This window comes from Pseudomonas entomophila (assembly GCF_029478665.1).
Taxonomy (GTDB): Bacteria; Pseudomonadota; Gammaproteobacteria; order Pseudomonadales; family Pseudomonadaceae; genus Aquipseudomonas; species Aquipseudomonas entomophila_F.
Genome location: NZ_JARPQB010000032.1, coordinates 1 through 57,262, shown reverse-complemented (window position 1 = coordinate 57,262; position 57,262 = coordinate 1). Strand labels below are relative to the sequence as shown.

The following is a 57,262-nucleotide window of genomic DNA, read 5'->3' as shown; positions in this document are numbered from 1 at the left end:
CCACCCACCCCCAAGCCAGCCTGAGCCACCGCAAGTTCGCCGAGCTGGACCTGTGCCGTATCAGCTATGGCGGCAGCGTGCGCGTCACTTCGCCAGCGCTGGAAACCATCTACCACCTGCAGGTGCTGCTCAACGGCAATTGCCTCTGGCGCGGTCGCCAGCGCGAGCACTACCTGGTACCGGGCGAGTTGCTGCTGATCAACCCGGACGACCCGGTGGACCTGACCTATTCCGAAGACTGCGAGAAGTTCATTCTCAAGGTGCCGGTGCGTCTGCTCGACTCGATCTGCGACGAGCAGCGCTGGCAGCGGCCCAGCGGTGGCGTGCGCTTTCTGCGCAACCATTACCGACTGGAAGAGCTGGACGGCTTCCTCGGCCTGCTGGGGATGGTCTGCAACGAAGCCGAGGTCAGCGATTCGCTGCCTCGGGTGCAGGGGCATTACAGCCAGATCGTCGCCAGCAAGCTGTTGACGCTGATGAGCACCAATGTGCGCCGAGAGTCGTTGGGCGGGGCGGGCCTGGAACGGATCCTGGGGTACATCGACGACAACCTGAAATTCGAGCTGAGCGCCGAAACCCTGGCCGAGCAGGCGAACCTGAGCGTGCGGTCGTTGTACGGGTTGTTCGATCGACACTTGGGGACCACACCCAAGCAGTACATTCGTCAGCGCAAGCTGGAGCAGGTGAGGGCATGCCTGGGCGATGCCCGTTGCGGCGTGCGCAGCGTGACCGAACTGGCGCTGGACTACGGCTTCCTGCACCTGGGGCGGTTCTCGGAAAGCTACCGGCAGCAGTTTGGCGAATTGCCATCGGAGACGTTCAGGCGACGGGACCTGCGGTAGAACGACGGATCTGTAGGAGCGGCTTCAGCCGCGATGCAGGCACCGCAGGGCCCGGATCGCGGCTGAAGCCGCTCCTACAGGGGGCGTCCTGTCAGGCCACGTCCACCAGCACGATCTCGCTGTCCTCGAGCGCGGTCACCGTCAACACGCTTTCCTGCTCGATCGCCACGCCATCGCGGGCCTTGGCCTGCAACCCATTCACCTCGATCAACCCCTTGGCCGGCACCAGATAGCCACGGCGCCCGGCGTCGAAGCGGTACTGGGCACTTTCTCCGGCACGCAAGGTGGCGGCCACCAGGCGGGCATCGGTGCGAATGCGCAGGCTGTCCTCGTCACCTTCGCGGCCGCTGGCCAGGGTCACGAAACCTTCGCCACGCTCACCTTTGGGGAATGGCCGGGTACCCCAGGACGGCGCGTCGCCGACCTTCTCCGGGATGATCCAGATCTGGAAGATACGGGTATCGACCTTCTCCAGGTTGTACTCGCTGTGGACGATGCCGCTGCCGGCACTCATCACCTGCACGTCGCCCGCTTCGGTACGGCCTTTGTTACCGAGGCTGTCCTGGTGGGTGATGGCGCCTTCACGGACATAAGTGATGATCTCCATGTCGCGGTGCGGGTGCGGTGGGAAACCACTGCCGGCAGCGATCAGGTCGTCGTTCCACACCCGCAGGTTGCCCCAGTGCACCCGTGCCGGGTCGTGGTACTCGGCGAACGAGAAGTGGTGGTGGGCATCGAGCCAGCCGTGGTTGGCATGGCCCAGGCTTTCGAACGGTCGCAGTTGCAGCATGATGATGCTCCTCTGATTCGGTGGAATGGGGCCATGATGCGCGGCTTAAAGATCGAAAAAAAGCGTAAATATCGGCTGGATATGATCAATTAAATAGATGTTAAAGATGCTGTACCGCATGCGATTCATCGCCTAATTCACTGATCCATAAGCATTCGCTGGCGCTTTGCAGCGGATGAGGCGAACATGCCTGCTGTTTCGATTTTCAATGGAGTGACCGTGTCTCACGAGCATCCCCAGGCTCCGGCCGACCTGACCCCCCCCGCCCAGTTGCCCTGGCTGCGCCGCCTCGCCGCACGCTTGCTGGGGCGTGGCCTGAGCCGCCTGCGGGCACAGCACCGCGACTCATGGTTCCTCGGCCATGCCGACGGCTTGCGCAACGGCCACGCCGATGGCCTGCGTGACGGCTACGAGCGTGGACGCGTGGAGGGTTACGAAGCCGGGCGTCAGGTGCTGGTGATCCGTGATAGCCGGCCTGACGGTTCGGCAGTGCCGGGCCGGGACGACAACCTGTTCGACGACTGGCGCCTGCCGTTGACGGCCGAGCTGAAGAAGCGTTTCAAGGCCGACGTGGCCCACCGCTTGCCAGCCGCTGCCCAGCCCAGCGCAGCGCAGTGGAAGCTGATCTTCAGTGACACGCCGTCCACCTGCGTGGTGGCGGGGGCCGGGGCCGGCAAGTCGACTTCGCTGGTGTTGCGTATCCTGCTGTTGCGCCATTACCTGGGTTTCGAGCTGGACGCCATGACCGTGGTGACCTTCACCCGCGAGTCGCGCAAGGATTTCATCCAGCGCCTGCTGCAGGTGTTCGCGCTGTGGCAGATCGAGCTGTCGCCCGTCCAGGGCCGTGAGCTGGTGCGTACCTTCCACTCGCGCATCCTGCCGCTGGTGCGCAGCTTGCCTGGGTTCGCCCAGGTGCGCGCGTTCGAGACCCTGGGCAGCGAGATGCCCGTCGGTGGTGAAGCCAATGCCGAGAGCAATCCCTTCGACCTGCGCCTGAACGATGCCCAGCGCCAGCAGCTCAACCTCTGCTACAGCGCGTTGCTGGCCGAAAGCCCTCGTTTCGCCGAGTTGATCGGCGTGCTGCGTCAGGAAGCCCTGTTGCTCAAGCCGCTGGACCCGGAGCACCCGGATGTGCAGAAGCGCGCGCAGGTCACGCAACTGGCGGCCCAGCGCGACGAGGAACTGTGCGATGTGATCGAGGACCTGTGGTTCGCCGCCGGCGCCTGGCCGATCAAGGGTATCGAGCCCTGCCGCGACACGCTGCAGATTCGCGGTAGCCGTTTCCATGTGCAAGGTCGCCTGGAAGGGTTGGATGCCTGGGTGGTCCTGGGCTTCGATCCGTCCGAGAGCGCCCAGTACCAGCGTCCCGGCGCCAAGCTGACGGTGCGGGCGGAGTGGGCGGTGAAGCGCACGCTGCTTCAAGCTTTCTGCGACAAACCTCTGATATGGCTGGATAACTACGCTTCGGCAAAACGCTTGGCGGCGTCGCTCGCTGGCGATGCCATGGCCGGGCCAGGCTTCGAGTACAAGGTCAAGGGGGAGCTGGCGGCATCGCCATTGCTCGACGCTTTCGTCACCGCCGCCAGCTTCATCGAGAACCTTGGGCTGGACGTCAATGCCGCCGTGGCCGCCATGAGTTTCCCCGGCGGTGACAGCGACGCGGCATTCTTCGAAGCCCTGGCGCTCTACTGGAAAGCCCTGGAGGCGCACCTGATGGCCCAGTCGCCACCGGTGATGACCTACAACCGCATGTTCGCCTTGTTCGGCGAAAACAATCCGGAGAACCTGGCGCTGTTGCCTGACCCGCTGCTGCGCCCGCTGGCGCACCTGATGATCGATGAGTTCCAGGATGTTTCGCCGCAGATCGTCAGCTGGCTGCGCGCCAGCCTGGCGGAGATTCGTCGTCGTGGCCCCGGCATGCACACTGGGCGTGCGGCCCAGCATGCGTCATTGATGTGCGTAGGGGACGATTGGCAGTCGATCTATGGCTGGCGCGGCAGCTCGCCGAAGTACTTCATGGAGTTCACCAAGGCATTCCCGTCGCCGTCGAACACCCGGGTGATGCTGGTGGAAAACTACCGCAGCCAGCAGCACATCATCGATGCCGCGGAACACCTGGTGAAGGGCGCAGCGGCGATTGCCGGCAAGAAGGCCCGAGCGAGCGGGCTGGCGGCCACGTTGCCGTTGTCGCCGGTGAAGGTCTTCGAACGGGACGAGGCGGCGTTGGCGCAGACCTTGATCGAACATTACGAACGCGGTGAAACAGTGATGATGTTGTTTCGAAAAAGTAGCGATAAGTTATTGATAGAAAAAGAATTAATGCATGTACTTAAGGTTGATTCTAGCTTGCCGCCAGCGCAGCGCCGCCTTCGTCAGCTCACTTACCACAGTGCCAAGGGGCTGCAAGCCGATGCCGTGTTCATGCTGGGGGACTGCCAGTACCTGACCAGCTCGCCCTACAAGAACCAGGTGTACCGACTGGCTGGCCTGGGCAAGCCAGGGGATGCGCAGGCGTTCGATACGGCGCAGAAGGAAGAAGTGCAGCGGCTGGCCTACGTGGCGGTCACGCGGGCGGTCAGGCACTGCTACTGGCATGTGGAAAAGCCTGGTGGCGAGGCAGCAGGGCAGCCTCGCGCGTCGAGCCAGGTGCAGGGGCGGCAGGCCTTCTTCGAAGACCTGCGTGGCCTGTAGGTCAGTTGTTGGGATCGCGGCGTGTGGTCAGTTTCAGGTAGAGGGCGTCCTCATCCTCCTCCAGGCCCAGCGCCATGCGGTTCATGCCCGCGACGTACTGGTCGCTGGCGATCTCCAGGCGCAATGGCTGGCCATCCTCGCCCAGCGGGCTGCGATGCAGTGCTTGTGACAGCGCATCGGCCACGGGGGGCTCCAGCGGCCCTTCCAGTTCATTTCCTTCCAGATAGTCCACGCCGACATCCCAGCGCTTCCTGAGGGCATCGAACCGGGCTCGATATTCCGAGCGCAGCAGGCGCCGCCAGGTCGGTTGCCGCGAGACCCACTGACGACGAGCCTGGGCGTCCTCGTCCCGTGTCTCGACTTCATCGCCGATGGCTTCCTCGGTCAAGGCCGAGATGTCGGCGGTGTCCCGGTACAGCATGTCGTGCTGAAGCGCGGGAAATTCGAGCGTGCGCGACAAGCCTGTGCGCAGGGCCATGCGCATTTCGATCAGGTCAAGCCCCTGGCCCAAGCCATTGAGCAGCACGTCGTCCGACACGGTGTCGAAACGATGCAGGGGGGGCACTGTCGGTCTCACGCCACGCTCGCCCACCGGCAAGGCGTGCCAGGCGTCCAGAGTGTGCAGGGCGTTGCGTCTGGCCAGGCGGGCGTTGAACAGTGTCTGGGCCAGTTCGTTGACCTGGTCGCGGCGGAACAGGCGACGGAAAAACTGGAACAGCGGTGCGGTGGCCACCTGTGCGCCGCCGGCCTCGTCGTAGGCCATGATCTCGATCTGCAGGGTGTCGAACGCATCGGCGCCGGCGTCGCCACAGGACACCGGAAACGCACTGGCGACCTGCTCCAGCCGTTTGCGCAGGCGGGTGCTGGCTGCGGCCCGCTCCAGCAGCGCCCAGACCTGGCGGGCGAACGCCTTGGGTTGGCGTCGGGCACTGGCGGACATGCCGACCTGTTCGACGACCTGGCGCAGGCTGGCATGCCCGTCTTCATCGAACAATGCTTTCCACGTCGTTTGCTGGGGTTCGGTCGCATGCTCCAGCCAGTTGATGCGCGGCGCTGTCGCAGGGGCGGGCGCAAGCGCCTGGCCTGTGGCTTCGGACAGCGGTTCGACTGATACGCCAGCCACCTCAAGGCCGCGGCGGGCGTTCTCGTCCAGTGGGTTGTGGTTGAATCGAAAGCGGTACTGGGAGCGTCTTCCCAGCAGTCCTTCCACGTAGGGGGATACCAGCAAGGCCGGCATGTCGGGCACCTGGTCGATACGGTTCATGCTCAGGTCGAGCTCGCGCAGCATGCTCGGTGTACGCTGCATCAAGCCGCTCAATCCAGCGGGCCAGCGTTCGAGCTGGCAGCTGTCCAGATGCAGGGTGGCGAGGTTGTCGAGGCCGGTCAGGTCGGGGCTGGTAACCAGTGGGTTGTTGCTCAGGCGCAATTCGCGAAGCTCACCCATATTGCGGAACTGGCTTGCCGTGTCTGCGTCCAGCACGATGCGGTTGGCACGCAGGTCCAGGGTTTCCAGGCGCAGCCCGGCCAGCATCTGCAGATCTTGTGGGGTGAGCGTAAGCCTGTTGCGAGGCAGGGAGAGGCTGCGCAGGTGTTGCAGTTGTGGCAGCACTTCGTTGGCCACGGCGGGCAGTTGCTCCATGCGCGTGCCGCTCAGCCGTAGTTCGCGCAGTTGTGGCGCGTTACGCAAGGCGCGCAGGAGGGAGGAGGTTCTGATCTGTGGGCTGCTTGTCACCTCGACCCGCCGTAACGATGGGAACGCTTGCAGAAAGTCGTTGGGCAGCTCGGTCACATTGAGATTCTCCAGCACCAGTTCGGTGATGTGGTCGAAACGCGCCGAAAGTGACGGCATTGCATCGAGTGCCAGGTTGGACAGGGTGAGCGTTTCTCCGTCCATTCGCTGCCAAGCGCGTATCAGCACATCGGACGCTCGGTTGTAGAACTGCCCGACTTCCTCGCCCCAGTCGTTGGCCCCCGTGCTTGCCCAGTCCTTCAGCTGTTGGCGCAGTCCATCCAGCTGTGTGCGTAGCGCCTGGATCTGTTCGGTCGCATTGCCCCTGGCACGCAGGGTGGTGAGCAACTGGCGCAGCTCACGGTCGGCCAGGCCCGGGTACAGCGCGTGCAGTTCGCGTTCGGCCCTGGAGGCGAAAATGCCGGGGCTCAAGGGGTAGCCAACACGCCCATCGCCCAGGCGTAACGGTGAGCGAAAACCCTTGGGCAGCGGTTGCTGGCCGATCAGGCGGGCGGCGCGTGGGCGATCGGCCAATGCGGCGTGGTAGCACTGCTCGGTCGTCCACTGTGGATGTTTGGCGAGGAGGCCTGCACGGATGCTCTGGGTGTCGGCGTTTGCCAGGCTGCTTCGGTACAGGCCGAGGATGGCTCGGTCCAGGCGTGCGTGGGCTTGCATCAGGCGGGCTTCCTCAGCGATGCGCAAGGGCACGCGGTCGGCGAGCAGGGTTTCCCGTTCGCGGGTATTGGCCTGGCCAGCCAGCTCCTCCAGCGCTTGCCTGGGCAAGCTCGGGAACTGTCGGCCGAGGGGGGCGGTAGAAGGCCATGCGGCTTCGGATGTGCTGTTGTAGAAACTGTCGAACAGCGACTGACGCTTCGACGCGAGCTGGTCGGCCATCAGTGTCTGCAGCGCCTGTTGGCGGTGCGCGGTATCGGTACCCTCGGGCAGCAGTGCGTTGACCGCGTCCTCGTCCAGATGCTCGAGGACGATGCGTGCCAGATCGCCATTGTCCAGATCGGTCCGAGTCAGCGGGATCACCGTGTCACCCAACCAGTTGCGTCCATAGCGCGTCGCGCTTCCCATTGGCTCGGTGCCGTCGAACACTTCCAGCACGACATCTTCGGGCCAGCCGGACAGTTCGCCCAGCGCGGTGGCGGCGAACTGCTTGTAGGCAGCCAGCGGGCTGCCCGCACGGGTACGAGCGATGATGTCGTCAGCGGTTGTGTCGGCTTCAAGTCGTCGCAGGGCGTCTTCGAGCAGCGCCGGAGGGCGCCGGCCATCGGCATGCAATTGCTCGAGCACGCCACGGTCCAGCGCCGTGCTGTCGAGTGCGGCGAGCAGGTCTTCGTCCTTCAACCCCTTGCTGAGTGGGCCGAGGCGGCGCATCAATGTGACGCGGCTCCAGTCTTGTGGGCGTTCGTGCTTCATTCGCCAGGCCCCTTTACCGTTACCCTCGATTCGTGGCTGATAAGCCTGCGGATCGTTCGGGTGCACGATGCGCCAGTGGCCCTCGGCATCCCGGGCAACTTCGTGGACGTCGTCGCCCAGCTCGATGAAGTGTCGCCCGTCATGGGCAAGGATGCCTTCGGCGTCTGGCAGCAGGCCCTCAGGCAGCGCGACCGGGCTGCGGTATTGTTCGAGCTGCGGATGCCACAGGCGTTGCTCGCCGTCGACCCAGATGCTGTTCATCCAGTCGACGAAACCGGAGGCTTTCGCCAACTTGGCGGCACCTGCGATGACGATGACGCTGCCGAGATTGACCAGCAGCGACTCAACCTGCGCCACCGCTTCGGCGTTGTTTCCTTCGGACCAGGCTTCGAAACCATGGAAGATGCTCGCCATCACCTGAGCGGCATTCACGGCCAGCATGACCGCGTCGAGGCCCGGGACGAACACGGCGGCGACGTTGAGTAGCGTCAGGCCGCGTTCGGCCCAGTGCGCCAGGCGCTCGGCCCTTGCCTTGGCGTCCATGTCCGCCGTCGGAACCGCGATCCCACGGGCATCAGCCTGCAGGCGCTGAACATGGGCATTGAAGAGTTTGGGCCAGACGGGGAAGGCGATTGACACTTCATGCACCGCCAGCGCCGGGAAGCGGACGGGCCGCGGCGCGTCATCTTGCTCGTGCGCCTCGTCGACCACCTGCCCTTGCCAGGGATGCACGCCGGGTTCAGTTTCGCCAAAAGCGGGTGAAGGCAGTTCGAGGGGGAACATATGGGAATGGGGTTTTTCGAACAGCCTGGCCGTCAGCTTCCTGGCCATCTCCGGGCGATCCTTCAGCGCGACATGCTCAAGGAAGCGTTCACGAAAGGCGGGCTCCAGCAGGCGAAGGCGCATATACCTGCCCAGGGCCAGCAAGCTGGCGAACTCTTGCACCGGATGTTCGTCATCGAAAGGCAGATAGGCGATATAGGGTGGCGTCGTTACGCCTGTGGGTGTCAACAGGAGCAGATCGTGCACCTGGAAGTCGAGCAGGGTCAGGGTCCGCGCCACGATGGGGTGGGTGCCGTAACGAGGCACGGTATCCGTGACACAGAACTGGCGAAGCGCCTGGTAACCGGCGTCGCTGAGTTTGCCCCGCAAATGCGCGATCACGCACTTCACTGCCAGTTCGTCGCGCCGGGCCTGGACCCATGCTGGCTGCACCTGGGCCTTGCGGTCACCGCCATACAAGCTTTGCAGGTGGGCCTGGTAGCGTTGGCCCAGGTCCAGCGTGCGGCAGCGGCTCACGAACTGGCTGGTGCTCAGGCCGGGCAGCTCGGTGCTGTCCGTGATGCTGGCCTGCAAGGTACTGAACGAGCCGACCTCGGGCATGCCCTCGAAGTTGTGCAGGGCGGCCTCCAGCAGGCTGGTGAGGGTCGCGCTGCCGGTCGGCTGCTCGATGAACGTCAGCGGGCGAGGGGTGGAGTGCGAGGCATCGGGGTCGGGAAAGTCGCCTTCCTGATGTGAAGTGAAGGGTTGGAAGCGGAATTGTGCGTCTGTCACGGGGACCGTCAAGCCGAGTTCCGCCTGCAGCAGGGGTTGGCAAAACTCGGTGATACCGCGCAGGCCTTTGAGCGCCTTGGCCAATGCCTTGTGGCTGGTGGTCCGGCGATGGATGGCATTGCGCAGGTCGATTTGCTGCTCGGGGGTGGCCTGCGTGAACCATTCCGGGAATTGGCCTTCTGCGTTGACATGCTCGGCATGAGCGCGCCGCAGTAGCCTGCTGGCGTGTGTGTGATGAAGGTGTTTCGTCCAGCCCGGCAAGCTGTCCAGGATCTGCTGCTGGTGATAGGGGGGATCGATGCTGTACATGGCAGTGCTCCGATAGAGGTAGGCGGCCATTCAACAGCAGTGGGTGCTGGCAGGCGTGGTACATATGCAATCCGGATCGCACTGAAGGGGCACCACCCGGGGCGCACCCCGTGGCAATGCACGATGGGCTTTACGCTGTTGGCGGTTTAGGATGGCGACTCGCCCATTGCCCGGCGCGGGAGCCAGCATGACCGACACCACGGTACAGCAACATTGGATCGACCTGCCTGATGGGCGGCTGTATGCCCGCAGCTGGCTACCGGCGATGGAGCGGGGCGCACCCATCATCCTGTTGCACGATTCGCTCGGTTGCGTGGCGCTTTGGCGTGACTTCCCCGCCTGTCTTGCCCAGGCCACCGGCCACAGGGTTATCGCATACGACCGCCTGGGCTTCGGCCAGTCTGACGCCAACCTGGGGCAACTGCGCCTGGGCTTCGTCGAGGCGGAGGCCCACCAGGGGTTCGCCGCGGTGCGCCACCAGTTGGGCATCGAACAGTTCGTGGTCTTTGGCCATAGCGTCGGTGGTGGCATGGCCATCGCGTGTGCCGCGGCCCATGCAGATGACTGCCGGGGCCTGATCACTGAATCCGCCCAGGCGTTCGCCGAGCCACGCACGCTCGAAGGCATTCGCGCCGCCGCACGGCAGTTTACAGAGCCTGCGCAACTACAACGGTTGCAGCGCTACCACGGCGACAAGGCCGAATGGGTGCTGCGCGCCTGGATCGACAACTGGCTGTCGGCGGACTTTGCCGATTGGAACCTCGACGGCGTGCTGGCGCAGGTGCGCTGCCCGTTGCTCAGTCTGCATGGTGACAATGATGAGTTCGGCAGCCTTGCCCATCCCGAACGCTTCGTTCGGTTGGCCGCAGGCCCACGTCGACAGACGATCCTCGAGGGTTGCGGGCATGTGCCGCACCGCGAGCAGATGCCGCGCGTGCTGGACGAGGTCGTCCGTTTCCTGGCCTGAAAGCGGGACGCGCTGGCTATCCCGACAAAGCCGATTATGCTTCAGGTGACCTTGCCGCGATCCGAGGCCTGCCTCGCCGTGCTTCGCGCAACCGGTAAAGCCCTGGGGCCTGGGTGCGTGCGCTTCATTCTGTTTGGGACACTCCGGCCCGCGACAACCTGACGGAGGCGACCCATGGCGGTCCTCGACAGCGCATCCACGGGCAGTAGCGCGCCCCAACGTGGTATCACCCGGGAGGAGCGCAAGGTCATCTTCGCCTCTTCACTGGGTACCGTGTTCGAATGGTACGACTTCTACCTGTACGGCTCGCTGGCGGCGATCATCGCCAAGCACTTCTTTGCCGGCGTCAATGAAACCACCGCGTTCATCTTTGCCTTGCTGGCCTTTGCCGCAGGCTTCGCGGTACGGCCGTTCGGCGCCATCGTGTTCGGCCGCCTGGGGGACATGATCGGGCGCAAGTACACCTTCCTCATCACCATCGTCATCATGGGCCTGTCCACCGCGGTGGTGGGTATCCTGCCGAGCTATGCGGCGATTGGCGTGGCCGCGCCGGTCATCCTCATCACCTTGCGCTTGTTGCAAGGGCTGGCACTGGGCGGCGAGTACGGCGGCGCGGCCACTTATGTGGCCGAACATGCGCCGAAGGGCCGGCGCGGATTCTTCACCGCGTGGATCCAGACCACCGCCACACTTGGGCTGTTCCTGTCGTTGCTGGTGATCCTGGCCTGCCGCACGGCGATGGGTACCGAGGCCTTTGAAGACTGGGGCTGGCGTATCCCGTTCCTGCTGTCGATCCTGCTGCTGGCCATCTCGGTGTACATCCGCATGCAACTCAACGAGTCGCCGGTGTTCATGAAGATGAAAGCCGAGGGCAAGGCGTCGAAAGCGCCGCTCACCGAGTCGTTCGCCCGCTGGGACAATCTCAAGGTGGTGATCATGTCGCTGCTCGGCGGCACCGCCGGCCAGGCGGTGGTGTGGTACACCGGGCAGTTCTACGCGTTGTTCTTCCTGCTGCAGATGCTCAAGATCGACCCGCAGACCGCCAACCTGCTGATTGCCGGCTCTTTGTTGATCGGTACGCCGTTCTTCATCTTCTTCGGCAGCCTGTCGGACCGCATCGGGCGCAAGCCGATCATCATGGCCGGCTGCATCATCGCGGCGCTGACCTATTTCCCGATCTTCAAGGGGCTCACCGAGTACGGCAACCCGGACGTGTTCGTCGCCCAGGAGCAGAACCCGGTGGTGGTGGTGGCCGACCCCGGGCAATGCGCGTTCCAGTTCGACCCGGTGGGCAAGGCCCGTTTCACCAGTTCCTGTGACATCGCCAAGAGCCTGCTGGCCAAGCGCGCCATCCCCTACGAAAACCGGGCAGCCGAGCCCGGCAGCGTCGCCCAGGTGCGCATTGGTGAGCGGGTGTTGCCGAGCTTCGATGGTCGCAGCCTGGCGGCGGCGGACTTCAAGGCACAGAGCGATGCCTTCACCGCCAGCCTCGGGGCTGCGCTGAAGGAAGCCGGCTACCCGGAAAAAGCCGACCCGGCGAAGATCCACTACCCGATGGTGCTGTTGCTGCTGACCATCCTGGTGATCTACGTGACCATGGTCTACGGCCCGATCGCCGCGTGGCTGGTGGAGTTGTTCCCGGCGCGTATCCGCTACACCTCGATGTCGTTGCCGTACCACATCGGCAACGGCTGGTTCGGCGGCTTCCTGCCCACCGTGGCGTTCGCCATGGTGGCGGCGACCGGGGATATCTACTACGGCCTGTGGTACCCGATCGTGATCGCGGTGATGACGGCGGTGCTGGGGATCTTCTTCCTGCCGGAGACCAAGGACAGGGATATTCATCACACCTGATATCCCTTGATTTGGCAGGCCCCCTGTAGGAGCGGCTTCAGCCGCGATCACCCGCAAAACGGGTGCCAGGCACCGCGTCGTCTGCATCGCGGCCAAAGCCGCTCCTACCCCTGTACTCAGTCGAAGTACCCGCGCAGGCCATAGCGGTAGCCAGTGTCGGCCCCGGCCCCGGCCCCGGAGCGAGGACCGAGGGTTTTCGTCAACACGAACTCGAACGCCGGTTCGTACAACCCATCCCGCACCACGGCACCCGCCAGTACGTCCACCTCATACCAGCCATTGTCCAGCTCGATGATCGGCCGCCCCGGCTCCTGGTAGCGCGCCAGCAGGTCGCCCATGGTCTTGCGGGTGAAGTGCTGCAGCACGCGCCAGGTGAACAGCATCAAGGCGCGGTTTTCGACCCGCAGCAGATGGCCCTTGCGATGGTGCTTGAGGCGGCTGCCGGGCTCGAGCAGGGCCGGGGTGCCACCGTCGAGGCTGAAAACGATGCGATAGGGCAGGTTGTCGATACCGGCCAGGGGCAGGATCACGCCTTCGCGCACCGCCTGGTCGCCACTCTCGCCTTGGGTGAAGGCCCGGGCCAGGTCGTCGGGAAGGTCATGTTCATCCTTGAAGTGTTCGAGCAGTTGGATATCACCGAGAAGAAAGTAGTCGACCAGGTCGTTGAGAACTTCGCTGAACTCGTAGCGCATGGGTTTTCCTTGTTGTGACTGCGCTGGGTGAAGTCAGCAATGTAGAGGGCGCGCACGCGCGCCGCCAGCCATTTTCTCAGTGCCGCTGGGCGATCTGGATCAGGTTGCCGCAGGTGTCGTCGAACACAGCTACCGTTACCGGCCCGGCCACCGTCGGTGGCTGAGTGAAGTGCACACCTGCGGCGCACAGGCGGATGTACTCGGCCTGGATATCGCGAACGCCGAATGACGTGGCGGGAATGCCGTCCTGCTTGAGGGCGGTCTTGTAGGCTTTTGCCGCCGGGTGGACATCCGGTTCGAGCAACAGTTCGACGCCGTTGGGGTCGTTGGGGGAGGTGAAGGTGAGCCAGCGGTGCTTGCCCATCGGGATATCGTGCTTGGGTTGGAAACCCAGTACGTGGTGATAGAACGCCTGGGCCTTGGCCTGGTCGTCGACGAGAATGCTGGTGACCACGATCTTCATAGGCTCACACCAGGGTGAAGGGGTGTAACAGCAAGTAAAGACGTTGCCAGGTTTTTGGCCAGCGCGACACCACGGCCATTCCGGTCGTTCGCAAGTGGGTGTTTGAGATCAGACAGCGTCGTGCAGCGAGCTGCCGACCAGATCGAAGGTTTCCAGCTCGGCTTCCACGGCTTCGATGATGCGCTCGACGTCGGCGGCGGCCATGATCGCCGTGCAGGGGATGCCGGCGATGGCCAGCAGCGTCACGCCCGTGGCCCGGTCGAAGAGCCGGGCAACCATGCTGCGGGGTGCGTCCATGCTGGCTTCGAACCCTAGTGGGTGAAAATGCCAACGCATCACCTGGCAGGCGTTGGGGAACGTCATCTTGTTCATGCCAGCCTCCTTGTTCGTACCTGAACGCGGTGATTGAAATGGCCGTGCCTGGCCGTCGGGAATTAACCATAGCACCTGCCATGGCAGTGTTCCCTGGAAAATATGGCAAATGTGCTAATGCATGATGGTGGTCACACTGCTGTCATCGCGACCGGTCGGCGGGCGTCGAGCAGGGCAAACGTTTGTCCTGTGGCCCGGGCGCTGGCGAGGCGTGCGGCTCTGCTATGTTTACTGGCAGCGATTTCGGACCAGCGGTGCGGCTCGGGCAGACAGGGAGGTAGCCATGCGATTTTCCACGCTCACCCAACGCATCGCCGGCGAGGCGGCCGCTGCCTGGGATATCCACTACCAGGCCCTGGCCCTGCGCCGACAGGGGCGCGAGGTGTTCCTGCTGTCGATGGGCGACCCGGACTTCGACACGCCGCCGGCGGTGGTCGAGGCGGCGGTCGCCAGCTTGCGGCACGGTGACACCCACTACAGCGATGTGCGCGGCAGCCTGGCCTTGCGTCAGGCCATCGTACACGACCGCCAACTGCCCCTCGACCCGGACCAGGTGGTTGTCACTGCTGGCGCCCAGTGCGCCTTGTACGCGACTTTCCAGTGCCTGTTCGAAGCCGGCGACGAGGTGATCGTCGCTGAGCCGATGTATGTCACCTACCACGGTGTGTTCGGTGCTTGTGGCGCGCAGCCGGTGCCGGTGGCGGTAAGCTCGGAAGAGGGCTTTCGGCTTGACCCTGGCGCAGTGGCCCGGGCCATCACCCCGCGCACCCGTGGCGTGCTGCTCAACAGCCCGCACAACCCCACCGGCGCGACCATCGATGCGGCCGACATGGCGAGCCTTGCACAGCTGTGCCGTGAACATGACCTGTGGCTGGTCTGTGACGAGGTGTATCGCAACCTGAGTTATGACAGCCCGGCGCCAAGCCCGCTCAGCCTGCCGGGCATGGCCGAGCGCTGCGTGGTGATCGACAGCCTGTCCAAGTCCCATGCCATGAGCGGCTGGCGAGTGGGCTGGGTGATCGGGCCCAAGGCGCTGGCGGCGCATCTGGGCAACCTGGCCATGGCCATGCTGTTCGGCCTGCCGGAATTCGTCATGCAGGCCACCTGCCTGGCGCTGGAGCGCGATTTGCCGGAAGTACGGCGAATGCGCGAGGCCTACCGCCAGCGGCGCGACCGAGTCTGCGCGGCGCTGGAAGGCTGCCCGGGGGTGCGCGTGCATCGCCCGGCGGGCGGCATGTTCGTGATGCTCGATATCCGTGGCAGTGGGCTCAGCGCGCAGATCTTCGCCCAGCGTCTGCTGCTGGAGGAGGGGGTGACGTTGTTGCCCGGAGATGCCTTCGGCCCAAGCGCGGCCGGGCATGTGCGGCTGGGGCTGGTGCTGGATGCCGAGGTGCTGGAGGAGGCCTGCCGGCGCATCGTCGCCTGCGCCCGGCGAGTGCTAGCCGAGCAGGCCGGCGGCGATGTTGATGGTGAAGCCGAGGATCGCCGTGTTGAACACGAAGCCTACCAGTGAGTGGGCCAGTACCGCCTTGCGCATGGCGCGCCCCCCGACGCCTATGTCCGAGGTCTGCACCGCGACACTGATGGTGAACGAGAAGTAGTGAAAATCCCAGTAGTCCGGGTTGCGCTCGTTATCGGGGAAGCGCAGCGGCGGCTCGTGGCGATCGCCGGTGTAGAACAGCCGTGCGTAGTGCAGGCTGAAGATGCAACCGATCAGCAGCCATGACCCGGCCACGGTCAGGCCGGTATACAGGTAGTGCAGGGCCAGCGCGCCGCCCTCCAGGCCACGGCTGGACACCAGTTGCAAGGTCACTGCGGCGAGGCTGGCGATGGCCGCCACGATGACGGTGACCAGCACCAGGCCAGCGTTCTCGTCTTCGATGCTGGCCACTTGGCGGACCTTCTGTGCGGTCGCCCGCAGGCTGAGCCACAGGACCATCAGCAAGTAGAGCCACACACCAAGGTTCCAGCCAGCGAGGATGCGCTGCACGGTGTCGTCGGTGGGGATCAGCCAGGCGCCGAGAAGGCCGGCCAGGATGGCGATGCTGAGGCGGGGATGGGTGCGGGTGAGGTGGTGGAAGGCCATGCTGTCTCGGAGGTGGAGGGGTGCGCTGCAACTGTAGACCACACGACGTTACCGGGCGAGCAGCAATGCCAACCTGCTCCCTATTGATTTGATGGGATTTCTGTAGGAGCGGCTTTAGCCGCGATACAGACAACTCGGTGTCTGGCACCCGCTTCGCGGGTGATCGCGGCTGAAGCCGCTCCTACAGGTCGCAACCATCGCAGGCGCTCTGCTATCCCGGCATCCCATCCACCCTTGGGCGCATCAGGATCGGCAGGTAATGCCACAGGAACAACAGCAACGCAGCACAGCCCAAAAGCACCGACACACCCAGCCCCAGCGGCGTGAGCGGCACCAGTGCCACCCGTGCCAGCGCCGCCAGTTGGATCAGCGCGAAGGCCCAACCGACACTGCGTGGCACCTGCAGGGGGCGCCCGGTGTGTCCGAGACTGACCCGCGCCATCATGGCCACGATCAGCCCGGTCATGCCCCCGACCGTGAGCGCATGGGCCGCCAGGCTCGGGTTGATTTCCACCCCGGCATGCCACACCGCCAGCCCCAGGCAGGCGGGCACCAGCCAGGCATAGGCCAAGTGCAGCGACCACAACAGTGGCACGCGCCAGAGGCCACGGTCGTGCCACAGTAGCAGGCGTATCCCGTGCAGCACGGCCAGGGTGCCGAACAGCAAGGCCATCAACGGCTGTGGTGTGTCGTTGAACCCCGCCAGGTAGCTGACGGGCAGGGCCACGCTCGCCACCAGGCAGGTACGGTCCAGCCAGGGGCGTGCGGGTGCCGGGGTCATGTTGCCCAGCCCGCGACGGGTGAAGAAGGGGATCACCCGGCCGCCGATCACACTCATCATCGCGGCCACCAGCCAGAGCCCGGCAAGCACGCCACGCCATTGCCAGGCTTCGTTGTGATTCAACCAACCGATCAGCGTCAACCACTGGCAGGACGCCAGCAGCAGGACCAGCACCACGATCGGATAATTGTTACGCAGGCGCCGCTGGATGATTGGCCGTGCCAGGGCCACGGCAACCAGGGGCAGGAAAGCGCCCTGGAGCACGACCATCAACCCTGCCGGCAGCGGCAGGAACCAGCTCGCCCGTGCCAGCAGCCAGAGCAGGAACAAACCCATCAAGGGGCGACCGCCCATACCGGGAATGCCGCTCCAGTTCTGCACGGCCGTCAGCAGAAAACCAGCCACGACGGCAGCGGCAAAGCCATAGAGCATTTCATGGCGGTGCCAGGCCAGCATGCCCCCCGAGGGCGAAAGCTGCAGGGTACCCGTCAGGGTGCCGCCCCACAGCAGCAAGGCAAGGAAGGCGAACAGGCTGCCGCCAAGGAAGAACGGACGAAAGCCCAGGGCCCAGAGGGCCTGGCGCGGACGTGCTGGGATGGGCTGGATGAGCATGAGGAGAACCTTGGTTCGATCAGCGGGAGTGTATGGGGTACCATCACGATCCGTGCCATCGCCGAAACCGTTGTATATCAAGGTGATGGCACTTGTTCAGGTCATAATGACCTGGTGTCTGTGCTGTCATTTTGACTTGCATCATTGTCGATATGACTTGTATTGCGCTTCACGTTGCTCTCTCGCGCCGAAGCTCCGCTACAGGATTCCCGTTGTGACCGACCTCCTGCGCAACCCGCTGTTGCAGTACCTCGCCCGCCTGGCGCCGTCCAGCCAGCTGACCATGCGCTACATCCTCCAGGACGCCGCCGATCGCCTGGGATTCGTCGATTGCGATATCGTCGATGTGCCTTGGCACCTTCTCGAGCCCGGCCACGTGATCGCCCTGGTGGCGGCCCTGCGCGCGGACGGCTATGCACCGAATACCTCGTCGCTGTACGTCAATGCGGTGCGTGGGGTCATGAACGAAGCCTGGCGCCAGGGCCTGATCGAGCACGAGCATCTGCTGAAGATCCGTGAAATCAAGCCGGCCAGTGGCAGTCGACTGCCCGCAGGACGCAACCTGCGGCGCAGCCTGATCCGTGAGCTGATGGACGTTTGCGCCGCCGATCCGCGACCACAGGGCGTGCGCGATGCGGCGATCCTCGCGCTGCTGTATGGCACCGGCATGCGCAAGTCGGAATCGGTGGACGTGAACCTGGCCCAGGTCGACTTCGACGAGCGCAGCGTGCAGGTGCTGGGCAAGGGCAATCGTGAACTGATCAAGTACGCTCCGGCCTGGGCGTTCGACAAGTTGCAGGCCTGGCTCGACCTGCGCCGCCAGCACTTGCCGGCGGGGGAGCGTGACGATGCGTTCCTGTTCAACCGTATTCGCCGGGGCAGCCACATCACCCGGGCGCGCATCACCAAGCATGCCATCTACTACATCGCACGCCAGCGTGGGGCGCAGGTGGGGGCGAAGATCATGCCCCACGATTTTCGCCGGGCGTTCATCACCCGGGTGATCGAGGAGCACGACCTGTCGATCGCCCAGAAGCTGGCGCACCACGCCAATATCCAGACCACGGCGGGGTATGACCGGCGGGATGACAATGAGCGGCGGCGGGCGGTAGAACGGTTCGACTACTGAAGGGGCTGCATGGCACCGGCTTTGCCGGTGTTCGCCAGCAAGGCTGGCTCCTACGGGGGAGCCAGCCTATCAAGGGGAGGTCAGACGCGGAACTGGTCCATCAAGCCTTGCTGCTGGTTGGCCAGGCTGTTGAGCGACTGGCTGACCCGCGCCGATTCGTTGGCCTGGCCCGACAGCGATTCGGTGACATCGCGGATGGTGGCGACGTTGCTGTTAATCTCCTCGGCCACCGCGCTTTGCTCTTCCGCGGCGCTGGCGATCTGCAGGTTCATGTCGGTGATCACCGTCACGGCCTGGCCGATGCGTTGCAGCGCGGTGACGGCCTGGCCGACCTGTTCCACGCCGCCCTGGGCCTGGCGATGGCTGCTGTCCATGGCGCCCACCACCACTTGAGTGCCGGCCTGCAGGGCTTCGATCACCTGGCGGGTTTCCTCCACCGATTCCTGGGTGCGGCGGGCCAGGTTGCGCACCTCGTCGGCGACCACCGCGAAGCCACGGCCAGCTTCACCGGCACGGGCGGCCTCGATGGCGGCATTGAGCGCCAGCAGGTTGGTCTGTTCGGCGATCGAGCGGATCACCTCCAGCACCGAACCGATCTTCTCGCTGTTCTGCGCCAACCCTTCGACCTGGGCCATGGCGCTGTTCATGTCGGCGGCCAGGGTGTCGATGCTGGTGGTGGTGCGGTCGATCACCGCCAGGCCTTCGCGGGTGGCCTGGTCGGCCTCGCGCGCGGCCTGGGCGGCCTGGGCCGCGCTGCGGGCGACGTCCTGGGCGGTGGCGCTCATTTCATGGGAGGCGGTGGCCACCTGGTCGACCTGGCGGTACTGCTGCTCCATGCCGGCGCTGGTCTGGGCGGCAATGGCCGCCGACTGGTCGGCGGTGCCACGGGCGGCCTGTACCGAGCGTTTTACCTCGGCGATGGTCGGTTGCAGCTTGTCGAGGAAACGGTTGAACCAGCCTGCCAGCTCGCCCAGTTCGTCCTGCTTGGCGTATTCCAGGCGGCGGGTCAGGTCGCCTTCGCCGCTGGCGATGTCCTTGAGCATGGTTGCCACGCCGAGGATAGGCCGGGTCACGCCACGGGCCATCAGCCACACCAGCAGCAGGCCGGCGATGGCGGCGGCCAGGCCCAGGCCCAGCTCCAGCAGGGTGCCGCTGGTGTTGAGGGCGTCGAGTTCCACCTTGAGGGTTTCGGCCGGGCCGGTGAGGGCGCTTTCCGGGACGTCGAGCAGCACGCCCCAGGGTTTGCCGCCGGGGATCGGCTCGAACGCGGCCAGCACTTTCAGGCGTTGCTGGTCGTGGAGGATCTGCAGTTTGCCTTCACCGAGCTTGCGCACCATCTCGGCGCCCTGGGCGCGGTCGACCTGGTCGAAGCGCTGGGCCAGCTTGGTGGCGTCGGCGCTGTAGCCGGCCAGCAAACCGACCGGGCTGAGGATGCCGACCGTGGTGCGGCCTTCGTACAGGCTGCGGCTGGCCGTCTGGCTGAGGGCCTGCAGGCTGTTGAGGTTGATGTCGATGGACAGCGTGGCGATCACTTTACCGTTGGCCTTGAGCGGGAAGACGATGCTGGTCATCAGCACACGCTGGCCGTCGATGTCATAGAAGTACGGCTCCACCACGCATACCTGGCCGCTGCTGCGCGGGCACACCCACCAGGTGTTGGCCGGCTGGCCGCTGGGGCCGATCTCGGTGTTGGCCATGTCATGCTCGGGCAAGGCCATCGAGGTCAACTGGCCGGCGCGGGGTTGCGACCAGTACAGGGCGAAACGCCCGGTTTCGTTGCTGCCCAGCTCGCTCTGGCCGGCGAACAGCTTATCCTTGCCGTCCAGCGCGCCAGGCTCGAACACCAGCGACAGACCCAGCAGGTCGGGGTTGGCCTGCAGGGCCGCGCGCACCTGCGCGGTCATGTCCTGGCGCAGGTCGTAGGCGTCGAGGAAGCGCTTTTCCGCCTGCTCGCGCAGGAACAGTACCTGGCGGGCGAAGCCGGCGCCGTACTGGTAGGCGTCCATGAACTGGCGACGGATGTTCAGGGCCTGGACCTCGCCTTGGGACTCGATGCGCGACTGGGCCGCCTCGGTGAGCATCTTCATGCTGCTGGCCTTGACCAGGTCCGAGCTGTGATCCATGCGGTACAGCGAAAGGCCGACCAGCAGGGTGACGATGGCCGCCAGGCATAGGCCTGCCAGCAGTGTGATCTTCCATTGAATCGAGAGTTGTCGCAGCGAAGGCATTGGGGCAATTCCGTTCTAATAGGTTTGATGCTGCCGACTGTGTCGGCGGTCGCCGTTTTTTCTTTATTCAAACGTTCAATTTAATGCTTCGACGTTCGTCTATAGCAAGCGAAGGGCCGCGGGGCAGACGCTTTTGACATCTGCTGGCCTGTGCTTCAGAGTGTGCGCCCTTCATAACAACATCCCATGGTCCGGCCAGCGCCTGTGTGCGGTCTGTCGCCGGAACGCTCGCTTTTTGTCTGTCGTAACGAGGTTTGCACACATGAATGCAGTGATTGCCGCGGTCGGGTTGATGCTGGTACTGAGCCTGTCCCGCGTGCATGTGGTCATCGCGCTGATCATCGGCGCCCTGGCCGGGGGCCTGGTCGGTGGGTTAGGTATCGAAGGTACGCTCAAGGCCTTCAACGGTGGCCTGGGCGGCGGCGCCACGGTGGCGCTTTCGTATGCCTTGCTCGGCGCGTTCGCCGTGGCCATTGCCAAGTCCGGCCTGGCCCATGCCCTGGCCGACCGTGCCCTGGCCATGATCGACCGGCAGGGCCATGCCGAAGGCGGCAAGGTGAAGTGGCTGTTGATCGGGTTGATGCTGGTGGTGGCGGTGTCGTCGCAGAACATCCTGCCGATCCATATCGCCTTCATCCCCTTGCTGGTGCCACCGCTGCTGTATGTGCTCACGCGCCTGCGCATCGACCGCCGGCTGATCGCCTGCGTGATGACCTTCGGCCTGATCACCCCGTACATGTTCTTGCCGGTGGGTTTTGGCAACATCTTCCTCAATGAGATCCTGCTGGCCAACGTCAGCCGTGCCGGCGTGGATGTCAGTGGCGTGAACGTGACCCATGCCATGGCCATTCCGGCCGCAGGCATGCTGGCCGGCCTGCTGCTGGCGGTGTTCTTCAGCTACCGCAAGAAACGCGACTACGACCTGGCGCGCATCGAGCAGGTGGAGCAGGTCAGTGTGCAGTACAACCCGCTGACCCTGCTGGTGGCGGGGGTGGCCATTGCCTCGGCGTTCATCATCCAGCTGTGGCTGGACTCGATGATCATCGGTGCCATGGTTGGTTTCCTGATCTTTTCGCTGTCGGGCATCGTGCGTTGGAGAGAGACCGACGACCTGTTCACCGAAGGCATGAAGATGATGGCCATGATCGGCTTCATCATGATCGCCGCCTCTGGCTTCGCCGAGGTGATGAAGGCCACCGGCGAAGTGAAGACCCTGGTGGAGGCCTCCGCTCAGTGGATCGACCACAGCAAGGGAGTGGGCGCGCTGCTGATGCTGCTGGTGGGGTTGCTGGTAACCATGGGCATCGGCTCGTCGTTCTCGACGGTGCCGATCCTGGCGGCGATCTTCGTGCCGCTGTGCGTGCAGTTGGGCTTCGACCCGGTCGCCACGGTGTGCATCGTCGGTACGGCGGGTGCCTTGGGGGATGCCGGTTCGCCGGCCTCGGACTCTACCCTCGGGCCGACCTCCGGCTTGAACGTGGACGGCCAGCACCACCATATCTGGGATACCGTGGTGCCGACCTTTATCCATTACAACCTGCCTTTGCTGGCCTTCGGCTGGCTGGCGGCGATGTCCCTCTGAGCGGTGGCCTCAGCCGCGGCTGGGGACCGGGACGATGCGGTTGAGGACGGTGCTGCCGTCCTTGCTGCGGGTGAGGTAGATCGGCAGCACCTTGGGCAGGGTGTCGACCAGGCGTGCGACCTGCGCGGTGCTGTAGATACCGCTGATGCGAATGCCAGCGGTGCTGTCGTCGGCCAGCAGCAGCGGCTTGTCGAGGTAGCGGTTGATCAGCGGCAGCGCCTGGGCAAGGCTCAGGTTGTCCAGCACCAGCTTGCCGTTGCGCCAGGCCAGGTTGTTGCCGTCGTCGTCGCTCTGGGCCAGCTGGGGCTCGAAATCTCCCTTGTCGTAGCTGGCCTGCATGCCCGGGCCAAGGCGGTAGCCACCGGAATTGCCGGCACTGCTGACCAGCACCGAACCCTCCACCAGGGTCACCTTGACCTGATCCTCATACTTCCACACGTTGAACTGAGTACCGGTCACCCGGGTCTGGCCGTTGCCGGCATGGACGATGAACGGGTGGCTGCTGTCGTGTGCGACCTTGAAGAACGCCTCGCCCTTGACCAGGGTGACGCGACGCTCGTCCTTGTAGTTCAGGTAGCGCAGCTCGCTGTGCAGGTTCAGCTCGACGCTGCTGCCGTCGCTCAGGCGCACCTGTTGCAGTTGGTCGGTGCTTGCGAAGTGCTGGTAGCTGTTGGGCAGCCAGCCTTGCTCCCAGCCGACCCAGCCGGCCAGGGGCAGGGCGAGCAGGGCAATCGCCGCCGCGCAGGCGAAAGGGCGCCAATGGCGCGCTGGAGCCTGCCGTGATGTCGAGGGCTTGAGCTCGACGACCGTGGCCGTCCGCGGCAGCAGGTCGGCGGTCTGCCAGATCTCCAGCATCGCCTGGTATTCCTCGGCATACCGTGGGTCGGCGGCCAGCCACTGGCTGAACGCCTGGCGCTCGGCCGCCGTGCAATCGTCGGCGTGCAGGCGCATGCACCAGTGCGCGGCGGCATCGGTGATGGCATCGTCTTCGCTGGGAATGAGGCGGTCCTGGTTCATTGCGGCTCCCGGTTTTGCGGCATTCTACCTGCGGGCGGGCCTGTCGAGAACGTGTTAATGGCGAATGACTATCAATTGTAGGAAAAATCGTCGCATATGAGGATGGGTCGTATCTGTGCCAGGTCGAGGCGTTGGGGTTGCGTGCAGGAGCGGCTTCAGCCGCGATGCAGGCAACGCGGTGCCTGGCCACCCGCTTCGCGGGTGATCGCGGCTAAAGCCGCTCCTACAGAGGCCGCGTCAAACCGTTGGTTTTTCCCCTTCATGAAATTTTTGTTAGCCAGCTAATCAAGGCTTTGACATTCACTGCCTAGGCAGTAATATTTCCATACAATTCACCGAGCAGACTCTGATGTCCCATTTCACCCCGGAAAATTTCCAGACTTGCACCATCGGCATGTTGCTCGGTCGCGCCGCCATGCTGAAGGACCGCATCCTCGACTGGCACCTCGAAGCCGACGGCGTCACCGCCGCCCAGTTCAAGGTGCTGATCATCGTCACCCAGTACCAGGTCGACACCCCCGCGGAACTGTGCCGCTACCTGGGCCTGGACAGCGGCTCGATGACCCGCATGCTCGACCGCCTCGAGCAGAAGGGGCTGATCCTGCGCCATCGCTGCGCGGACGACCGTCGCCAGGTGCGCCTGGCGCTGACCGCCGACGGCCAGCGCCTGGCCGACCGTCTGCCACAGGTGGGCGCGGCGGCGATGAACGAGCTGGTCGGGGTGCTGCAGCCTGACGAGCTCAAGACCCTCGAAGGCTTGCTGGCCAAGGTACTGATCAGCGCCGGCGACCCCCTGACGATCCGCCGCTTCGGCGATCGTTGATCCCTGTCACGCATTCTCCAAGGTACCGTCATGGCCACTCCCGTCGACACCTCCAACCCCGCCGTCGCGGCCGACAACACGCGCAAGCGCAAGACCTGGCTGCTTGCCCTGTTACTGTTGCTGATCCTCGCCGGTGCCGGCACCTGGGCCTGGTACAGCCTGGTCGGGCGTTGGCACGAAAGCACCGACGACGCCTACGTGAATGGCAACGTGGTGGAAATCACCCCGCTGATCACCGGCACCGTCACCAGCATCGGTGCCGATGATGGCGACCTGGTTCACGCGGGCCAGGTGCTGCTGCAGTTCGACCCGGCCGACAGTGAGGTTACCCTGCAGGCCGCCGAGGCCAAGCTGGCGCGTACCGTGCGCCAGGTGCGAGGGCTGTACAGCAATGTCGATTCGCTCAAGGCCCAGCTGGAAACCCGTCAGGCCGAACTGCAAAAGGCCCAGCAGAACTACAACCGACGCAAGGTGCTGGCCGACAGCGGTGCCATCGCCCAGGAAGAAATCGCCCATTCCCGCGACGACCTGGCCGTGGCCCAGGCTGCCGTCAATGGGGCACGCCAGCAGCTCAACACCAGCACCGCGCTGGTCGACGATACCGTGGTGTCCTCGCACCCGGAGGTCATGGCCGCCGCCGCCGAGCTGCGCCAGGCCTACCTCGACCACGCTCGCACCACCCTGGTGGCGCCGGTCACCGGCTACGTCGCCAAGCGTACCGTGCAGTTGGGCCAGCGCCTGCAACCGGGCACCGCGACCATGGCAGTGATTCCCCTGGACGAGGTGTGGATCGACGCCAACTTCAAGGAAACCCAGCTGCGCGACATGCGCATCGGCCAGCCGGTGGAGATCAGCGCCGACCTGTACGGTGGCGAAGTGAAGTACAACGGCACCGTCGACAGCCTGGGGGCCGGTACCGGCAGCGCCTTTGCCCTGCTGCCGGCGCAGAACGCCACCGGCAACTGGATCAAGATCGTCCAGCGCGTGCCGGTGCGTATCCACCTGAACCCCGAACAGTTGAAGGACCACCCGCTGCGCATCGGCCTGTCCACCGTCGTCGAAGTCGATCTGCACGACCAGAGCGGCCCGGCCCTCGCCCAGCAACCGCCACAGCAGGCCAGCTACACCACCCAGGTCTATGACCGCCAGCTGGTCGAAGCCGACAACCTGATCGCCCGGCTGATCCACGAAAACAGCGCCACCGGCAAGACGGCCCAGCGATGAGCCAGGCGGCCCCCGCGCAGTTCACCCCACCAAGCCTGCTGCTGACCACCATCGGCCTGTCGCTGGCGACGTTCATGCAAGTGCTCGACACCACCATCGCCAACGTCGCCTTGCCGACCATTTCCGGCAACCTGGGGGTCAGCTACGAACAGGGCACCTGGGTGATTACCTCGTTCGCGGTGAGCAACGCCATCGCCTTGCCGCTGACCGGCTGGCTGAGCCGGCGCTTCGGCGAGGTGAAGCTGTTCATCTGGGCCACACTGCTGTTCGTGCTGGCCTCGTTCCTCTGCGGCGTTGCCCAGTCGATGCCCGAGCTGGTCGGCTTCCGGGTGCTGCAGGGGGTGGTGGCCGGCCCGTTGTACCCGATGACGCAAACCCTGCTGATCGCCGTGTACCCACCTGCGAAAAGGGGCATGGCCCTGGCGTTGCTGGCGATGGTCACCGTGGTGGCGCCGATCGCCGGGCCGATACTGGGTGGCTGGATCACCGACAGCTACAGCTGGCCGTGGATCTTCTTCATCAATATCCCCATCGGCCTGTTCGCTGCTGCCGTGGTGCGCCAGCAGATGCGTGCGCGGCCGGTGGTCACCAGCCGCCAGCCGATGGACTACATCGGTCTGCTGACCTTGATCGTGGGGGTGGGGGCGCTGCAGGTGGTGCTGGACAAGGGCAATGACCTGGACTGGTTCGAGTCGTCGTTCATCATCGTCGGCACGTTGATCTCGGCGGTGTTCCTGGCGATCTTCATCATCTGGGAGCTGACCGACCGCCACCCGGTGGTCAACCTGCGCTTGTTCGTGCACCGCAATTTCCGTATTGGCACGCTGGTCTTGGTGGGCGGCTATGCCGGGTTCTTCGGGATCAACCTGATCCTGCCCCAGTGGCTGCAGACGCAGATGGGCTACACGGCCACCTGGGCGGGGCTGGCGGTGGCGCCGATCGGCCTGTTGCCGGTGCTGATGTCGCCCTTCGTCGGCAAGTATGCGCACCGCTTCGACCTGCGCGTGCTGGCCGGCATCGCGTTCCTGGCCATTGGTGCCAGCTGCTACATGCGCGCCGGCTTCACCAGCGAGGTGGACTTCACCCATATCGCCCTGGTGCAGCTGTTCATGGGCATCGGTGTGGCGCTGTTCTTCATGCCGACCCTGAGTATCCTGCTGTCCGACCTGCCGCCGCATCAAATCGCCGATGGTTCGGGGCTGGCCACCTTCCTGCGTACCCTGGGCGGCAGTTTCGCCGCGTCGCTCACCACCTGGATCTGGATTCGTCGCGCCGACCAGCACCATGCCTACCTGAGCGAGCACATCAGCACCTTCGACCCGGCCACCCGGCATTCCCTGGAGCAGTTGGGTGGGGCCGGCCAGCAGAGCTATGCGAAGCTGGAGCAGATCCTCAACAGCCAGGCCTACATGATGTCCACGGTGGATTACTTCACCTTGCTGACCTGGGTGTTCGCCGGGTTGATCTTGTTGGTGTGGCTGGCCAAGCCACCGTTCACCGCCAAGGCGGGGCCCGCTTCGGCAGGGCACTGACATAAAAAAAGCTGTAGGAGCCAGCTTTGCTGGCGAACCGCCTCACCACCGTGTGTCCAGCGGTTCGCCAGCAAGGCTGGCTCCTACAGGGGATGGCGTGGCATTGATCAAGGCGGTGGGTTTCCCCTAATCTTGTAGGTCTTTTCCGGGCAAATTGGCAGATCCATGGACAAGGTCATCGTCATCACCGGCGCCAGCCGGGGCATCGGCGCCGCCACCGCGTTGCTGGCGGCGCAACAGGGTTATCGCATCTGCATCAACTACCACGCCAACGACGAGGCCGCCGAGACGGTGCTGGCCCAGGTTCGCGAGCTGGGCGCCACGGCCATCGCCGTGCGTGCCGACGCCAGCGTCGAGGATGAGGTGGTGCGCTTGTTCCAGCGCGTGGACCACGAACTGGGGCCGGTTACCGCGCTGGTCAACAATGCCGGCACCATTGGCCAGCAGGGCCGGGTGGAGGAGATGTCGGAGTTCCGTCTGCTCAAGGTCATGAAGACCAACGTGGTCGGCCCGATGCTCTGCGCCAAGCACGCCTTGCTGCGCATGGCGCGGCGCCATGGCGGGCAGGGCGGGGCGATCGTCAATGTCTCCTCCATGGCCGCGCGGCTTGGCTCGCCCAATGAGTATGTCGACTACGCCGCCTCCAAGGGCGCGCTGGATACCTTCACCATTGGCCTGGCCAAGGAAGTGGCGAGCGAGGGCGTGCGCGTCAATGGCGTACGGCCAGGCTATATCCATACCGGCTTCCACGCCTTGAGCGGTGACCCCGAGCGCGTCACCAAGCTCGAGCCAGGCCTGCCCATGGGGCGCGGTGGGCGCCCCGAGGAAGTGGCCGAGGCGATCCTCTGGCTGCTGTCGGACCGGGCGTCCTACTCGACGGGCACCTTCATCGACCTGAGTGGCGGGCGCTGACGCCGGCTACCCGGCTGTCAGCAACTGCGCGACCAGGTCGGCGATGGCCGGCAGCTCGAACGGTTTGCGCAGCACAGCGGTGCGCGCCGGTAACTGGCCGTCGCTGAGCGCGGCGCTCTCGTCATAGCCGGTGATGAACAGCACCGGCAGGTCGGGATGCCGGGCTCTGCAGGCCTCGGCGACCTGGCGCCCGTTGAGGCCGCCCGGCAGGCCGATATCGCTGATCAGCAGGTCCGGCACGAAGCCGTGCGCCAATAGCGCCAGTGCGGCCGGGCCGTGTTCAACGCCTTCCCCCTCATGCCCGAGCTCATCGAGCACCTCGCCAATGACCAGGCGTAGCGCGGCCTGGTCCTCGACCAGCAGGATCCGCGCCCGGCCGGGTTGCGCCAGCCGTTCGCTCGTTGGATGAACCTCCGGCGCCTTCAGTGCTTCATGGTGACGGGGCAGGTAAAGATCGATGCGCGTGCCTGCGCCTGGTGTTGATTGGATCTGCAGCTGTCCACCGGACTGGCGTACGAAGCCGAAGGCCATCGACAACCCCAGCCCTGTGCCCTGGCCAAGCGGCTTGGTGGTGAAGAAGGGGTCGATGGCCCGCTCGACCACTTCAGGTGGCATCCCGCGGCCATTGTCCTCGACGCTCAGTTGCAGGTAGTCGCCTGCCGTGAGATCCAGCGTCGCGGCGTGTGCCAGGTCGAACGATTGGTTCGCGCAGCGGATGTCGATGCGGCCTCCACCGGGCAAGGCGTCACGGGCATTGATGCACAGGTTGAGCAGGGCACTTTCCAGTTGCGGTGGGTCGATGAAGGTCACCCACAGCTCCAGGCTGCAACTGACACTCACGGTGATGGTCGGGCCCACGCTGCGGCGGATCAGTTCCTCCATGTCGAGGATCAGTGCGCCAACCGAGGTGGCCTGTGGCAGCAGGGTCTGGCGGCGTGAGAAGGCCAGCAACCGATGCACCAGGGCCGCGGCCCGTCGCGCCGAATCGCCCGCGGTGTCGAGCAAGGTTGGGATGTCGTCCAGGCGTGCCTGCTCCAGGCGTTGGCGAATCAGCTCCTGGGCGCCCAGGATACCTCCGAGCAGGTTATTGAAATCATGGGCGATGCCGCCGGTGAGCTGGCCGACGGCTTCCATCTTCTGCGCCTGGCGCAATGCATCCTCGGCCTCCAGCAGGCGCTGCTGCTCGCTGACCTGACGGCTGATGTCGTAGACGAACAGGTAAGCGCCGACAATCGCGCCGTTGGCATCACGCAGTGGGTTGAAACGCAGTTCGAAATGCCGCTGTCGTTGTCCCTTCCCGTACTGGACCACTTCGATGAAGCTTTCTCCGCCCAGTGCCCGCCGCCAGAGCGCCACCGAGCGGTCGCACTCCTCGGGAAAACCGGCCAGGCGTTCGACCAGGCTGTCACCTGCCTTGACACTGCGACCGAACAGGAACTCGAAGTCCTTTACCGCTCGCGCATTGACTGCCAGAAAGCACAGTGAAGTGTCCAGCACCTGCACACGCGCCACGCTTCGCTCAACCAATTCGGCGAACAGGCTGCGCTCAGCCAACGCTGCGACGACCCGTTGCTCGAGGTGGTCGTTGAGTTGTTGCAGGGCAGTTTCGGCGCGGCGTCGCTCGGTGACATCCTTGAACAGCACGGCGACCTGGTTTTTTTCGGCGGGCTCGATACGGAAGGTGGTGACCGACAGTACCCGCCCGGTGGCTACCAGTTCCTGTTCGAACTGCAACGGTTGGCCGGTGCGTAGCACCTCACCGTACCGAGCTACCCAGTCGTCGGCCTCGTCGGGCACCATTTCCCGCAATTTTTGCCCGACCACGTTGGGAATACCGGCGTGGCGGGCGTAGGCGGCGTTGGCGACGATATGGATGTAGTCACTGAGTGGACCGTGGGGGCCGTCGAAGAACTCGATGACACAGAAACCTTCGTCCATGGTGTCGAACAAGAACCGGTACAGGCTGTTGTCGATACCTTGCAGCTGCGCCAGCTGAGCCTCAAGCTCGGCATTGCGCTGGCGCAGCTCATGGAGTTCACGTTCGGGCATGCGAGTGTCCGCAGGAGGGCGAGGCCCCACTGTAGCCTGACCGCACGTCGGCGGCTAGAACGAACGCACGATCCGCCCGAGGGTTTCCATGGCCTGTTCGGGGCCATCGCCCCAGGGGCTGCCGTAGTTCAGGCGGATGCAATTGCCGAAGCGCCGGGTCGGCGAGAAGATCGGCCCCGGCGCGATGCTGATGCCCTGGGCCAGGGCCATGTGGAACAGCTTCAGTGCATCCATCTGCTCGGGCAGTTCAAGCCACAGGAAGTAACCGCCGGAAGGTTGGCTGACGCGGGTCTGCGCCGGGAAGTGGCGGGCGATGGCGGCGAGCATGTTGGCCTGCTGGCCTTCCAGCGCATAACGCAGCTTGCGCAGGTGACGGTCATAGCCGCCATGTTGCAGGTAGTCGGCGATGGCGGCCTGGGCCGGCATCGAGGCACAGAGCGAGGTCATCAGCTTGAGCCGTTCGATCTTCTGCGCGAAGCGGCCGGCGGCGACCCAGCCGATGCGGTAGCCCGGGGCCAGGCTCTTGGCGAACGAGCCGCAGTGCATCACCAGCCCTTCGGTATCGAAGGCCTTGGCCGGCTTCGGTGCCTGCTGCGAGTAGTACAGCTCGGCGTAGACATCGTCTTCGATCAGCGGCACCTGATGGCGGCGCAGCAGCTCGACCAGTTGCTGCTTCTTCGCCTCCGGCATGCTGGCGCCGACCGGGTTCTGGAAATTGGTCATGCACCACACGGCCTTGACCGGATGTTTTTCCAGGGTTTGGGCGAGCACGCCAAGGTCCATGCCTTCGCGCGGGTGCACGGGGATCTCCACGGCCTTGAGCTTGAGGCGTTCGAGCACCTGCAGGCAGGCATAGAAGGCCGGTGCTTCGATCGCCACCAGGTCGCCGGGCTGGGTCACCGCCTGCAGGCACAGGTTCAGCGCCTCCAGCGCACCGTTGGTGATCAGCAGCTCTTCCATCGGCAGCATCAGCCCGCCGACCATGTAGCGCAGGGCGATCTGCCGGCGCAGTTGCGGGTTGCCCGGCGACAGGTCGGTGACCACCATGCGCGGGTCCATGGCCCGGCTGGCGCTGGCCAGCGAGCGTGCCAGGCGTTGCAGGGGAAACAGCGCGGGGCTGGGGAACGCCGAGCCGAACGGCACGGTGTGCGGATCCTTGATCGAGTCGAGGATGGAGAACACCAGGCCGCTGACATCGACATCGGTGGATTCGCTGGCCGGCGCCTGTGCCTGGGGTTCGCTGAACGGGCGTGGGGCGTGGGCATTGACGAAGTAGCCTGAGCGCGGCCGGGCGCGGATCAGGCCGCGGCGCTCCAGCAGGTAGTAGGCCTGGAACACCGTGGACGGGCTGACGCCGTGGGTCTGGCTGGCATAACGTACCGAGGGCACGCGCTGGCCGGGGCCGAGCACCCCGGAGCGGATCAGTTCGGCAATGTCGTCGGCGAATCGTTCGTAGCGTTTCATTGTAATGATCTGTCGCAACCTGCAGGCAAGGTGAGGGGCAGTGTAAGGGATCAGCGGTTCATCGGCGCCACGAAGCGGCTCGTGGCAACGCTGCGCACGCCGGGCTGGTCGCTGTCCTGGATCTCGAAGGCCAGCTCCTGGGAGCTGCTGGCCGGGCGATCGGCCAGCATCGCCACCGACACTGGCAGTTCGCTCATTTCGCCAGGCGCGATAGTGAATTCGGTGCGCCCGTGCAACTCGAAGCCGTCGGCATCCACCAGGCGCAGGCGATAATGCTGGGTTTCCGGGGTCTTGTTGATGATCTTGAGCAGGTAGATGTTCTCGATCTGGCCCAGGGCGTTCTCGCGGAACAGGCCACGGTCCTTGATCACATCCATCGACACCATCGGACGCATTTGCAGGGCCACCACCAGCGCGCCGATCATCACCACCAGTGCGGTCGCGTAGCCCAGCAGGCGAGGGCGCAGCCAGTGGGTCTTGCCACCCTGCAGGTTGTGTTCGGACTTGTAGCCGACCAGGCCACGGGCATAGCCCATCTTGTCCATCACCCCGTCGCAGGCATCGATGCAGGCGGCGCAGCCGATGCAGGCCATCTGCAGGCCGTCGCGGATGTCGATGCCGGTGGGGCAGACCTGCACGCACAAGGTGCAGTCGATGCAATCGCCCAGCCCCTGGCTGCGCGGGTCGCTGCCTTTCTTGCGTGGGCCGCGGGATTCGCCGCGGCTGGGGTCGTAGGCCACCGCCAGGGTGTCCTTGTCGAACATCACGCTCTGGAAGCGGGCATAGGGGCACATGTGCATGCACACCGCTTCGCGCATCCAGCCGGCGTTGATGTAGGTGGCGCCGGTGAAGAACAGCACCCAGAACAGTGCCACGCCACTCAGCTCAAGGGTGAACAGTTCCTGTGCCAGCGGGCGGATCGGGGTGAAGTAGCCAACGAAGGTCAGCCCGGTCGCCACGCCGATCGCCAGCCACAACCCATGCTTGAGGGTTCGCCGGGCCAGCTTGTTCAGGCCCCAGGGCGCCGCGGCCAGCTTGATGCGTTGGTTGCGGTCGCCCTCGGCGACTTTCTCGCACCACATGAACAGCCAGGTCCAGGTGCTCTGTGGGCAGCTATAGCCGCACCACACCCGGCCGGCGAATACGGTGATGGCGAACAGGCCGAATGCACAGATGATCAGCAGCGCCGAGAGCAGGATGAAGTCCTGGGGCCAGAACGTGGCGCCGAAGATATGGAACTTGCTATCGGCCAAGTCCCAGAGCACGGCCTGGCGACCATTCCATTGCAACCACGCGGTGCCGAAGAACAGGGCGAACAACAGACCCGCGAAGGCGACCCGCAGGGTGCGGTAGAAGCCGGTGAAGCTACGGGTGTGAATGCTGCCGTCCGCTTGGCTTTTGCTCTTGTTGGCGGCGGCAGGGGCAATCTCGATGACTCGGAAGGGGATTCTATCGCTCATGGTTCATCGCTCATCAGGCCTCGATCAGGCCTGGGCACTATGGCGCCCGATCTGTTTGCAGCACAGACTCAGGTAGGTAGATAAAAACCATATCAGATGCCTGGCATCCAGCGTCAACCCCTCGAACTACGCAACCTTGAGGGTTTACCAGCAGGTACCTGCGGCTATCTACCGCACCTGCGCCGGTCACCGGATGGATTGCGCTGCACTCCGGCAATACGCAGGGGTCTACAGCAACATGAACGCTCCTTGTAGGAGCCGGCCTTGCCGGCGAACACCGGCATGGCCGGTGCCAGACCGCGTTGTCTGCTTCGCCGGTTCCAACAGGGGGCTTCGCCAGTAGCAAAAATGGGAGGTGTGACCATGCAGACCTGGGAGGCAATCTGGACCACTGTGCAAGCCGAGTTCGCCGATGTTGCCGATGAACGCGAAGTGACACAGGTGCTGCTGCGCCTGCTTATGGCAGCGTTGCTGGGTGCGGTGCTGGGTTTCGAGCGTGAAAGCAAGGGCAAGGCGGCCGGGGTGCGCACGCACATGCTGGTATGCATGGGCGCGGCGCTGTTCGTGCTCGCCCCCGGCATGGCCGGCGCGGACCAACAGGCGTTGAGCCGGATCATCCAGGGCATTGTCGCCGGTATCGGCTTCCTGGGGGCTGGCACCATTCTCAAGGGGCATGGTCGGGACACCAGCCATGTAAAAGGTCTGACCACCGCCGCAGGGCTCTGGATGACGGCCGCCATCGGTACAGCCGCAGGCCTGGGACGAGAGGTCACGGCATTGATCAGCACGGTGCTGGCGCTGCTGGTGCTGTGCAGCATGCCGGTGCTGGTGGACAAGGTGGAGGGTGGGAAAGAGGAGAGCAAACACGAGGACGAGGAGGGCAGGAAGCACTGAGGGGAGCCGAAGCTCCCCTCAAAGCGTTGTTGCCTGCTCTTTTATTATTATTGGAGACGGGCCTGTTGTTGTTTTTGTCAGCCGTTGTCTCGGTACCGCAGGGCCCCTAACCGGGGCCAAGAGCAAACGTATTTTTTTGAGCGCTGACCTGCGTTCATCCAACGTGATCCAACCGTGACTGCCGCTACCTTGCAGGTAGTTTTATTGTTCTGTGTCAGGTTGCGGGGAGAGCCCCTGAAAAGCACGTCGACTCCAAAAAAATCTGCTTGCTACGCCTCTGCCGTGTTGTTCTTGTTATGTCAGAGCCGTTCTCTATTGTTCTTATTGGTTGTCGCGTTTTTTGTTCTTGTTATGCCATAGACAAAGCAGATGGCGTGCCAACTTTTTAAAATCCTTTAAAATCAACAGCTTGCTGAAAATGCCGAGAATCCATCAGGGTGAAATTCTGTCGAATTGTTTCCCTGTTACCCGATTTTTCCCTGGGCGCCCCGTGGGCGGTAACACTCCACCCACAGATGCGTGACATTCGTGTGACTCAGCGCGCCCCACGCGCCCGCGCCACCCGCGATCCCGTGGCCCGGCCGAGCACTTCGCTGATCCGCAATCCCGCGGCGATCAGGCGGTCGAGGTCGATGCCGGTGTCGATACCCAAGCCGTGCATCAGGTACACCACATCCTCGGTCGCAACGTTACCGGTGGCGCCCTTGGCGTAGGGGCAGCCGCCCAGGCCGGCCACCGAGCTGTCGAACACTGCGATGCCTTCGAGCAGGCCGGCGTAGACGTTGGCCAGGGCCTGGCCGTAGGTATCGTGGAAATGCCCGGCCAGTTGCCCGCGGGGCACCTGGGCCGCGACCACCTCGAACAGGCGGCGGGTATCGCCGGCGGTACCGGTGCCGATGGTGTCGCCGAGCGACACCTCGTAGCAGCCCATGTCGTGCAGGGCGCGGGCCACCGGGGCGACCTGCTCGGCCTTGATCGCCCCCTCGTAAGGGCAGCCGAGCACGCAGGATACATAGCCGCGGACCCGGACACCGTGGCTGCGTGCAGCCTCCATGATCGGCTCGAAGCGCTTGAGGCTGTCACTGATCGAACAGTTGATATTGCGTTGGGAGAATGCCTCGGAGGCCGCGGCGAACACCGCCACTTCCTTCACGCCAGCTGCCAAGGCATCCTCGAAACCGCGCAGGTTGGGCGCCAGCGCCGCGTAGGTAACGCCTGGACGTTGTTCGATACCGGCGAACACCTCGGCGGAACCGGCCATCTGCGGTACCCATTTGGGCGAAACGAAGCTGCCCACTTCTATATAGCCGAGCCCCGCATCGGTAAGGTCGTCCACCAGTCGCACCTTGTCGGCGACGCTGATGGGCTGGGCTTCGTTCTGCAGGCCGTCGCGCGGGCCGACTTCGACCAGGCGGACTTTTTCTGGCAATGACATGGCGGGGTTCCTGTGGCGGGTCAACGGTTGGGGTGCTGCTGGTTCAGGGTGGCGGCCAGGGCTTGCTCGCAGCGCTCCTGGGCGGTGTCCAGCTCCAGGTGCATCTGCTGGATGTCGAGCATCTGCTGCTCCAGTTGGGCGCGACGTTCGGCAATCTTGGCGAGCATGCTGTTGAGCTGCTTGAGGTTGCCGCCGGTAGGGTCGTACAGGCCGATCAGCTCACGGCACTCGGCCAGCGAGAAACCGATGCGCTTGCCGCGCAGGATCAGCTTGAGGGTGACTTTGTCGCGGGCCGAGTAGATGCGCTCCAGGCCTCGGCGCTCGGGGCTGAGCAAGCCCTGCTCCTCGTAGAAGCGAATGGCGCGGGTGGTGATGTCCAGTTCGCGGGAGAGGTCGGAAATGCTGTAGGTCTGGCTGGTCATGCTGGGGCTCGGCGGGTGGAATGGGGATAACCTAAAGCCAGGTTTACGTATACGTCAAGCTCGGGATCGAGGCGCACGAATCCAGTGGCTTTGGGAATGAGCGCGGGCGGCGGCCAATGGCTTTGATCTATCGCCATTGCACCACTCACCTATGCTGTTTCGACGGGTGTGACGCACCCACTTTCCAGCCATGCCACCCTACGAGGGAATGCCTTCATGAGCACCAAACCTACCGTTGTCCTGGTTCACGGTTTCTGGGGCGGAGCCGCCCATTGGGGGCGGGTGATCGTCGAGTTGGATCGCAAGGGCCACAGCGGCCTGCGCGCCGTGGAAATGCCACTGACGTCCTTGGCCGACGATGTCGAACGCACCCGCAAGGTAGTCGCGCAGATCGAGGGGCCGGTGGTGCTGGTAGGGCACTCCTATGGTGGCGCGGTCATCACCGAGGCGGGCAATGCGGTCAATGTGAAGGGGCTTGTCTACATTGCCGCGTTCGCGCCGGACGCGGGCGAAAGCCCTGGAGCTATCACACAGGAGCATCTGCCAGCCGCAGCAGCAAACCTGGCGCCGGACAGCGATGGTTATCTATGGCTCAAGGCCGACAAGTTCCACGAGAGCTTCTGCCAGGATCTGCCGAAGGATGATGGACTGGTCATGGGGGTAACACAGAAGGCGCCGCTGGCCAGCACCTTTGGCGACACCATCAGCAACCCAGCGTGGAAGCACAAGCCGTCCTGGTACCAGATCTCCAGCGCCGACCACATGATCCACCCGGACAACCAACGCAAGATGGCTGATCGACTGAAGGCGAAGAAGGTTATCACGCTGGATGCCAGCCATGCCTCCCTCGCGTCAAGGGCGGGTGATGTGGCGAACCTGATCGACGAGGCGGTGAAGGCGCTGAGCTAGCGCTTGCACTGGGCGAGCACCACCTGGCAGGTGCCAGGTGTGCCGCCGGAGCGGCTGGCGTAGCGCATGCAACTGTCCATGGACTTCTTGCGTGCCATGGCCAGGGTGTTGCCGAAGGCCAGGCCACCTTCACCATTGCTGGGGATGGCCTTGGCATAGCAGTTGGAGCCGGCGTTGACGGTTGCGTAACGGGCTTTGCTGGAGCAGCCCGCGGCAATGGCCAAGCCCAGGGCGAGGGTGCAGAGCAATAGCCAGGAGGCAGGTCTGTCGGTCATGTCAAAGCCCTTGCTGGACAGGCCTTGAGCCTGTGTGAAATCGGCCTGTTCAGCTTAGCCGTTTCACCCAGTCGGCGCAGCGTGACGATGTACCGCAGCACAGAGGCTCAAGTGGGGAGTGGCTAGTGGCCATTTGTCGTGCAGAATATGCCATTTGTGCCCTGAAGGGCAGCGGACCCCGTCCACTCACTTCCAGCAAATGTCAAATGAGCCGAGGGTCGCAAAATGAGCGGACGTAATGTGGGCCGGTCACTGTGCCTGGTCCTGGCGCTGACGGCCATGGGCGCGCAGGCGGCAGACGACTGCCGGCACCTGAAGGCGACGGGCAACCCCGAGTATCCTCCTTATCTCTGGCGAGATCCGCATAATCCGGGACAATTGATTGGTGCCAACGCCGACCTGCTCAAGCACCTGGCCGAAGAACTGGGGCTGGTGGTCGATGTGGTGTATGCCGGCCCCTGGTCGCGGGCCCAGGAAGAAGTGCGCACCGGGCGCATCGACATGCTGGCCGGGTATTTCCTGACCCGGGCGCGTCAGCAGGTCATGGATTTCATCAAGCCGGCATTCCTCGACACACCCAGCGTGGTCTGGGTGCGCCAGGGCGATGGCTTCGCCTATTCGGGCTGGGCGGACTTGAAAGGGCGTAGCGGAGGCACGTTGGTCAACAACAGCTACGGCCAGCAGTTCGACGACTACGCCCGGGCCAACCTCAACCTCGAGGCGGTGCCCAGCGCGGCGCAGGCGTTCCAGAAGCTGCTGCTCAAGCGCAACGACTATGTGATCTACGAGCGTTACCCCGGCATGGCGCTGGCCGAGACCTTGGCCATGGAAAAGCGCCTGGAAGTACTGGACCCACCGGTTTCCAGCGAGGGCCTTTACCTGGCGCTGTCGCGCAATGTGCCCTGCAACCAGCCGGCCCTGCGCAAGCAAATGGCGGAAAAGATGCAGGAGATCGTTGCCAGCCCGTTGCCCGAGCAGTGGCTGGCGCAGAACCTGGCGTTGTGGAAGCAACAGCAGCACCAGGAGTGAGCCTCGGTAGAAGGTCGGGAAAGATCACCGGGGCGGCCAAGTGCCAGGCGAGCGTCATGCAGCGGTGTTGAAATCGAGCGCCGCCCGTGCGGCGCATCGCGGATGAATCCGCTCCTACAGGTTTGTTCCTGGCCAGTCATGCCCGGAAGGGTACCGGTGACCGCCTTGATGGTAATACTCGGTTAATCGTCTTGCGCTGCTGACGCCCCGCCACGCTGCAACCGATGAGCCGGCAAGCCGGCGCCTAAAGGTTCGCGTCGACCACAGCGGTGATCACTGCAAAAGCTCCGGGCTGTTGAAGTTGCTCAGCCGTTGGTCATTGTCCATGCATTCCAGCGCCTGTACGGGTACCGCCCCCAGCAAGGCTTTCTGCAGGCTGCGTTCACCCGTCGCCCACGCTTGCTCCAGCATCGGCAGCACCCGGCGCGGCAGCACGCTGAACATCGGTTGCCAGTATCCCCCCTGGCGCACCATGGCCGCGCTGCCATGCTCGACAGCCAACCTCAACAAATCCTCGATCAGCGCCTGGTCAATCAGCGGCGCATCGCACGCCAGCATCACCACCCATTCATGCCGCGCCGCCTTCAGCCCGGCGATCACCCCGGCCAGCGGCCCGGGGAAGTCCGCCTCGGCATCCGACACCAACTGGTCTGCGTAGAGGGCGTAACGGTCCTGGTTGCGGTTGCAGGAAATCACCACATCGTCGGAGAACTCGCGCACCACGTGTTGCACATGGGCCACCAGCGGTTCGCCGTGCCAGGGCACCAGGCCCTTGTCGCGGCCGCCCATGCGCTGGCCACGGCCACCGGCGAGGATGAGGATGGAGCAGGGGGGAAGGGCAATGGGCATGAAAAAGGGTTCCGGGCAGTCGATGCCGGGAACCCTCTCATTCAACGGGGCGCCTGTCCAGTCAGGCTTCGCGAGTGGTGGCCAGACCGTCTTTAACGGGCTTGCGCCCAGCCAACCGCATCACCACCACGAAGAACACCGGCACGAACACCACGGCAAACGTGGCGCTGAGCATGCCGCCGATCACCCCGGTGCCGATTGCCTGCTGGCTGGCCGAGCTGGCGCCGCTGGCGATGGCCAGGGGGACCACGCCGAGGATGAACGCCAGCGAGGTCATGACGATGGGGCGCAGGCGCAGGCGCGCGGCCTGGATCGCCGCGTCCACGGCATCGTGGCCCTGGTCCACCAGGTCCTTGGCGAACTCGATGATCAGGATGGCGTTCTTCGCCGACAAACCGATCAGGGTGATCAGCCCGACCTTGAAGAACACGTCGTTGGGCAGGCCGCGAAGGGTCACCGCCAGCACCGCGCCTAAAACGCCCAGCGGTACCACCAGCAACACCGCGGTGGGGATCGACCAGCTCTCGTACAGCGCGGCCAGGCACAGGAATACCACCAGCAGCGACAAGGCCATCAGCAGCGGCGCCTGGCTGCCGGACAGGCGCTCCTGCAACGACAGGCCGGTCCACTCCAGGCCTGCGCCGGCCGGCAGCTGCGCCACCAGGCGTTCGATCTCGGCCATCGCCTCGCCCGAGCTATGGCCCGCCGCCGGTTCGCCGGAGATGGACACCGCCGGGTAGCCGTTGTAGCGGGTCAACTGCACCGGGCCGCTGCGCCAGTGGGCGCTGACGAAGGCACCGAGCGGGACCATCTTGCCGCTGCTGTTGCGCACATGGATCTTCAGCAGGTCCTCGACCTGGCTGCGCTGGTCGCCCTCGGCCTGCACCACCACCCGCTGCATGCGGCCCTGGTTGGGGAAGTCGTTGACGTAGTTGGAGCCCACCGCGGTGTCGAGCACCGCGCCGATGTCGGCGAACGACACCCCCAGCGCATTGGCCTGGCGACGGTCGACCTCCAGTTCCACCTGCGGGCTCTCCGCCAGCGAGGCTTCGCGCACGTTGACCAGCACCTTGCTCTTTCCCGCCTGTTCCAGCAGTTGGTCACGGGCGGCCATCAGCGCCGTGTGGCCCATGCCGCCACGGTCTTGCAGGCGGAACTCGAAACCGGTCGACTCGCCCAGGCCGTCCACCGGCGGTGGCAGCACCGCATAGGCGATGGCGTCCTTCAACTGGGTGAAAGCCAGCGTGGCCCGGTCGGCGATGGCCTGGGCGCTGTCGTCGCTACCACGTTCGGACCAGTCCTTGAGCGTGGTGAAGGCCAGTGCCGCGTTCTGCCCGCTGCCGGAGAAGCTGAAGCCGAGGATCAGTGTGGTGTTGGCCACGCCCGGCTCCTCTGTGTTGTGCGCTTCGATCTGCTGCGCCACCTCGATGGTCCGTGCCTGGCTGGCGCCTGGCGGCAGCTGGATGTCGGTGATGGTGTAGCCCTGGTCCTCGGTGGGCAGGAAGGCGGTGGGCAGCTGGCTGAAGCCGTAGCCCAGCACCGCCACCAAGGCGGCATAGACCAACAGGTAACGACCGCTGCGGGCCAGCGCGTGGGTCACCCAGCGCTCATAGCCGTTGCTCATGCCCTCGAAGCGGCGGTTGAACCAGCCGAAGAAGTCCTTGCGCTCATGGTGTTCGCCTTTCTCCAGTGGCTTTAGCAGGGTGGCGCACAGGGCAGGGGTGAGGCTCAGGGCGAGGAACGCCGAGAACAGGATCGACACCGCCATCGACACCGAGAACTGCTGGTAGATCACCCCCACCGAGCCCTGCATGAAGGCCATCGGCAGGAACACCGCCACCAGCACCAGGGTGATCCCGACGATGGCGCCGCTGATCTGGCCCATGGCCTTGCGCGTGGCCTCCTTCGGCGGCAGGCCTTCCTCGGCCATGATCCGCTCGACGTTCTCCACCACGACGATGGCGTCGTCCACCAGGATGCCGATGGCCAGCACCATGCCGAACAGGGTCAGCACGTTGATCGAGAAGCCCAGCGCGTTCATCACCGCGAAGGTGCCCATCAGCGCCACCGGCACCACCAGGGTCGGGATCAGGGTGTAGCGCAGGTTCTGCAGGAACAGGAACATCACCGCGAACACCAGCACCATGGCCTCGACCAGGGTACTGATCACCTGCTTGATCGACACTTTGACGAACGGCGAGGTGTCGTAGGGGATGTCGTACTTCACGCCGGCCGGGAAGTAGCGCGCCAGCTCGTCGAGCTTCTGCTTGACCAGGCTCGCGGTCTCCATGGCGTTGGCGCCGGGCGACAGCTTGACGCTGAAGGCGCTGGTGGCCTTGCCGTTGAGGCGGGTGCCGTACTGGTATTCCTGGGCGCCGATCTCGACCCGGGCGACATCGCCGACGGTGACCGTCGAGCCGTCGGCGTTGGCGCGCAACACGATCGCGGCGAACTCTTCAGGGGTGCTCAGCTGGCCCTTGACCACCACGTTGGCGGTGATTTCCTGGGTTGGCCGGCTGGGCAGGTCGCCGATGCTGCCGGGGGCGACCTGGGCGTTCTGCGCGGCGATGGCCTCGGCCACGTCATTGGGGGTGAGCTTGAAACCGACCAGTTTCGCCGGGTCGATCCAGATGCGCATGGCCCGTTCCGAACCATACAGCTGCGCCTTGCCGACGCCCTTGATACGGCGGATCTCGTTCATCACGTTACGGGCGAGGATGTCCGACAGGGCGATCTCGTCGAGGCTGCCGTCCTCGGCGGTGAGGGTGGCCAGCAGCAGGAAGCCGGTGGACACCTTCTCCACTTGCAAGCCCTGTTGCGTCACCGGGCGCGGCAGGCGCGACTCGATCACCTTCAGGCGGTTCTGCACGTCCACCTGGGCCATGTCCGGGTTGGTGCCAGGCTGGAAGCTGGCAGTGATGGTGGCGTTGCCCAGGCTGCTCTGCGATTCGAAGTAGAGCAGGTTATCGGCACCGTTGAGCTCCTGCTCGATGATGCTGACCACGCTCTCGTCCATGGTCGCCGCCGAGGCGCCCGGGTACACGGCGTAGATTTCCACCTGTGGCGGCGCCACGTCGGGGTACTGGGCCACCGGCAGTTGCGGGATGGCCAGGGCGCCGACCAGGAGGATGAACAAGGCGACCACCCAGGCGAACACCGGGCGGTCGATGAAGAACTGCGGCATGGATCAGGCCCTCATTGGCCGTTGTGTTGGGCGACGGCGGTGGCGCCCGGTTGCTCGTCGACCTGCACCTGGTCGCCGGCCTTGACGTGTTGCAGGCCCTCGACCACCACGCGGTCGCCCGGGGCCAGGCCTTCGCTGACGATCCAGCGGTCGCCCTGGGCACTGCCGAGGGTGACCGGGCGCTCGCTGACGCGGTCCTGCTGATCGACCACCAGCACCTTGGGCACGCCGGCGCTGTCGCGCAGGATGGCCCGCTGCGGCACGCTGATGCCCTGGGGTTGCACGGCCTGCTCCAGGCGCACGCGCACGTAGCTGCCGGGCAGCAGGTCGAGGTCGGGGTTGGGGAACTCGCTGCGCAGGGTGATCTGGTTGGTGCTCGGGTCGACGCTGATGTCGGAGAACAGCAGTTTGCCCGGCAGTGGGTAGGCGCTGCCGTCGTCCTGCACCAGGGTGGCCTTGACCTGGTCCTGGCCGACCTGTTGCAGCTCGCCGGCACGCAAGGCGCGGCGCAGGGCGTTGAGCTCGCGGGTCGACTGGCTGACGTCGGCGTGGATCGGGTTCAACTGCTGGATAGTGGCCAGCGGCGTGGTCTCGTTCTGACCAACCAGCGCGCCCTCGGTGACCAGGGCGCGACCAATGCGCCCGGAAATCGGTGCGGTGACGGTGGCATAGCCGAGGTTCAGACGCGCGCGTTCCAGGGCTGCCTTGGACTCGGCGACCGCGGCGTCGGCCTGGAGGAAGGCGGCGCGGGCATTGTCGTATTCCTGGCGGCTGACCGCCTTGTCGTCGACCAGTTCGCGGTAGCGCTGTTCCTGCAGGCGCGCCTGGTACACGGTTGCCTCGGCCTTGGCCAACGTTGCCCGGGCGCTGTCGAAGTCGGCCTTGAACGGCGCCGGGTCGATCAGGAACAGCACATCGCCCTGCTTGACGTCGCTGCCTTCGCGGTACACCCGCTTGAGCACCACGCCGGCCACCCGGGCGCGGACTTCGGCGGTGCGTGGCGCGAGGATGCGGCCGCTGAGCTCGGTGCTGATGGCCAGCGGCTGGACGGCGAGGGTTTCGACCCGGACCTGGGGGGCGGGGGCCTGTTCTTCCTGGTCGGCGGCGTCATTGCAGCCGGCCAGGGAAAGGGTCATCAGCGCCAGCAACGCCAAGGGGCGCAGGCGCAGGGAGCGTGGAGTGGACATACAGATCTTCCGGAATTGATCGAGCGTATGTTAAGGCAGCCGTTCGCGTGGCCGCTGTTAAGCTGTGTAGGCGGTATGTGAAAAAGTGTGAAGCGTTGGCGGTGCCTGGCGCAGGATTCTATATCCTGCCTGACTTCAATCTTTCGTCAAATTCACTTATGCCCAACATTCTCCTGGTCGAAGACGACAGCGCGCTGTCCGAGCTGATCGCCAGCTACCTGCAACGCAACGATTTCCATGTCCGGGTGATTGCCCGGGGCGACCATGTGCTGGACGAGTTCCGCCGGCAGAAACCGGACCTGGTGATCCTCGACCTCATGCTTCCCGGCCTCGATGGCCTGCAGGTATGCCGCCTGCTGCGCCAGGAGACGCAATGCCTGCCGATCCTGATGCTGACCGCCCGTGACGACAGCCACGACCAGGTGCTGGGCCTGGAAATGGGCGCCGACGACTACGTCACCAAGCCCTGCGAGCCCCGGGTGCTGCTGGCCCGCGTGCGCACCCTGCTGCGCCGCAGCAGCGTCAACGAGCCGCGCCTGGACAGCGACCTGATCCAGGTCGGCGGCCTGCGCATCGACCTGGCCGAGCGCAGCGTGAGCTGGCGCGGCGAGGAGGTGGAACTGTCCAGCGGCGAGTACAACCTGCTGGTGGTGTTGGCGCGCAATGCCGGCGAGGTGATGAGCCGCGACCGCATTCTCCAGCAATTGCGCGGCATCGAGTTCAATGGCACCGACCGTTCGGTGGACGTGGCCATTTCCAAGCTGCGTCGGCGCTTCGACGATAACGCCGGCGAGGCGCGCAAGATCAAGACCGTGTGGGGCAAGGGGTATCTGTTCAGCCGGGTCGAGTGGGAGTACTGACAGGCCATGCTGAAGATCCTGGTGCGGCTGTACCTGGTGATCATCGTCGCCTATGCCGGCGCGATCGCGTTGATTCCCGACACCATCGTCGGGCTGTTCCATGACCGTTTCATGGCCTACAACCTGGACCAGGCCAAGGGCGTGCAGACCCTGATCGTGCGCCAGTTCCAGCAGGCGCCGCGGGAACAGTGGCCGACGGTGGAAAAGGACCTGGCCATGGCGTTCAAGCCGCTGGAGGTGCGCTTGCAGCGCATCGCCGACGCTGACTTGAGCCGCGAAGAGAAAGCCCGGCTTGAACAGGGCTTGTTCGTGGTGCGATTGGCCGACTGGGGCTACTACGAAACGGCGCTGGCGGCACTGGACGGTGAATGGCTGGTGCGCCTGCATTCACCGGACGACCCGCTGGACATCAACGTGTTGTCGTGGGGCGTGACCGTGCTGATCGGCGCGGCCATGCTTGGCTGCCTGCTGCTGTGGGTGTGGCCGCACTGGCGCGACCTGGAAAGGCTGAAGGAAACCGCCCGGCGCCTGGGGCATGGCGAGATGTCCGAGCGCACGCATATCTCGCCGCGTTCGAACATCGGCGAACTGGCCGGGGTGTTCGACACCATGGCCAGCGACCTGGAGCGCCATGTGAATCAGCAGCGCGAACTGCTCAATGCGGTGTCCCATGAGCTGCGCACCCCCTTGACTCGCCTGGATTTCGGCTTGGTGCTGCTGTTTGACGAAGTGCCGCCGCCCAGCCGCAAGCGCCTGCTGGAACTGGTGGGGCATGTGCGCGAGCTGGATGAGCTGGTGCTTGAGCTGTTGTCCTACAGCCGAATGGAAAGCCTCGACCAGGCTCGCGAGCGGGTCGAGGTGTCGTTGCTGGAGCTGGTGGACAGTGTGCTGGGAGGGTTCGCCGAGGAACTCGACAGCCGCGGTATCCAGTGGGAGGTGCGCGCCGATGCGAAGCTCCCACGCTTCGTGCTCGACCCACGCCTGACCGCGCGCGCGGTGCAGAACCTGGTACGCAATGCCATGCGTTATTGCGACGAGAGCCTGTTGCTGCGCTTGCGCCTGGAAGAGGATGGCGCCTGCCTGCTGACGGTGGAGGACGATGGTATTGGTATCCCGACCGAGGAGCGCGAGCGGATCTTCCAGCCGTTCTATCGCTTGGATCGTAGCCGTGATCGCAATACCGGTGGGTTCGGGTTGGGCTTGGCGATCAGTCGGCGGGCGATCGAGGGGCAGGGCGGGACGCTGACCGTGGCGCAGTCGGCGTTGGGGGGAGCGCAGTTCAGGATTCGGCTGCCAGCGGGGTAGTATCGATTCGCCTGTAGGAGCCAGCTTGCTGGCGAACAGCGCACGTCAGGCATCCGCAGGACGGGGGCCCCACACCACGAACCGGTCCTTGCCTGTGTGCTTGGCTTCATACAACGCCTGGTCCGCGCGAATCAGCGCGAGGGTCAGGGTATCCCCGCCGTCGACCCGGGTCAGCCCGATGCTGATGGTCACAGGATGCTCCTTAACGTCCTCGCGCACCCGCTGGCACAGTGCGTCGACCTGCTGCTCGGCGCTGGTTTCATCCAGCCCCTGGAAGAGGATCGCGAATTCTTCACCACCCAAACGAGCGATCTCGAACCCGCCCATCGCCGTCTTGATATGCCCCGCCACACGCTTGAGCACCTCGTCGCCGATGTCGTGGCCGAAGCGGTCGTTGACCTTCTTGAAATTGTCGATATCGATCATCGCCAGGAACTGTCCAGGGCCGGCCAGTTGCAGCTGCTTGTGGGCCTTGGCCATGAACGAGCGGCGGTTGGGGATCTCGGTCAGGGCGTCGATGTAGGCCTGTTCCAGCAGCACCTTGGTCAGGTAGAAGTTGTGCAGCTTGGCCTGGCGCAGGCGCAGGTAGCTGTAGATCACCAGGCCGCTGAGGCACACCGCATAGCTGAACAACATCGCCCCCTCCAGCTCCAGCAGGCCGATGCGCGTGTGGTAGAAGGGGTTGAGCATGAGCCAGGTGATGGCCATGGCGCAGAAGAACGACCAGCGCCGTACCGGCAGCACGGAGACGGTGTACAGCACGGTCGACACCCCCAGCACCAGCCACACCGGGCGCAGGACAATGGGGATGCCCTCGATCACCAGGCGCATGGCCAGGGTGATCACCGCCACGAACAACAGGTTGAGCACGTCGAAGTGCTGGCTTTTGCGGGTGAAGCCCAGGACCACGGCGAGGCTGCACAGCAGGGCGATGAACAGGCCCGACAGCCAGGTGAAACCCTGGCCGCCCAGGTAGCTGACGATCAGGTCGAAGACCAGCCAGATGGCGATGCCGATGCAGAAGATCAGCTGGCAGAAGCGGCGCATGGCCTCGAATTCGTGCTGGCGGAATTCGGCACGCAGGGCGGCGGGGGCGACCTGCTGGCGGACGTGGGCTTCTAGGGTCTTGTACATGGCGGGCCGGTAAGTTCCTTGAGGCTTATTGTCGTTTCAAGGTTTGGGGCGAGGCGACGGTGCGGTGTTGATTGTTCTGGCCCATTCGCCGGCAAGGCCGGCTCCTACAGGTACGCCGCAGATCATCAAGTTCGTGCGGCCTCTGTAGGAGCGGGTTTACCCGCGAACACCGGCAGAGCCGGTGCCATGCATCGCAGTGCCTAGGGATACGAAAGCACGCCCTTGGCCCAGGGCCGGTACCTGAGGGCGAACACCGCCTCGGCATGGCAGCCCGTGTTCAGTGCAGGCTGTGCCGGTTCGGCACGGAAGGGCTGGCCGGGCTTGCTGGCCTGGCGGAACGCCTCGCGAACGATCCCCACCCGGCAAGGCAGCGCCTGTTCATAGCCCTGGCGCACCCTTGGCGCCAAGCGCCCGGTCCCCGCGCCGTCTTGCCACCAGACATTCAGGCCAAGGCTCGCCAGTTGATCGAGCCACGCGCCATTGACCCGTGGCGACAGCTGGCCAGCGCTGAAGGCACTGAGGTGCAGAGGCTTGTCCAGCTGCCGGTTGAATGCCTGCAGCTGGGTGTACAGCGCATCGCGCCTGGCTGGATCGCGAAAGTGCAGGTCATCCAGCTCCAGTGGCAGGTACCAGCCGCTGACCGGCAGCTGCCAACTGGCGCGCAGCTTTTGGTACTGGCTCAGCGAGCGTCCCAGTTGGGCCTTGAAGTAGCTGGTCAGGCCTTCGCCGTCGAGTTCTTCAAGGCGCTGATAGTACGCAGGGTCCATGTACAACCCAAGCACCAGCTCCAGGCCCTGGGCACGCGCTTCGCGCAGGCTGTCGGCCAGCCAGCCCCGGGCGCCGCCGAAGTCGCTGTCGCCATAGGCGCTCCACTGCACGATCAGGGTCTTGCCGCCTTGGGCGACGGTGGCGCGCCACAGTTGCTGCCATTGCGCGGGGGTGACGTTCGCATCGCGGTTGAGTGGCTGATAGAACAGGCGCTGGTCGGCCTGGGCGGGCAGGCACAGGGCGAGCAGGCAGATGGCCAGGAAGATACGCATCAGAAGTTCATCTCCACACCCAGCAGCACACCGTTGGCGCGTTCATAGAGATTGCCGCCCAACGCCTGCTGGTACTCGGCACGCACTTTCAGCGAGCCGCGGTAGGCGTTGTAGCGGTCGTCGTCGAACCACCATTGCCAGCGCACGCCGACCCCGGCACGGGCGTCCTGGCGCCAGTCGTTGCTCGGGTCCTGGCTGGAGAACTCGAGAAAGCCGTAAGGCATGATCGTCTGCGGCGACTGGCTGGGCAGCTTCCAGGCATGGCCCTGCTGGAAGCGCGACAGCCAGGCATGGTCGCCGGCGCGGGTCCACCAGGCGGCGTCGAGGTAGAGGAAACGCTCGTCCCAGTCGTCCTCGTCGATACGCCAGTCGTTGCGGTAGCGGCCCTGGTCGAGGAACGAGGCGGTGGCGCGCAGCAGCAGGTCGTTGCTCGATTCCGCGTGGTGGCGCAGGTCGCCCCAGTTGCCGCCGACCTTGGCCGGGCTGAGCAGCTCGCCCAGGCTCAAGCCGCTGTAATGGTCGCTGTCGATCTGGCGCTGGTGGTAGAGCTCGGCATACAGGTTGAGGTTGGCCTGCCCGAGCGGTTTGTAGCGCAGGCCGACGCCGGTGCCCATGCTCTGGGCGTAATCGGTGCGGCTCTGACCGCCGAACAGTACCCGCCCATACACCGACAGTGTGCTGCCGTTACGGCTGGGCTCTTCGCCCAGGGCGTGGTCCCACAGTGCCAGTTGCACGTTCTGCGACTGCGCCTTGCGCGAACTGCCGCTGCGCGTGCCGTTGTCGAGGAAGCGGTCGTTGGTCGAGGTGCCGGCGGGCGACCAGGTGCTGGCCAGGGTGACGCTGTCGCGCCGCGACAGGGTTTCGTGGGCGCGACGCTGGCGGTACTTGCGTGCCTCCAGGCTGCCGTATTGGTCATCGCCGTCGACCAGGTTCTGCTCCACATCCAGCACCCGGCGCAGCTCGCGGCGGGCCGCGGCGCTGTTTTCGACCTCGTCGTAGCGCAGGGCGAGGGTTTCGCCGAGACGGTAATCCTCGGGGAAGTCGCGGGTGGCCTGTTCCAGGTAGGGGATCGACTGGCGGCGTTGGGCCTTGTCCTCGGCGCCGGCCAGGCGCATGCCGTAGTCGGCGCGGTAGCGCGGCTGGTTTGGGGCGAGGCGCACGGCCTCGGCCAGCCATTCGGTGCTTTGGGGTGTGTCGCCGGCCTGCTGAGCAGTGCCTGCGGCGGCATAGTAGTGGTCGGCGCGCGGCGCGTGACGCAGGGCTTCGCGCTGGTAAGCCAGCGCCTGTGGCAGGTCGCCCTGGCGTTGGGCGATGGCCGCGCCCAGCGCCCAGTCGTCGGCGCTGTTGTGCGCGGCGGCATCCCAATGATGCCGGGCACTGGTGACGTCGCCGGTGTTCAGTGCGCCGCGTGCGGCAGTCATGCGGGCGTTGTCGGTCCAGGTACTGGCGGGCAGGCTGTTCCAGATCGGCAGGGCTGCCTGCGAGTCGCCGGAGGCTTCCAGGGCGTAGGCCAGGGGTAGGCGGCTGCCCGAGTCGCCCAGGCGTTCGGCGGCCTGGTAGTAGACCACCGCTTCACCGGGTTGGTCGGGCATCGCGCAGCGACCCAGGGCACGGTACTGGCCGGCTTCGGTCGGGTTGGGCGGTATCGCGCCGCGCACGGCCTCGCACTGGCCGGCCTCGGCCAGGCGGGCGAGCAGCAGGCCACGGGTGGCGGCATCGACCCTGGGCACCAGGGCCAGCATGCGTCGGGTGTCCAGCGGGCTGTCGTTGCGCGCATAGAGATTGCCCAGGCGCTGCAGCAGCGAGGGCGTCAGGCGCCTCTGGCGGCGGTCGTAGGCTTGCTCCAGCAGTTGTCGGGCGCGCTCGCCGTGGCCCTGGTCGAGCAGCATGAAGCTGGCTTGCTCCAGGGCGACGAGGTCACCGGTCTGGCGGTAGCGCTGTTCCCATTGTGCGGCCGTGCGCGGTTGCGGGGGCTGGGGCGGGTCGCCATGCAGGCGTTGCTGGAGGATGGCGTAGGAGCGTGGGTTATCGCTGGCCTGGCAGCCCTTGAGTTGTTCGCGGGCCAAGGCCAGGTCCTTGCGTGATAGCCAGTCGACGGTTTCCAGACAGGGGCGCTGCAGCTCATTGCTCAAATGCTGCACCAGCGGTGCATCGTCACCTTCGCGTACGAGCTCCCACAACTGCCGGCGTTGTTCAGGCTGTTGCAGTTGATCGGTCGGCAGGCTGTGCAGCCAGCGCTCGGCCTGCTGGTTGTGGCCCATGGCGATGGCGCGCTCGGCCATGGCCAGGCGGGCGCGGGTGGCGGCTTCCTGCGAGGGCGCACTGGCCAGCAGTGTGTTCAGGCCCTTTTCGTCGACGCGTTGGATGTAGGCATTGGCCAGGCGCTGCCAGTCCTGCGGCGGTAGCTGCCCCTTGTCGGCCAGCGGTTGCAACTGGTCGATGGTTTCGCCCCAGTTGCGCAGCTGTTCGGAGAAGTTGCCCCGGGCCAGGCGCAGCACCATGCCGTCGTCGCGTGGTGGCAACTGGTTGAGCCAGTCCAGGGCGCGGCGCGCGCCGCCGAACTTGGCCAGGCTCAGGCTGTAGGCCTGCCACAGGCGGATACGTTGATTGCTGTTGCTGCTGGCGATCCAGCCTTCGACCTGGCTGGCGGGTGGTGGGTCCTGTTCGATCCAGGTCAGGCGCAGCTCAAGCAGGGCATCGGCGTGCTCGGGGTTGTCGTCGAGGACCTCGGCGATCACCTCGGCCTCCTTGTAGCGACGCTGGTGGGCGAGGGACTCGGCCAGCAGGGCACGGGCCTCGTTGTTGTTGGGCACGCGCTTGAGCACATGGCGGGTCAGGCGCTCGACCTCGGGCCAGTTGTCCTTCTGTGCTTCACGGTAGCCGCGCTCCATGAACGGGAAACTGGTGAAGCGCTGGAAGTCGGTCATGGGGGCCGTCGGGGCGGCGAGGGCGGAAGAACACAGCAGCAGGCTGGCGAATGTCAGGGAAAGACGGGGCTTCATGCCACCTCCCGGGTCAGGTCATAAGCGGCCTGCTGTTCGCTGGCCTGTTCGGCGAGGGCCTGCTGCAGGACCTCTTCGGTGATGATGCCGCGGCTGATCAGGTGCTCGCCCAGGCTCTGCCGCTCGGGGTCGAAGTCGATCAGCGCCTGGTTGAACAGGGTCGCCGGAACCATGCCGCGCACCTGCAGCAGGGTGCCGAGCATGACCTGGTGGGTGCTGACGTCCTCCAGCAGCCTGGCATCGTCCTGGCGGCGCTCGAGCACCGCGAGCATCTCGCGAGTTTCGGCCTTCTGCCATTCGCTCGGGTAGTGGTAGCGCAGGCCGAGCGTCACCCGCCCCTGAGGCGCCAGGCGGGCGCGCACCGGACGCTTGAGCTGGCGGCTGATAACCCCCAGCGAGACCTGGCTGACCGGGCTTTCGCTGGCCAGTACCAGGGTGTCGCCGTCTTCGTCCACCGGCAGCACGCCGTAGTGGGTGGCCAGCTTGCGCGGCAGCTTGGCGATCAGCGCGGGGGGGATCTTGAACGGGTTGAGCGGCGCCCATGGCAAGTCCAGCTGTTCGGCCAGGGCTTCGGCCAGTTGCTCGCTGTTCAGCCAGCCGCGCAGCAGCAGCTCGCGGCCCAGGCGCCGACGCACCGGGCTGGTGATTGCCTGGTGCAGTTGTTCTTCGCTGATCAGGCCTTTCTCCACCAGGCGCTGGCCCAGGGGCGTGCGCGCAGGTGAAGCGAGGGCGGGGAACTCGTGGGTGGTCTTGTCCCAGGCCACTCGGCGCGAGTCGCCCATCTCCATGACCTGGCGCAGGGCGCGCAGGTTGGCGAAGAAGTTGACGAAGTTGCTCCACATCATCCGCGGCGCCGACAGCAGCCCCTCGAAGATGCCGTAGTAGCGGGTGACGAACCAGCCGCGCTGGAACAGGCGGTTGACCAGCAGCAGGCCGTTGAGCCAGAGCAGGGTGGAGAGCAGCTTGCTGTCGCCGAGGATCGACATGAAGCGCCACGACTCCGGCGCGATCACCGTGACCAGCCACATGGCCAGCAGCACCAGCAACAACAGGTTGACCAGGAAGCTCAGCAGGTAGGCGAACAGCCCGCGGCGGTCGCGCCAGAGGAAGTAGTTGAGCGCGCCCTTGCGGCTCCAGCCGAGGTTGCTGGTGCCCTGGAAGACGATGCCGACGATCCACCGCGACTTTTGCCGGATGGCGTGCTGCCAGTCGCGCGGGAAGTGCTCACGCACACAGATCACCTGGGAGAACTCGCGGCTCATGCCGGGGCGCCAGTCCTGCTTGAGGGCCAGGGCGGGGTCGGTGATCGAGTAGCGGGCGAAGATGCACTTCATGCCTTTCTGCTTCAGGCGGAAACCAATGTCATAGTCTTCGGTGAGACTCTGCACGTCGAAGGCGATGCCGTCGCCATCCTCGAGCAGCGCGCTGATCGCCCGGCGGCTGAAGCAGGTGCCGACCCCGGCGCTGGGCACCTGGCCGGTGAGCGCCTCGCGCACGATGACGTCCTTGCCGTGGTTCTCGGCGAACTCGTCGACGTAGTGGCCGGCGGTGAAGCCCTTCCACTCCGGCGCATAGGGGTACACCGGGATCTGGATCATGTCCTTGTTCGGCAGCAGGTAGTTGAACAGGCGCAGTTCCATGGGCGAGATGACGTCTTCGGCGTCATGCAGGATGAACCCGGCGAACTCGATGCGCGCGTCCTGCTGGAAGCGCAGGATGGCGTCGATGATGTTGTTCAGGCAGTCGGCCTTGCTGGTGGGGCCGGGGCGGGCGCAGACCACCTTGTGCACGTTGGGGTAGTGCAGGCACACGGCGTCGACGTCGGCCTGGGTCTGCGGGTCGTTGGGGTAGGTGCCGACGAAGATCTGGTAGTTCTCGTAGTCGATGGTCGAGGCCGCCAGGCGCGCCATCTCGCCGACCACACCCACTTCGTTCCAGGCCGGGACCATGATCGCCAGGGGTTTTTCCGGCACCTCGAACAGGCGTTTCTCGTCGGCCTTCTCGAACTTGTCATAGATGCGGAAACGCCGGATCAGCTTGCGGCCCCAGTAGCACAGGTCGATGAACAGGTCGTCCAGGCCCAGCACGAACATCAGCGTGGCCAGAACAATGGCGAGGATCTTCAGGCCGAACAGAACATAGGTAAGGAAGTCGATGAAAACCAGGCTCATGCGTTGTCTCGTGCGGCGGAGTGTTCGGCGAACCAGCGGGTCAGGCGCTCGGCGATGCGTTCGCTGGCGTGGCCGTCGCCGAACGGTGTGAACACCCGCGCCATGCGTTCATAGGCGGCCGGGTCGTCGAGCAACTGGCTGGTTTCATGGACGATGCGCTCGGTCAGGGTGCCCACCAGCTTGACCGTGCCGCCCTTGAGCACCGCTGGGCGTTCGGTGACCTTGCGCAGCACCAGCACTGGCTTGCCCAGGGCGGGCGCCTCTTCCTGCACGCCACCGGAGTCGGTGAGGATCACGTGGGCGCGGTTCATCAGCCAGACGAAGTGCGGGTAGTCCTGGGGCGCGACAAGATGAATGTTCTCGCGACCGGAAAGCACGCTGTAGACAGCGTGCTGCACCTGCGGGTTGAGGTGCACGGGGTAGAGGAACTGCACGTCCGGGTAGCGCAGGGCCAGTTCGGCCAAGGCCAGGCAGATGCGCTCGAAGCCGCTGCCGAAGTTCTCGCGGCGGTGGCCGGTGATCAGCACCATGCGCTGGTCGTCGCGCAGCACGTTGAGCGGCGAGTCGGCGGCGGGGCGCCAGTTGTCGTGCTTGAGCTTGTCGCGCATCCACAGCAGGGCATCGATCACCGTGTTGCCGGTCACCTCGATGTGCTCGGGCGGCACGCCCTCGCGGATCAGGTTGGCGTCGGAGTCGCGGGTGGGCGTGAAGTGCAGGTCGGCGAGCACCCCGGTCAGGCGCCGATTGGCTTCCTCGGGCCAGGGTTGTTGCAGGTTGCCGGTGCGCAGGCCGGCCTCGACATGGCCGATGGGGATGTGCCGGTGGAAGGCGGCCAGCGAGGCGATGAAGCTGGTGGTGGTGTCGCCGTGCACCAGCACGATCTCGGGCTTGACCTGCTCGTAGGCCTGGTCGAGCTTGTCCAGCAGGTCGCGGGACAGGCCGTTGAGGGTCTGGTTCTGGGTCATCACCTGCAGGTCCTGGTCGACCTTCAGGCCAAACGCGGTGAGTACCTGCTCGAGCATTTCCCGGTGCTGGCCGGTGGAGCAGATGTGCAGGTCGATCCCGGGCCAGGTGCGCAGCACGCGGGCCAGCGGGGCCATCTTGATTGCTTCAGGGCGGGTACCGAATACCATCATGACGGTGTGAGCCATCGTCTAATTCCTCGTACGATTCCCTGGACGAAGTGGTAAGACTTGCCGCTGCTTGCAAGTCATAGATACAAGCAGCCGAATGCGGGGTTGTCCAATGCGGGGGCCGTCGCGGAATGTCGCGATCGACCATTGCCGAACGGGTCTGAAGGCCAGGGCCGAAGAGGCCCGGCGACCGTTCGAGTGCCAGGGAGAAGGGTGGTGCGGAAACGTTTATGCTAGCGAATCTTGACTGAATGATCAGTTAACAATGTATTTCAGGCTTTTTCCTACAGGCTGCTTCTAGTAACTTTGTAGGTCTTTTCTTCAGGGAGTCGCACATGCAAGGCAAGGCACGCAAGGTCGTCCAGGCCATCCTCTACGAAGCCATCGCCGTGGCCTGCGTGGCACCGGCGCTGGAGCTGGCGTTTGGGGCAGGCATGGCCCAGTCGACGGTGCTGTCGATCCTTATGTCGGCTATCGCCATGAGCTGGAACATGGCCTATAACTGGCTGTTCGAGCGTTGGGAAGCGCGCCAGCACAAGCGCAGCCGCACCTTCATGCGCCGCCTGCTGCATGCCCTGGGCTTCGAGGGCGGGCTGGTATTGATCCTGCTGCCGCTGGTGGCCTACTGGCTGGATATCAGCCTGTGGGCGGCGCTGGTGACCAACCTGGCGTTGTTCGTGTTCTTCTTCGTCTATGCCTTTGTGTTCCAGTGGGGCTTCGACAAAGTGTTCGACGTGCCGGTATCGGCGCAGGAAGTGGCGAAAGGGTGTTGACGCGCCGGCTTCGCCCAGGCTAAGTTTCCGACCCATGAACACATTTCCGCACCCATCCGCCGCCAGCATTATTATTACCGCCATTATCGGTTTGGCGGGCTAGCGCGTACGTGCACCGAACCCGCCCTGGAGGCGGGTTTCTTCTCTCTGACTCCTGGGCACTTCAAACAAGAACCAGGAGTCATCGATGACCAATCTGAACGTCAGCCCCCGCACCCCCGCAACGCCCCAGCAGCTGCTGTCCGAGCAGGTGCGCCGCATTCTCGGTGCGCCCGTGTACGACCTGGCCATCGAGACACCCCTGCAAGTCGCGCCCGCGCTGTCCACGGCGCTCGTCAACCAGGTGCTGCTCAAGCGCGAAGACTTGCAACCGACGTTCTCCTTCAAGATCCGCGGCGCCTACACCCGCCTGTCACGCCTGACGCCCGCCCAGCGCGAGCGCGGGGTCATCACCGCATCGGCAGGCAACCACGCCCAAGGCGTGGCACTGGCGGCCGCGCACCTGGGCATCAAGGCCACCATCGTCATGCCTACCACCACGCCATCGCTCAAGGTCGAGGGCGTTCGCTCCCGTGGCGGGCACGTGGTGCTGCATGGCGAGAGCTTCCCCCATGCCCTGGCCCATGCGCTGGCGTTGGCCGATAGCGATGGCGCGACCTTCGTGCCGCCGTTCGACGACCCGGACGTGATCGCCGGCCAAGGCACCGTGGCCATGGAAATCCTGCGCCAGCACCCCGGCGCGCTGCACGCGATCTTCGTGCCGGTCGGCGGCGGCGGGCTGATCGCCGGCATCGCCGCCTACGTCAAGTACCTGCGCCCCGAAGTGAAGGTGATTGGTGTCGAGCCGGAAGACTCCAACTGCCTGCAGGCGGCCTTGGCTGCCGGTGAACGGGTGATCCTGCCGCAGGTCGGCACCTTTGCCGATGGTGTCGCGGTGGCCCAGATCGGCGCCCATTGCTTCGAGCTGTGCCGCCACTTCGTCGACGAGGTGGTGACGGTCAGCAGTGACGAGTTGTGCGCGGCGATCAAGGACATCTATGACGATACCCGCTCGATCACCGAGCCGTCCGGTGCCCTGGCGGTGGCCGGGATCAAGAAGTACGTGGCCCGTGAGGGCTTGCAGGGGCAGGCGCTGGTGGCCATCGACTCCGGCGCCAACGTCAACTTCGATCGCTTGCGCCATGTGGCCGAGCGCGCCGAGCTGGGTGAACAGCGCGAAGCGGTGATCGCCGTGACCATCCCCGAACAGCCCGGCAGCTTCCGCGCTTTCTGCCAGGCCCTGGGCAAGCGGCAGATCACCGAGTTCAACTACCGCTATTACCCGGGCAAGGAAGCGCGGTTGTTCGTTGGGGTGCAGACCCATCCGCAACACGATCCGCGCCAGCAGTTGCTGGCCAGCCTGGGCGAGCAGGGGTACCAGGTGCTCGATCTGACCGACAACGAACTGGCCAAGCTGCATGTGCGTCACACGGTGGGCGGGCACGCGGCGCCGGGCGTCAATGAACGGGTGCTGCGTTTCGAGTTTCCGGAGCGGCCGGGTGCGTTGCTCGGTTTCCTCGAGCGCCTGGGCAAGCGCTGGAACATCAGCCTGTTCCATTACCGCAACCATGGTGCGGCCGAGGCGCGGGTGTTTGCCGCGCTCGAGGTGCCGGATGATGAGTTGGCGGGGTTGCCCAGGGCGCTGGACGAGATGGGGTATCGATACTGGGATGAGACGCAGAATCCGGCGTATCAATTGTTCCTGGGGTGAGCTAGACAACGCTGTTCGCCGGCAAGCCGGCTCCTACGGGGGAGGTGTGTGGCGCATTGTCCTGGGTCAAGGCGCGTGCTGTCGTTCAGGCGGATGCTCAAGGCAAACCGTCAGCGTGAGAGGACCTGGCCATGAGCAGCACCTTCTTCATTCCCGCCGTGAACATCATGGGCATCGACTGCCTGGACGAGGCGATGACCGCCATCGCCGGCTACGGCCTGCGCAAGGCCCTGATCGTCACTGATCAGGGCCTGGCCAAGGCCGGGGTGGCCGAACGTATTGCTGGCATGCTGGCCATGCGTGACATCGACTCGGTAGTGTTCGACGGCGCCAAGCCCAACCCAAGCATTGCCAACGTCGAGGCGGGCCTGGCGCTGCTTCGGCAATCGCGCTGCGACTGCGTGGTTTCGCTGGGCGGCGGCTCGCCCCATGACTGCGCCAAGGGCATCGCCCTGTGCGCCACCAACGGTGGCCATATCAGTGACTACGAAGGCGTTGACCGCTCGACTAAGCCGCAATTGCCGCTGATCGCCATCAACACCACCGCCGGCACGGCCAGCGAGATGACTCGCTTCTGCATCATCACCGACGAGGCACGCCACGTGAAAATGGCCATCGTCGACCGTAACGTCACCCCGGTTCTTTCGGTCAACGACCCGGCGCTGATGGTCGGCATGCCCAAGGGGCTGACTGCCGCCACCGGCATGGATGCCCTGACCCATGCCATCGAGGCGTATGTCTCGACGGCGGCCACGCCGATCACCGACGCCTGCGCGCTCAAGGCCATCAGCCTGATCAGCGACAACCTGCGCCTGGCAGTGGCAGAGGGCGGCGACCTGCGGGCGCGGGAGAACATGGCCTATGCGCAGTTCCTGGCGGGCATGGCGTTCAACAATGCCTCGCTGGGTTATGTGCATGCCATGGCGCACCAGTTGGGCGGTTTCTACGACCTGCCCCATGGTGTGTGCAACGCCGTGCTGCTGCCTCATGTGCAGCGCTTCAATGCCAAGGTCAGCGCGGCGCGCCTGCGCGACGTGGCCAAGGCCATGGGGGTGAAGGTGTGCGGCCTGGATGCGGAGCAGGGGGCGGGTGCGGCGATCTCGGCCATCGAACACTTGGCGGCAGCGATTGGTATCCCGGACGGGTTGGCGGAGCTGGGGGTGAAGGTCGAGGATGTGCCGGCGCTGGCGGCCAATGCGCTGAAAGATGCCTGCGGGTTGACCAACCCACGGGTGGCGAGCCAGGTGGAGATCGAGGCGATCTTCAAGGCGGCGTTCTAGCCTCTGTAATTGAATGGACTCGCCCCCGCCGAGGCATCACAGT

General features: G+C 65.0%; 41 protein-coding genes and 2 pseudogenes. 19 read left to right on the top strand and 24 right to left on the bottom strand.

Translation table 11 applies throughout. The features are described from left to right. The coding region (locus P5705_RS17135; protein WP_277462053.1) for a helix-turn-helix transcriptional regulator at positions 1 to 842 on the top strand (842 nt) is incomplete at its 5' end. Positions 843 to 933: 91 nt separating this feature from the next. On the opposite strand, the gene P5705_RS17130 is transcribed toward P5705_RS17135, so the two are convergent. Then, positions 934 to 1,632, bottom strand: coding sequence for a pirin family protein (locus P5705_RS17130; RefSeq protein ID WP_277462052.1), 699 nt, complete (start codon positions 1,630 to 1,632; stop codon positions 934 to 936). Positions 1,633 to 1,818: 186 nt separating this feature from the next. Between P5705_RS17130 and P5705_RS17125 the strand changes: the two genes are divergently transcribed. Beyond that, positions 1,819 to 4,323: a UvrD-helicase domain-containing protein gene (locus P5705_RS17125; protein WP_277462051.1), complete on the top strand. Its 2,505-nt coding sequence runs from the start codon at positions 1,819 to 1,821 to the stop codon at positions 4,321 to 4,323. Position 4,324: 1 nt separating this feature from the next. Here the strand turns inward: P5705_RS17125 and P5705_RS17120 are convergent, their stop codons facing one another. Further along, complete coding sequence (locus tag P5705_RS17120) at positions 4,325 to 9,340, bottom strand: dermonecrotic toxin domain-containing protein (protein WP_277462050.1); 5,016 nt, start codon at positions 9,338 to 9,340, stop codon at positions 4,325 to 4,327. 187 nt (positions 9,341 to 9,527) lie between these two features. Between P5705_RS17120 and P5705_RS17115 the strand changes: the two genes are divergently transcribed. Both P5705_RS17115 and P5705_RS17110 read left to right on the top strand, forming a co-directional pair. After that, positions 9,528 to 10,307, top strand: coding sequence for an alpha/beta fold hydrolase (locus P5705_RS17115; protein ID WP_277462049.1), 780 nt, complete (start codon positions 9,528 to 9,530; stop codon positions 10,305 to 10,307). A 174-nt stretch (positions 10,308 to 10,481) separates the two neighbouring features. Further along, positions 10,482 to 12,161, top strand: coding sequence for an MFS transporter (locus P5705_RS17110; protein WP_277462048.1), 1,680 nt, complete (start codon positions 10,482 to 10,484; stop codon positions 12,159 to 12,161). Positions 12,162 to 12,277: 116 nt separating this feature from the next. On the opposite strand, the gene P5705_RS17105 is transcribed toward P5705_RS17110, so the two are convergent. The 3 genes from P5705_RS17105 to P5705_RS17095 form a co-directional block, all read right to left on the bottom strand. Beyond that, complete coding sequence (locus P5705_RS17105) at positions 12,278 to 12,853, bottom strand: hypothetical protein (RefSeq protein WP_277462047.1); 576 nt, start codon at positions 12,851 to 12,853, stop codon at positions 12,278 to 12,280. Positions 12,854 to 12,929: 76 nt separating this feature from the next. Further along, complete coding sequence (locus P5705_RS17100) at positions 12,930 to 13,316, bottom strand: VOC family protein (protein ID WP_277462045.1); 387 nt, start codon at positions 13,314 to 13,316, stop codon at positions 12,930 to 12,932. Positions 13,317 to 13,424: 108 nt separating this feature from the next. Further along, positions 13,425 to 13,688: a DUF1652 domain-containing protein gene (locus P5705_RS17095; RefSeq protein ID WP_277462044.1), complete on the bottom strand. Its 264-nt coding sequence runs from the start codon at positions 13,686 to 13,688 to the stop codon at positions 13,425 to 13,427. Positions 13,689 to 13,971: 283 nt separating this feature from the next. Here P5705_RS17095 and P5705_RS17090 point away from each other — a divergent pair, with 283 nt between their 5' ends. Beyond that, the gene (locus tag P5705_RS17090; protein ID WP_277462043.1) at positions 13,972 to 15,201 is read left to right on the top strand and encodes a pyridoxal phosphate-dependent aminotransferase; all 1,230 of its coding nucleotides are present in this window, start codon (positions 13,972 to 13,974) and stop codon (positions 15,199 to 15,201) included. Here the strand turns inward: P5705_RS17090 and P5705_RS17085 are convergent. Both P5705_RS17085 and P5705_RS17080 read right to left on the bottom strand, forming a co-directional pair. Beyond that, a complete protein-coding gene (locus P5705_RS17085) occupies positions 15,127 to 15,774 on the bottom strand; it encodes a DUF1345 domain-containing protein (protein ID WP_277462042.1) in 648 nt (215 codons plus the stop codon). The genes P5705_RS17090 and P5705_RS17085 overlap by 75 nt on opposite strands. Before the next feature lie 211 nt (positions 15,775 to 15,985). Further along, positions 15,986 to 17,167, bottom strand: a complete 1,182-nt coding sequence (locus P5705_RS17080) for an NnrS family protein (RefSeq protein ID WP_277462041.1) — start codon at positions 17,165 to 17,167, stop codon at positions 15,986 to 15,988. 214 nt (positions 17,168 to 17,381) lie between these two features. Between P5705_RS17080 and P5705_RS17075 the strand changes: the two genes are divergently transcribed. Beyond that, complete coding sequence (locus P5705_RS17075) at positions 17,382 to 18,296, top strand: site-specific integrase (protein ID WP_277462040.1); 915 nt, start codon at positions 17,382 to 17,384, stop codon at positions 18,294 to 18,296. Positions 18,297 to 18,376: 80 nt separating this feature from the next. Here P5705_RS17075 and P5705_RS26445 read toward each other — a convergent pair. Both P5705_RS26445 and P5705_RS26440 read right to left on the bottom strand, forming a co-directional pair. Next, positions 18,377 to 18,889: pseudogene (locus tag P5705_RS26445) on the bottom strand (methyl-accepting chemotaxis protein); the annotation flags it as partial. Between the two features lie 345 nt (positions 18,890 to 19,234). Continuing rightward, positions 19,235 to 20,200: pseudogene (locus tag P5705_RS26440) on the bottom strand (HAMP domain-containing protein); the annotation flags it as partial. Between the two features lie 586 nt (positions 20,201 to 20,786). On the opposite strand from P5705_RS26440, the gene P5705_RS17065 reads away from it, so the two are divergent. Then, complete coding sequence (locus tag P5705_RS17065; RefSeq protein WP_213657077.1) at positions 20,787 to 22,106, top strand: Na+/H+ antiporter family protein; 1,320 nt, start codon at positions 20,787 to 20,789, stop codon at positions 22,104 to 22,106. A gap of 9 nt (positions 22,107 to 22,115) precedes the next feature. On the opposite strand, the gene P5705_RS17060 is transcribed toward P5705_RS17065, so the two are convergent. Further along, a complete protein-coding gene (locus P5705_RS17060) occupies positions 22,116 to 23,123 on the bottom strand; it encodes a FecR family protein (protein ID WP_277462037.1) in 1,008 nt (335 codons plus the stop codon). A 349-nt stretch (positions 23,124 to 23,472) separates the two neighbouring features. Between P5705_RS17060 and P5705_RS17055 the strand changes: the two genes are divergently transcribed. The 4 genes from P5705_RS17055 to P5705_RS17040 all read left to right on the top strand — a co-directional run bounded on the left by P5705_RS17055 (position 23,473) and on the right by P5705_RS17040 (position 27,614). Next, positions 23,473 to 23,946: a MarR family winged helix-turn-helix transcriptional regulator gene (locus tag P5705_RS17055; protein WP_213657071.1), complete on the top strand. Its 474-nt coding sequence runs from the start codon at positions 23,473 to 23,475 to the stop codon at positions 23,944 to 23,946. A gap of 30 nt (positions 23,947 to 23,976) precedes the next feature. Further along, positions 23,977 to 25,170 (top strand): HlyD family efflux transporter periplasmic adaptor subunit, encoded by a 1,194-nt coding sequence (locus P5705_RS17050; RefSeq protein WP_277462036.1) that lies wholly within the window; start codon positions 23,977 to 23,979, stop codon positions 25,168 to 25,170. After that, on the top strand, positions 25,167 to 26,702 hold the full coding sequence (locus P5705_RS17045; RefSeq protein ID WP_277462035.1) for a DHA2 family efflux MFS transporter permease subunit: 1,536 nt from the start codon (positions 25,167 to 25,169) through the stop codon (positions 26,700 to 26,702). The genes P5705_RS17050 and P5705_RS17045 overlap by 4 nt, the downstream gene beginning before the upstream one ends. Positions 26,703 to 26,867: 165 nt before the next feature. Beyond that, positions 26,868 to 27,614, top strand: coding sequence for an SDR family oxidoreductase (locus tag P5705_RS17040; protein WP_277462033.1), 747 nt, complete (start codon positions 26,868 to 26,870; stop codon positions 27,612 to 27,614). A gap of 6 nt (positions 27,615 to 27,620) precedes the next feature. On the opposite strand, the gene P5705_RS17035 is transcribed toward P5705_RS17040, so the two are convergent. Genes P5705_RS17035 through ccoG form a run of 3 tightly spaced genes read right to left on the bottom strand, consistent with a single transcriptional unit; the run spans position 27,621 to position 32,587 of the window. Next, positions 27,621 to 29,663 (bottom strand): ATP-binding protein, encoded by a 2,043-nt coding sequence (locus P5705_RS17035; protein ID WP_277462032.1) that lies wholly within the window; start codon positions 29,661 to 29,663, stop codon positions 27,621 to 27,623. 54 nt (positions 29,664 to 29,717) lie between these two features. Further along, a complete protein-coding gene (gene mapR / locus P5705_RS17030; RefSeq protein ID WP_277462031.1) occupies positions 29,718 to 31,127 on the bottom strand; it encodes a GntR family transcriptional regulator MpaR in 1,410 nt (469 codons plus the stop codon). Positions 31,128 to 31,177: 50 nt separating this feature from the next. After that, a complete protein-coding gene (ccoG, locus tag P5705_RS17025) occupies positions 31,178 to 32,587 on the bottom strand; it encodes a cytochrome c oxidase accessory protein CcoG (protein WP_277462030.1) in 1,410 nt (469 codons plus the stop codon). A 363-nt stretch (positions 32,588 to 32,950) separates the two neighbouring features. Between ccoG and P5705_RS17020 the strand changes: the two genes are divergently transcribed. Continuing rightward, positions 32,951 to 33,481, top strand: a complete 531-nt coding sequence (locus tag P5705_RS17020) for an MgtC/SapB family protein (RefSeq protein WP_277462028.1) — start codon at positions 32,951 to 32,953, stop codon at positions 33,479 to 33,481. Positions 33,482 to 34,016: 535 nt separating this feature from the next. Here P5705_RS17020 and P5705_RS17015 read toward each other — a convergent pair. Further along, on the bottom strand, positions 34,017 to 34,916 hold the full coding sequence (locus tag P5705_RS17015) for a hydroxymethylglutaryl-CoA lyase (protein ID WP_277462026.1): 900 nt from the start codon (positions 34,914 to 34,916) through the stop codon (positions 34,017 to 34,019). Between the two features lie 20 nt (positions 34,917 to 34,936). Next, positions 34,937 to 35,338, bottom strand: a complete 402-nt coding sequence (locus P5705_RS17010; protein ID WP_011534144.1) for a MerR family transcriptional regulator — start codon at positions 35,336 to 35,338, stop codon at positions 34,937 to 34,939. Positions 35,339 to 35,554: 216 nt separating this feature from the next. Between P5705_RS17010 and P5705_RS17005 the strand changes: the two genes are divergently transcribed. After that, complete coding sequence (locus tag P5705_RS17005; RefSeq protein WP_277462024.1) at positions 35,555 to 36,247, top strand: alpha/beta hydrolase; 693 nt, start codon at positions 35,555 to 35,557, stop codon at positions 36,245 to 36,247. On the opposite strand, the gene P5705_RS17000 is transcribed toward P5705_RS17005, so the two are convergent. Beyond that, complete coding sequence (locus tag P5705_RS17000; protein ID WP_277462023.1) at positions 36,244 to 36,522, bottom strand: hypothetical protein; 279 nt, start codon at positions 36,520 to 36,522, stop codon at positions 36,244 to 36,246. The genes P5705_RS17005 and P5705_RS17000 overlap by 4 nt on opposite strands. A 225-nt stretch (positions 36,523 to 36,747) precedes the next feature. Between P5705_RS17000 and P5705_RS16995 the strand changes: the two genes are divergently transcribed. Then, complete coding sequence (locus P5705_RS16995) at positions 36,748 to 37,551, top strand: substrate-binding periplasmic protein (RefSeq protein ID WP_277462022.1); 804 nt, start codon at positions 36,748 to 36,750, stop codon at positions 37,549 to 37,551. A gap of 273 nt (positions 37,552 to 37,824) precedes the next feature. On the opposite strand, the gene mobA is transcribed toward P5705_RS16995, so the two are convergent. The 3 genes from mobA to P5705_RS16980 all read right to left on the bottom strand — a co-directional run bounded on the left by mobA (position 37,825) and on the right by P5705_RS16980 (position 42,771). Next, the gene (mobA, locus tag P5705_RS16990) at positions 37,825 to 38,400 is read right to left on the bottom strand and encodes a molybdenum cofactor guanylyltransferase MobA (protein ID WP_277462021.1); all 576 of its coding nucleotides are present in this window, start codon (positions 38,398 to 38,400) and stop codon (positions 37,825 to 37,827) included. A 61-nt stretch (positions 38,401 to 38,461) separates the two neighbouring features. Beyond that, positions 38,462 to 41,584 carry an efflux RND transporter permease subunit gene (locus P5705_RS16985; RefSeq protein ID WP_277462020.1) on the bottom strand — a complete coding sequence of 1,041 codons (3,123 nt, stop codon included), beginning with the start codon at positions 41,582 to 41,584 and terminating at the stop codon, positions 38,462 to 38,464. Positions 41,585 to 41,595: 11 nt separating this feature from the next. Further along, on the bottom strand, positions 41,596 to 42,771 hold the full coding sequence (locus P5705_RS16980; RefSeq protein ID WP_277462019.1) for an efflux RND transporter periplasmic adaptor subunit: 1,176 nt from the start codon (positions 42,769 to 42,771) through the stop codon (positions 41,596 to 41,598). A gap of 158 nt (positions 42,772 to 42,929) precedes the next feature. On the opposite strand from P5705_RS16980, the gene P5705_RS16975 reads away from it, so the two are divergent. Beyond that, a complete protein-coding gene (locus tag P5705_RS16975) occupies positions 42,930 to 43,631 on the top strand; it encodes a response regulator transcription factor (protein ID WP_011534131.1) in 702 nt (233 codons plus the stop codon). Positions 43,632 to 43,637: 6 nt separating this feature from the next. Continuing rightward, positions 43,638 to 44,936, top strand: a complete 1,299-nt coding sequence (locus P5705_RS16970; RefSeq protein ID WP_277462018.1) for an ATP-binding protein — start codon at positions 43,638 to 43,640, stop codon at positions 44,934 to 44,936. Between the two features lie 45 nt (positions 44,937 to 44,981). On the opposite strand, the gene P5705_RS16965 is transcribed toward P5705_RS16970, so the two are convergent. From P5705_RS16965 to wecB, 5 genes are all read right to left on the bottom strand, one after another. After that, positions 44,982 to 46,070 carry a GGDEF domain-containing protein gene (locus P5705_RS16965; protein ID WP_277462017.1) on the bottom strand — a complete coding sequence of 363 codons (1,089 nt, stop codon included), beginning with the start codon at positions 46,068 to 46,070 and terminating at the stop codon, positions 44,982 to 44,984. A 200-nt stretch (positions 46,071 to 46,270) separates the two neighbouring features. Next, on the bottom strand, positions 46,271 to 47,110 hold the full coding sequence (locus P5705_RS16960; RefSeq protein WP_277462015.1) for a DUF4434 family protein: 840 nt from the start codon (positions 47,108 to 47,110) through the stop codon (positions 46,271 to 46,273). Then, positions 47,110 to 50,112 (bottom strand): phage receptor, encoded by a 3,003-nt coding sequence (locus P5705_RS16955; protein WP_277462014.1) that lies wholly within the window; start codon positions 50,110 to 50,112, stop codon positions 47,110 to 47,112. The genes P5705_RS16960 and P5705_RS16955 overlap by 1 nt, the downstream gene beginning before the upstream one ends. Next, the gene (nrfB, locus tag P5705_RS16950) at positions 50,109 to 52,283 is read right to left on the bottom strand and encodes a cyclic di-3',5'-guanylate-activated glycosyltransferase NrfB (RefSeq protein WP_277462012.1); all 2,175 of its coding nucleotides are present in this window, start codon (positions 52,281 to 52,283) and stop codon (positions 50,109 to 50,111) included. The genes P5705_RS16955 and nrfB overlap by 4 nt, the downstream gene beginning before the upstream one ends. Then, positions 52,280 to 53,434, bottom strand: a complete 1,155-nt coding sequence (gene wecB, locus P5705_RS16945) for a non-hydrolyzing UDP-N-acetylglucosamine 2-epimerase (RefSeq protein ID WP_277462011.1) — start codon at positions 53,432 to 53,434, stop codon at positions 52,280 to 52,282. Before wecB ends, nrfB begins: the two co-directional genes overlap by 4 nt. Before the next feature lie 317 nt (positions 53,435 to 53,751). Between wecB and P5705_RS16940 the strand changes: the two genes are divergently transcribed. The 3 genes from P5705_RS16940 (at position 53,752) to yiaY (ending at position 57,219) form a co-directional block, all read left to right on the top strand. After that, on the top strand, positions 53,752 to 54,189 hold the full coding sequence (locus tag P5705_RS16940) for a PACE efflux transporter (RefSeq protein ID WP_277462009.1): 438 nt from the start codon (positions 53,752 to 53,754) through the stop codon (positions 54,187 to 54,189). A 187-nt stretch (positions 54,190 to 54,376) separates the two neighbouring features. Next, on the top strand, positions 54,377 to 55,939 hold the full coding sequence (gene ilvA / locus P5705_RS16935; protein WP_277462007.1) for a threonine ammonia-lyase, biosynthetic: 1,563 nt from the start codon (positions 54,377 to 54,379) through the stop codon (positions 55,937 to 55,939). Between the two features lie 131 nt (positions 55,940 to 56,070). Further along, a complete protein-coding gene (gene yiaY / locus P5705_RS16930; RefSeq protein WP_277462006.1) occupies positions 56,071 to 57,219 on the top strand; it encodes an L-threonine dehydrogenase in 1,149 nt (382 codons plus the stop codon). The last annotated feature ends 43 nt before the right edge of the window (positions 57,220 to 57,262 follow it).

Coding starts and splice junctions, on each gene's coding strand:
- P5705_RS17130 (WP_277462052.1), bottom strand. CDS start 1,632: ATGCTGCAACTGCGACCGTTCGAAAGCCTGGGCCATGCCAACCACGGC.
- P5705_RS17125 (WP_277462051.1), top strand. CDS start 1,819: ATGCCTGCTGTTTCGATTTTCAATGGAGTGACCGTGTCTCACGAGCAT.
- P5705_RS17120 (WP_277462050.1), bottom strand. CDS start 9,340: ATGTACAGCATCGATCCCCCCTATCACCAGCAGCAGATCCTGGACAGC.
- P5705_RS17115 (WP_277462049.1), top strand. CDS start 9,528: ATGACCGACACCACGGTACAGCAACATTGGATCGACCTGCCTGATGGG.
- P5705_RS17110 (WP_277462048.1), top strand. CDS start 10,482: ATGGCGGTCCTCGACAGCGCATCCACGGGCAGTAGCGCGCCCCAACGT.
- P5705_RS17105 (WP_277462047.1), bottom strand. CDS start 12,853: ATGCGCTACGAGTTCAGCGAAGTTCTCAACGACCTGGTCGACTACTTT.
- P5705_RS17100 (WP_277462045.1), bottom strand. CDS start 13,316: ATGAAGATCGTGGTCACCAGCATTCTCGTCGACGACCAGGCCAAGGCC.
- P5705_RS17095 (WP_277462044.1), bottom strand. CDS start 13,688: ATGAACAAGATGACGTTCCCCAACGCCTGCCAGGTGATGCGTTGGCAT.
- P5705_RS17090 (WP_277462043.1), top strand. CDS start 13,972: ATGCGATTTTCCACGCTCACCCAACGCATCGCCGGCGAGGCGGCCGCT.
- P5705_RS17085 (WP_277462042.1), bottom strand. CDS start 15,774: ATGGCCTTCCACCACCTCACCCGCACCCATCCCCGCCTCAGCATCGCC.
- P5705_RS17080 (WP_277462041.1), bottom strand. CDS start 17,167: ATGCTCATCCAGCCCATCCCAGCACGTCCGCGCCAGGCCCTCTGGGCC.
- P5705_RS17065 (WP_213657077.1), top strand. CDS start 20,787: ATGAATGCAGTGATTGCCGCGGTCGGGTTGATGCTGGTACTGAGCCTG.
- P5705_RS17060 (WP_277462037.1), bottom strand. CDS start 23,123: ATGAACCAGGACCGCCTCATTCCCAGCGAAGACGATGCCATCACCGAT.
- P5705_RS17055 (WP_213657071.1), top strand. CDS start 23,473: ATGTCCCATTTCACCCCGGAAAATTTCCAGACTTGCACCATCGGCATG.
- P5705_RS17050 (WP_277462036.1), top strand. CDS start 23,977: ATGGCCACTCCCGTCGACACCTCCAACCCCGCCGTCGCGGCCGACAAC.
- P5705_RS17045 (WP_277462035.1), top strand. CDS start 25,167: ATGAGCCAGGCGGCCCCCGCGCAGTTCACCCCACCAAGCCTGCTGCTG.
- P5705_RS17040 (WP_277462033.1), top strand. CDS start 26,868: ATGGACAAGGTCATCGTCATCACCGGCGCCAGCCGGGGCATCGGCGCC.
- P5705_RS17035 (WP_277462032.1), bottom strand. CDS start 29,663: ATGCCCGAACGTGAACTCCATGAGCTGCGCCAGCGCAATGCCGAGCTT.
- mapR (WP_277462031.1), bottom strand. CDS start 31,127: ATGAAACGCTACGAACGATTCGCCGACGACATTGCCGAACTGATCCGC.
- ccoG (WP_277462030.1), bottom strand. CDS start 32,587: ATGAGCGATAGAATCCCCTTCCGAGTCATCGAGATTGCCCCTGCCGCC.
- P5705_RS17020 (WP_277462028.1), top strand. CDS start 32,951: ATGCAGACCTGGGAGGCAATCTGGACCACTGTGCAAGCCGAGTTCGCC.
- P5705_RS17015 (WP_277462026.1), bottom strand. CDS start 34,916: ATGTCATTGCCAGAAAAAGTCCGCCTGGTCGAAGTCGGCCCGCGCGAC.
- P5705_RS17010 (WP_011534144.1), bottom strand. CDS start 35,338: ATGACCAGCCAGACCTACAGCATTTCCGACCTCTCCCGCGAACTGGAC.
- P5705_RS17005 (WP_277462024.1), top strand. CDS start 35,555: ATGAGCACCAAACCTACCGTTGTCCTGGTTCACGGTTTCTGGGGCGGA.
- P5705_RS17000 (WP_277462023.1), bottom strand. CDS start 36,522: ATGACCGACAGACCTGCCTCCTGGCTATTGCTCTGCACCCTCGCCCTG.
- P5705_RS16995 (WP_277462022.1), top strand. CDS start 36,748: ATGAGCGGACGTAATGTGGGCCGGTCACTGTGCCTGGTCCTGGCGCTG.
- mobA (WP_277462021.1), bottom strand. CDS start 38,400: ATGCCCATTGCCCTTCCCCCCTGCTCCATCCTCATCCTCGCCGGTGGC.
- P5705_RS16985 (WP_277462020.1), bottom strand. CDS start 41,584: ATGCCGCAGTTCTTCATCGACCGCCCGGTGTTCGCCTGGGTGGTCGCC.
- P5705_RS16980 (WP_277462019.1), bottom strand. CDS start 42,771: ATGTCCACTCCACGCTCCCTGCGCCTGCGCCCCTTGGCGTTGCTGGCG.
- P5705_RS16975 (WP_011534131.1), top strand. CDS start 42,930: ATGCCCAACATTCTCCTGGTCGAAGACGACAGCGCGCTGTCCGAGCTG.
- P5705_RS16970 (WP_277462018.1), top strand. CDS start 43,638: ATGCTGAAGATCCTGGTGCGGCTGTACCTGGTGATCATCGTCGCCTAT.
- P5705_RS16965 (WP_277462017.1), bottom strand. CDS start 46,070: ATGTACAAGACCCTAGAAGCCCACGTCCGCCAGCAGGTCGCCCCCGCC.
- P5705_RS16960 (WP_277462015.1), bottom strand. CDS start 47,110: ATGCGTATCTTCCTGGCCATCTGCCTGCTCGCCCTGTGCCTGCCCGCC.
- P5705_RS16955 (WP_277462014.1), bottom strand. CDS start 50,112: ATGAAGCCCCGTCTTTCCCTGACATTCGCCAGCCTGCTGCTGTGTTCT.
- nrfB (WP_277462012.1), bottom strand. CDS start 52,283: ATGAGCCTGGTTTTCATCGACTTCCTTACCTATGTTCTGTTCGGCCTG.
- wecB (WP_277462011.1), bottom strand. CDS start 53,434: ATGGCTCACACCGTCATGATGGTATTCGGTACCCGCCCTGAAGCAATC.
- P5705_RS16940 (WP_277462009.1), top strand. CDS start 53,752: ATGCAAGGCAAGGCACGCAAGGTCGTCCAGGCCATCCTCTACGAAGCC.
- ilvA (WP_277462007.1), top strand. CDS start 54,377: ATGACCAATCTGAACGTCAGCCCCCGCACCCCCGCAACGCCCCAGCAG.
- yiaY (WP_277462006.1), top strand. CDS start 56,071: ATGAGCAGCACCTTCTTCATTCCCGCCGTGAACATCATGGGCATCGAC.